At 43.4% G+C, this 57671-nt stretch carries 54 protein-coding genes (1 of these 54 running past the window's edge); 51 read left to right on the top strand and 3 right to left on the bottom strand.

What is annotated here, in order from left to right:
• Window positions 1-207 precede the first annotated feature (207 nt).
• The 16 genes from BLT29_RS09095 (at window position 208) to BLT29_RS09170 (ending at window position 18203) form a co-directional block, all read left to right on the top strand.
• A complete protein-coding gene (locus BLT29_RS09095; protein WP_090776017.1) occupies window positions 208-1068 on the top strand; it encodes a DUF368 domain-containing protein in 861 nt (286 codons plus the stop codon).
• Window positions 1069-1634: 566 nt separating this feature from the next.
• Window positions 1635-3515, top strand: coding sequence for a bifunctional 2',3'-cyclic-nucleotide 2'-phosphodiesterase/3'-nucleotidase (locus tag BLT29_RS09100; RefSeq protein ID WP_090776018.1), 1881 nt, complete (start codon window positions 1635-1637; stop codon window positions 3513-3515).
• A gap of 227 nt (window positions 3516-3742) precedes the next feature.
• Window positions 3743-4303 (top strand): TraR/DksA C4-type zinc finger protein, encoded by a 561-nt coding sequence (locus BLT29_RS09105; protein ID WP_245701198.1) that lies wholly within the window; start codon window positions 3743-3745, stop codon window positions 4301-4303.
• A 101-nt stretch (window positions 4304-4404) separates the two neighbouring features.
• Entirely contained in the window at window positions 4405-4863 is a 459-nt protein-coding gene (gene lspA / locus BLT29_RS09110) for a signal peptidase II (RefSeq protein ID WP_090776020.1), read from the top strand.
• Window positions 4860-5771, top strand: coding sequence for an RluA family pseudouridine synthase (locus BLT29_RS09115; protein WP_090776021.1), 912 nt, complete (start codon window positions 4860-4862; stop codon window positions 5769-5771). Before lspA ends, BLT29_RS09115 begins: the two co-directional genes overlap by 4 nt.
• A 182-nt stretch (window positions 5772-5953) precedes the next feature.
• Window positions 5954-6484: a bifunctional pyr operon transcriptional regulator/uracil phosphoribosyltransferase PyrR gene (pyrR, locus tag BLT29_RS09120; protein ID WP_090776022.1), complete on the top strand. Its 531-nt coding sequence runs from the start codon at window positions 5954-5956 to the stop codon at window positions 6482-6484.
• 130 nt (window positions 6485-6614) lie between these two features.
• On the top strand, window positions 6615-7931 hold the full coding sequence (locus BLT29_RS09125) for a solute carrier family 23 protein (RefSeq protein WP_090776023.1): 1317 nt from the start codon (window positions 6615-6617) through the stop codon (window positions 7929-7931).
• A gap of 9 nt (window positions 7932-7940) precedes the next feature.
• Window positions 7941-8834: an aspartate carbamoyltransferase catalytic subunit gene (locus BLT29_RS09130; RefSeq protein ID WP_090776024.1), complete on the top strand. Its 894-nt coding sequence runs from the start codon at window positions 7941-7943 to the stop codon at window positions 8832-8834.
• 18 nt (window positions 8835-8852) lie between these two features.
• Window positions 8853-10130, top strand: coding sequence for a dihydroorotase (gene pyrC / locus BLT29_RS09135; protein WP_090776025.1), 1278 nt, complete (start codon window positions 8853-8855; stop codon window positions 10128-10130).
• Window positions 10123-11241: a carbamoyl phosphate synthase small subunit gene (locus BLT29_RS09140; protein ID WP_090776026.1), complete on the top strand. Its 1119-nt coding sequence runs from the start codon at window positions 10123-10125 to the stop codon at window positions 11239-11241. Before pyrC ends, BLT29_RS09140 begins: the two co-directional genes overlap by 8 nt.
• A complete protein-coding gene (gene carB, locus BLT29_RS09145; RefSeq protein ID WP_090776027.1) occupies window positions 11220-14426 on the top strand; it encodes a carbamoyl-phosphate synthase large subunit in 3207 nt (1068 codons plus the stop codon). The genes BLT29_RS09140 and carB overlap by 22 nt, the downstream gene beginning before the upstream one ends.
• A 29-nt stretch (window positions 14427-14455) precedes the next feature.
• Window positions 14456-15232, top strand: a complete 777-nt coding sequence (locus tag BLT29_RS09150) for a dihydroorotate dehydrogenase electron transfer subunit (protein ID WP_090776028.1) — start codon at window positions 14456-14458, stop codon at window positions 15230-15232.
• Window positions 15229-16143, top strand: coding sequence for a dihydroorotate dehydrogenase (locus tag BLT29_RS09155; protein ID WP_090776029.1), 915 nt, complete (start codon window positions 15229-15231; stop codon window positions 16141-16143). The genes BLT29_RS09150 and BLT29_RS09155 overlap by 4 nt, the downstream gene beginning before the upstream one ends.
• Window positions 16140-16871, top strand: a complete 732-nt coding sequence (gene pyrF / locus BLT29_RS09160) for an orotidine-5'-phosphate decarboxylase (protein WP_090776030.1) — start codon at window positions 16140-16142, stop codon at window positions 16869-16871. Before BLT29_RS09155 ends, pyrF begins: the two co-directional genes overlap by 4 nt.
• On the top strand, window positions 16864-17493 hold the full coding sequence (pyrE, locus tag BLT29_RS09165; RefSeq protein WP_090776031.1) for an orotate phosphoribosyltransferase: 630 nt from the start codon (window positions 16864-16866) through the stop codon (window positions 17491-17493). Before pyrF ends, pyrE begins: the two co-directional genes overlap by 8 nt.
• 62 nt (window positions 17494-17555) lie before the next feature.
• Complete coding sequence (locus tag BLT29_RS09170) at window positions 17556-18203, top strand: class I SAM-dependent methyltransferase (RefSeq protein WP_090776032.1); 648 nt, start codon at window positions 17556-17558, stop codon at window positions 18201-18203.
• A 32-nt stretch (window positions 18204-18235) separates the two neighbouring features.
• Here BLT29_RS09170 and BLT29_RS09175 read toward each other — a convergent pair whose 3' ends face one another.
• Window positions 18236-19210, bottom strand: a complete 975-nt coding sequence (locus tag BLT29_RS09175; RefSeq protein WP_245701199.1) for a glycosyltransferase family protein — start codon at window positions 19208-19210, stop codon at window positions 18236-18238.
• A 321-nt stretch (window positions 19211-19531) separates the two neighbouring features.
• Between BLT29_RS09175 and BLT29_RS09180 the strand changes: the two genes are divergently transcribed.
• The 3 genes from BLT29_RS09180 to BLT29_RS09190 all read left to right on the top strand — a co-directional run bounded on the left by BLT29_RS09180 (window position 19532) and on the right by BLT29_RS09190 (window position 23175).
• Complete coding sequence (locus BLT29_RS09180; protein ID WP_176763878.1) at window positions 19532-20956, top strand: O-methyltransferase; 1425 nt, start codon at window positions 19532-19534, stop codon at window positions 20954-20956.
• A 73-nt stretch (window positions 20957-21029) separates the two neighbouring features.
• A complete protein-coding gene (locus BLT29_RS09185) occupies window positions 21030-22151 on the top strand; it encodes a glycosyltransferase (RefSeq protein WP_090776035.1) in 1122 nt (373 codons plus the stop codon).
• 28 nt (window positions 22152-22179) lie between these two features.
• Window positions 22180-23175 (top strand): glycosyltransferase family protein, encoded by a 996-nt coding sequence (locus BLT29_RS09190; protein ID WP_090776036.1) that lies wholly within the window; start codon window positions 22180-22182, stop codon window positions 23173-23175.
• 158 nt (window positions 23176-23333) lie between these two features.
• Here BLT29_RS09190 and BLT29_RS09195 read toward each other — a convergent pair whose 3' ends face one another.
• Window positions 23334-25040 (bottom strand): Rqc2 family fibronectin-binding protein, encoded by a 1707-nt coding sequence (locus tag BLT29_RS09195; protein WP_090776037.1) that lies wholly within the window; start codon window positions 25038-25040, stop codon window positions 23334-23336.
• Window positions 25041-25176: 136 nt separating this feature from the next.
• On the opposite strand from BLT29_RS09195, the gene BLT29_RS09200 reads away from it, so the two are divergent.
• From BLT29_RS09200 to spoVM, 27 genes are all read left to right on the top strand, one after another.
• On the top strand, window positions 25177-27846 hold the full coding sequence (locus tag BLT29_RS09200; RefSeq protein ID WP_090776038.1) for a calcium-translocating P-type ATPase, SERCA-type: 2670 nt from the start codon (window positions 25177-25179) through the stop codon (window positions 27844-27846).
• 96 nt (window positions 27847-27942) lie between these two features.
• Complete coding sequence (locus BLT29_RS09205; RefSeq protein ID WP_090776039.1) at window positions 27943-29061, top strand: glycosyltransferase family protein; 1119 nt, start codon at window positions 27943-27945, stop codon at window positions 29059-29061.
• A gap of 31 nt (window positions 29062-29092) precedes the next feature.
• Window positions 29093-30067: an NAD-dependent epimerase/dehydratase family protein gene (locus BLT29_RS09210; protein WP_245701200.1), complete on the top strand. Its 975-nt coding sequence runs from the start codon at window positions 29093-29095 to the stop codon at window positions 30065-30067.
• A gap of 19 nt (window positions 30068-30086) precedes the next feature.
• Entirely contained in the window at window positions 30087-30626 is a 540-nt protein-coding gene (locus BLT29_RS09215) for an acyltransferase (protein WP_090776040.1), read from the top strand.
• Window positions 30623-31717, top strand: a complete 1095-nt coding sequence (locus BLT29_RS09220) for a DegT/DnrJ/EryC1/StrS family aminotransferase (RefSeq protein WP_090776041.1) — start codon at window positions 30623-30625, stop codon at window positions 31715-31717. The genes BLT29_RS09215 and BLT29_RS09220 overlap by 4 nt, the downstream gene beginning before the upstream one ends.
• A 10-nt stretch (window positions 31718-31727) precedes the next feature.
• Window positions 31728-32672 (top strand): glycosyltransferase, encoded by a 945-nt coding sequence (locus tag BLT29_RS09225; RefSeq protein ID WP_141769879.1) that lies wholly within the window; start codon window positions 31728-31730, stop codon window positions 32670-32672.
• Between the two features lie 72 nt (window positions 32673-32744).
• Window positions 32745-33785 carry a glycosyltransferase gene (locus BLT29_RS09230; protein ID WP_141769880.1) on the top strand — a complete coding sequence of 347 codons (1041 nt, stop codon included), beginning with the start codon at window positions 32745-32747 and terminating at the stop codon, window positions 33783-33785.
• Window positions 33786-33800: 15 nt separating this feature from the next.
• The gene (locus BLT29_RS09235) at window positions 33801-34832 is read left to right on the top strand and encodes a glycosyltransferase (protein ID WP_090776044.1); all 1032 of its coding nucleotides are present in this window, start codon (window positions 33801-33803) and stop codon (window positions 34830-34832) included.
• Window positions 34833-34870: 38 nt separating this feature from the next.
• Window positions 34871-35818, top strand: coding sequence for a glycosyltransferase family protein (locus BLT29_RS09240; protein ID WP_090776045.1), 948 nt, complete (start codon window positions 34871-34873; stop codon window positions 35816-35818).
• A gap of 50 nt (window positions 35819-35868) precedes the next feature.
• Window positions 35869-37641, top strand: coding sequence for a polysaccharide biosynthesis protein (locus BLT29_RS09245; RefSeq protein ID WP_090776046.1), 1773 nt, complete (start codon window positions 35869-35871; stop codon window positions 37639-37641).
• A gap of 21 nt (window positions 37642-37662) precedes the next feature.
• The gene (locus BLT29_RS09250) at window positions 37663-38292 is read left to right on the top strand and encodes an acetyltransferase (RefSeq protein WP_090776047.1); all 630 of its coding nucleotides are present in this window, start codon (window positions 37663-37665) and stop codon (window positions 38290-38292) included.
• A gap of 13 nt (window positions 38293-38305) precedes the next feature.
• Entirely contained in the window at window positions 38306-39448 is a 1143-nt protein-coding gene (locus BLT29_RS09255) for a DegT/DnrJ/EryC1/StrS family aminotransferase (RefSeq protein ID WP_090776048.1), read from the top strand.
• A gap of 100 nt (window positions 39449-39548) precedes the next feature.
• Complete coding sequence (gene crcB, locus BLT29_RS09260) at window positions 39549-39938, top strand: fluoride efflux transporter CrcB (RefSeq protein ID WP_090776049.1); 390 nt, start codon at window positions 39549-39551, stop codon at window positions 39936-39938.
• Complete coding sequence (gene crcB, locus BLT29_RS09265) at window positions 39935-40312, top strand: fluoride efflux transporter CrcB (RefSeq protein WP_090776050.1); 378 nt, start codon at window positions 39935-39937, stop codon at window positions 40310-40312. Before crcB (BLT29_RS09260) ends, crcB (BLT29_RS09265) begins: the two co-directional genes overlap by 4 nt.
• Before the next feature lie 232 nt (window positions 40313-40544).
• Window positions 40545-40808: an extracellular matrix/biofilm regulator RemA gene (remA, locus tag BLT29_RS09270; protein ID WP_090776174.1), complete on the top strand. Its 264-nt coding sequence runs from the start codon at window positions 40545-40547 to the stop codon at window positions 40806-40808.
• Between the two features lie 19 nt (window positions 40809-40827).
• Complete coding sequence (gene gmk / locus BLT29_RS09275) at window positions 40828-41418, top strand: guanylate kinase (protein ID WP_090776051.1); 591 nt, start codon at window positions 40828-40830, stop codon at window positions 41416-41418.
• A 60-nt stretch (window positions 41419-41478) separates the two neighbouring features.
• Window positions 41479-41706: a DNA-directed RNA polymerase subunit omega gene (gene rpoZ / locus BLT29_RS09280; protein WP_090776052.1), complete on the top strand. Its 228-nt coding sequence runs from the start codon at window positions 41479-41481 to the stop codon at window positions 41704-41706.
• A gap of 114 nt (window positions 41707-41820) precedes the next feature.
• On the top strand, window positions 41821-43032 hold the full coding sequence (gene coaBC / locus BLT29_RS09285; protein ID WP_090776053.1) for a bifunctional phosphopantothenoylcysteine decarboxylase/phosphopantothenate--cysteine ligase CoaBC: 1212 nt from the start codon (window positions 41821-41823) through the stop codon (window positions 43030-43032).
• Complete coding sequence (gene priA, locus BLT29_RS09290; RefSeq protein ID WP_090776054.1) at window positions 43029-45434, top strand: primosomal protein N'; 2406 nt, start codon at window positions 43029-43031, stop codon at window positions 45432-45434. The genes coaBC and priA overlap by 4 nt, the downstream gene beginning before the upstream one ends.
• A gap of 13 nt (window positions 45435-45447) precedes the next feature.
• A complete protein-coding gene (gene fmt, locus BLT29_RS09295) occupies window positions 45448-46389 on the top strand; it encodes a methionyl-tRNA formyltransferase (RefSeq protein WP_090776055.1) in 942 nt (313 codons plus the stop codon).
• Window positions 46382-47722 carry a 16S rRNA (cytosine(967)-C(5))-methyltransferase RsmB gene (gene rsmB / locus BLT29_RS09300; protein ID WP_090776175.1) on the top strand — a complete coding sequence of 447 codons (1341 nt, stop codon included), beginning with the start codon at window positions 46382-46384 and terminating at the stop codon, window positions 47720-47722. Before fmt ends, rsmB begins: the two co-directional genes overlap by 8 nt.
• Window positions 47719-48792 (top strand): dual-specificity RNA methyltransferase RlmN, encoded by a 1074-nt coding sequence (gene rlmN, locus BLT29_RS09305; protein ID WP_141769881.1) that lies wholly within the window; start codon window positions 47719-47721, stop codon window positions 48790-48792. Before rsmB ends, rlmN begins: the two co-directional genes overlap by 4 nt.
• An 11-nt stretch (window positions 48793-48803) precedes the next feature.
• On the top strand, window positions 48804-49571 hold the full coding sequence (locus BLT29_RS09310; RefSeq protein ID WP_090776057.1) for a Stp1/IreP family PP2C-type Ser/Thr phosphatase: 768 nt from the start codon (window positions 48804-48806) through the stop codon (window positions 49569-49571).
• Window positions 49568-51607, top strand: coding sequence for a Stk1 family PASTA domain-containing Ser/Thr kinase (gene pknB, locus BLT29_RS09315; RefSeq protein ID WP_090776058.1), 2040 nt, complete (start codon window positions 49568-49570; stop codon window positions 51605-51607). The genes BLT29_RS09310 and pknB overlap by 4 nt, the downstream gene beginning before the upstream one ends.
• 20 nt (window positions 51608-51627) lie before the next feature.
• On the top strand, window positions 51628-52515 hold the full coding sequence (gene rsgA, locus BLT29_RS09320) for a ribosome small subunit-dependent GTPase A (RefSeq protein WP_090776059.1): 888 nt from the start codon (window positions 51628-51630) through the stop codon (window positions 52513-52515).
• The gene (gene rpe / locus BLT29_RS09325) at window positions 52512-53156 is read left to right on the top strand and encodes a ribulose-phosphate 3-epimerase (protein WP_090776060.1); all 645 of its coding nucleotides are present in this window, start codon (window positions 52512-52514) and stop codon (window positions 53154-53156) included. The genes rsgA and rpe overlap by 4 nt, the downstream gene beginning before the upstream one ends.
• A gap of 203 nt (window positions 53157-53359) precedes the next feature.
• On the top strand, window positions 53360-53440 hold the full coding sequence (gene spoVM / locus BLT29_RS09330; RefSeq protein WP_090776061.1) for a stage V sporulation protein SpoVM: 81 nt from the start codon (window positions 53360-53362) through the stop codon (window positions 53438-53440).
• Window positions 53441-53485: 45 nt separating this feature from the next.
• On the opposite strand, the gene rpmB is transcribed toward spoVM, so the two are convergent.
• Window positions 53486-53680, bottom strand: a complete 195-nt coding sequence (gene rpmB, locus BLT29_RS09335) for a 50S ribosomal protein L28 (RefSeq protein ID WP_090776062.1) — start codon at window positions 53678-53680, stop codon at window positions 53486-53488.
• A 249-nt stretch (window positions 53681-53929) separates the two neighbouring features.
• Here rpmB and BLT29_RS09340 point away from each other — a divergent pair, with 249 nt between their 5' ends.
• The 5 genes from BLT29_RS09340 to sdaAA all read left to right on the top strand — a co-directional run.
• On the top strand, window positions 53930-54292 hold the full coding sequence (locus BLT29_RS09340; RefSeq protein WP_090776063.1) for an Asp23/Gls24 family envelope stress response protein: 363 nt from the start codon (window positions 53930-53932) through the stop codon (window positions 54290-54292).
• A gap of 16 nt (window positions 54293-54308) precedes the next feature.
• Complete coding sequence (locus BLT29_RS09345) at window positions 54309-55997, top strand: DAK2 domain-containing protein (protein WP_437182638.1); 1689 nt, start codon at window positions 54309-54311, stop codon at window positions 55995-55997.
• Between the two features lie 45 nt (window positions 55998-56042).
• Window positions 56043-56900 (top strand): DegV family protein, encoded by an 858-nt coding sequence (locus BLT29_RS09350; RefSeq protein ID WP_090776064.1) that lies wholly within the window; start codon window positions 56043-56045, stop codon window positions 56898-56900.
• Between the two features lie 78 nt (window positions 56901-56978).
• The gene (gene sdaAB / locus BLT29_RS09355) at window positions 56979-57641 is read left to right on the top strand and encodes an L-serine ammonia-lyase, iron-sulfur-dependent subunit beta (RefSeq protein ID WP_090776065.1); all 663 of its coding nucleotides are present in this window, start codon (window positions 56979-56981) and stop codon (window positions 57639-57641) included.
• An 18-nt stretch (window positions 57642-57659) separates the two neighbouring features.
• Window positions 57660-57671, top strand: partial view of an L-serine ammonia-lyase, iron-sulfur-dependent, subunit alpha gene (sdaAA, locus tag BLT29_RS09360; protein ID WP_090776177.1) — the 5' end (the start) only. 879 nt of this gene lie beyond the right edge of the window; only the first 12 of its 891 coding nucleotides appear in the window; it begins with the start codon at window positions 57660-57662; its stop codon lies beyond the right edge, outside the window.

Consider the following 57671-nt stretch of genomic DNA (forward strand, 5'->3'; position numbering starts at 1 on the left):
AGGGTCTTTTCTTTTTTGCCCAGTCTTTTGCACCCAATATTCCACAATGTGGAATATTACGTGTTTCAGTCCTCGAGAACTATTTTACACATACTATTAATTGGTTCGGTTAAGGGGAGTAAATTCCAACACGCTTGACTTACATGTTCTGCTATGGTTTGATTAATGTTATACTTTTCGTGTCTTACTATACTGGAGGCTGTGGTAATGTTTATTTGGTCTAACATTTTTCGTGGTATCGCCATGGGAGTTACCGAACTTGTTCCTGGCGTTAGTGGTAGCACTGTTGCCATGTTCATGGGAGTATACGAACGTCTATTACAAGCACTAAACGATTTAACGACAAGGAACTGGAAACGCGCGCTAGGCTTTCTCATTCCACTTGGTCTTGGCATGGGTTGTGCCTTGCTACTGTTCAGTCATCTTATCACATACCTAGGTAAGTATCACAAAATGCCGTTATTTTATCTCTTTGTCGGTCTTATTCTCGGTATCTTGCCGTTTTTATGGCGATCAAGTCACATACAAACAAACAAATCATTCCGCCTCTTTCATTTGATGCTGATCTTTCTTTCCTTCACATTAGTGGCGTTATTACGCTTGTTACACGATCCAACGGCCAGTATGGAACAAACCGGAAGTGTTGAACACACTGCAAATATGCTGACCAATCTCAGTTTCTCCACATACTTATTTTTGTTCGCAGCTGGCTGGATCGCGAGCACTGCCCTCGTTCTTCCTGGTGTCAGTGGCGCCTTAATGATGATAATACTTGGTGCATACGATACAGCCACTATCGCCCTTAAGTCTTTTCACATTCCTGTCATTTTCACCATTGGCCTTGGCGTTTGCGCGGGTATTTTCATTACGAGTCGCGTCATTCGCTTCTTTTTTAACACCTATACCCAAGTGACGTATGCAGTGATGCTCGGTCTTGTTGCCGGCTCAATCGTCCTAATTTTCCCTGTAGGCATGCCATATTCATTTTTATACGGCGTCATTTGTATCCTCTCCCTTTTCGCTGGGTTTATGACCGCGATCACATTCGGGAAAGTTGAACGGACATAGACCGTAGGAACATACGCATGTGATAGTGAAGTAGTTTTCTTGTACACTCACTTAAAAGAAACGTTTGTAAAAAACATTTGGGCGACACAAAGACTAGCACTAGCAATATCTTTTTGTCCCCCTTGGCACATCCCTACTGCTTGGCAACGGCACTATGCCTCCTTAGGGCTCTTTAAGCCCTTACAAGCCCAAACAGCCATCCTGCCGTTAATACCTACATTATTGATAGCTCCCGCTTAAAAAACGCCAAGTCCTTGCCTTATTTGGGCAAATGCTATGAATCGTGTAGGTGGAAAAATACACCACTCATTTATTACGTAGTATAATAGTGGGTGGTGTATTTTATATCTTTATATGTGTCAGACGTCCAGATTTTTACCAAAATTTTTTTACATAAAATCGACATTTTTTGATACTTTCCCCAGTTGTAAGCCGTTTCATATACAATAAAGGTGTACCATAATGAATGGAGGTTTTGCAGATGAAATCTACGAGCTGTATGATTTTTTGTTGATGTATGCATTTTGTTATTGATCTACTGGTTTAACATTTAGGAGGGATTTTTTATGAAAAAATGGCTGTTATCGGCGATCATGCTTAGCACTTCACTCGTAGTTGTTGCATGTGGTGGTGAGAGTGACAAAGTGAGCAAAGAATCGAGCGGTGAAAATGCAGAAGACACTGAGCAACTCGTGATCATGGGCACAACAGATGTTCATGCCCATATGATGCCCTACGATTATATGGTGGATGAAGTGGATGACTCTTTTGGTTTGGCGAAAGCACATACGCTAGTTGAAGAAATTCGTAATGAACATGAGCATACACTTTTATTAGATAACGGGGATATGATCCAAGGGAGTGTATTAGGAGAGGTTCTCTCTAGTGTTAATCCGGTCAACGCGGACGAGCCGCATGACATTATGGATGCGATGAACCTCATGAAGTACGATACGGCAGCGCTAGGAAATCATGAGTTTAATTTTGGGCTGACGTACTTAGATGATACGATTGCGAAAACGAAATTCCCGTGGTTAAGTGCAAACGTTTACAATGAAGGGACAGATGAATTGCGTTATGACCCTTATACGATCATTGAAAAAGAAATCGGTGGGGAAACTTTGCGTATCGGTGTGATCGGATTTGTGCCACCACAAATTATGACGTGGGATGCTGTGCATTTAGAAGGGAACATTTATGTTGAGGAAATTATTGATTCAGCTGAAAAGTACATTCCCAAAATGAAGAAAGAAGGCGCTGATCTTGTTGTTGCGCTCTCTCATTCGGGCATTGATCCAAATGATGAGGCAAGTGAAAATGCTGCATATCAGCTATCTCAAGTAGAAGGCATTGATGCGATGATTCTTGGTCATCAGCATTATGTGTTCCCCGGATCAGATGACTTCACTGACATTGATGGGGTTGATGTAGAGAAGGGAACCGTCAACGGTGTACCGGCGGTCATGCCCGGGTCTTGGGGTAACCACTTAGGTGTGATTGAACTCGACCTTCGTCATAAAGACGGCGCATGGGAAGTCGTTTCGTTTGATAGCAAAGTGAAAGAAACGGCGAAGTATGATCCACATCCTGATATGGTGGCACTTGTTAAGGAAACGCATGAGGCGGCGGTAGCGTATGTCAATCGTCCTGTCGGGGAAGTAGAGAATGATTTGAACACGTTTTTCTCTCGCATCATGGATAACGAGGTCGTTCAATTAGTGAATGAAGCACAATTAGATTACATGAAGCGCAATTTTGCTGGAACAGAATATGAAGAGATGCCAATGCTATCAGCTGCTGCGCCTTTCCGAGCCGGACGTGGTGGGGATTATACAGACGTTGGGGCTGGTGAAATCGCGATTCGTGATGTCAACGATATTTATGTCTATCCTAACACGCTGCATGTCGTCAAGGTAAATGGTATGGCGCTTCAAAAATGGTTAGAGCGTTCTGCAGAAAACTTCTTACAAATTGATCCAGCTTCTTCTGAAGAGCAACCTTTGATCGATACTGATTTTGCCAGCTTTAATTTTGATACCATTGAGGGCGTAGCATACAAAATTGACGTGACAAAGCCTGTTGGAGAACGTATCGTTGATCTGACATATGAAGGAAAAGAAGTAACAGCAGAGGATGAATTCCTCGTGGCAACAAATAATTACCGCGCAGGTGGAGGGGGAGACCACCTGGAGGATGTAGCAACGGTGCTCGCTTCCACAGATGAGAACCGCGAAGTAATTATTGACTATATCCGAAATTACGATGGCGTATTAAATGTGGAAGCATCAAACAATTGGTCAATCGTTCCTTTTGAGACGGACGCAAAAATTGTATTTGAAACGGATATCGCTGGAGAAAGTTTGGCGGATCAAACAGCAAACGTTGCTTTTGTCGAATTGCTTGAGGACACGACAGGTCGCTTCCAGTTTCATCCGCTTGTACAATAGCAGAGTTCTTTTTGTTTTTGTAAGTTGAATAAAAGAAGTGGCGTGAGAGGGCGAACAGTTTAGAATATAAACGTTCGCTTTCTCTTTGCTTTTGGATCACATGAGACTGATGAAAAGACTCTCGAGTTCTATATACATTTTGTCGATGGCATTTGTTTCGTTTGGCTAATATTGGTGGGTAATATCTGTTAAAATCCGGTGATGCTATCGAAAAGGAGATGGTGTTGATGGACGAGCATTTTTTACATTTAAAGGAAACATTGTTGGCACGAGCGGAGACGTTAACAGCACGTTTGGCTGAGCCAAATTCGCATGATACAGGAGAACTTTCGCATTATGATAATCACCCTGCTGATACAGCAACAGCATCCTTTGAATATGACAGAGACGCGGTGTTACACAAGCAAGTGGAGGATGAGCTCCATGAAGTGAGACGTGCGTTAGCAAAGTTTGCAGACGGCACATACGGTATATGTGAGAAAACGGGGGAAATGATTCCGTATGAACGTCTTGAAGCGTATCCTACCGCAAGAACAGTCGCTGCTTACCGTAGTAAAGCGAATCATGTTGTCCCACAAGTCGGTACATTGACGAACAACTATTTTGCTGAAGACCGTGAATTCGACGCATATGAGCGTGTGAGTCATTTTAATGATCGAAGAGAGACTGAGGAAGAAGGCGCAGAAATTGGTGAGCGCTTAGCAACAGGGATGACTGGTTTTCATGGATCAGAAAGGGTTGTTGATGAGTCTCGCGACAACGCACGGACTTATCCAGAACCAGATTAAAGATAACCAGCTTGTTTCCCTACGCATTTTGCAGAGCGACTTTCGGAGAAATATGTGTTACACTATGGATACATCTTAATTGTGTAAGGGGGCGGGCGTGCTTGGCTTACGTCATCGCATTGGTAATCATCGCACTGGATCAGTGGACAAAATGGCTTGTTGTCACGCACATGGAGATTGGTGAGAGAGTTCCAGTTCTCGGTCATGTGCTTTCTTTGTATTCTCATCGAAATGATGGGGCGGCGTTTGGAATTTTATCGGGACAAATGTGGTTTTTTTATATTGTGACAGTGGGCGTAATTGGTGTCATTATTTATTTAATTCAAACGGAAGCAAAATCAAAGCGATTGCTAAAAATTGCGCTAGGTCTCGTACTAGGAGGCGCAATTGGTAATTTTATTGATCGTCTATTAGCAGGGGAAGTGGTGGATTTTATTGACACATTCGGCAACTTTCCGATCTTTAATATTGCTGATGCTTCACTATCTGTCGGTGTAGGTTTATTTTTACTTCAGATCTTAATGGATACATGGAAAGAAAAAAGGGGAACAAGTCAATGACGTTTTCGTGGACAGTAACAGAAGAACAACATGAGGAACGAATTGATCGCTTGTTGGTGACCTTGGTTGAAGATGTTTCACGAACATCTGTGCAACGTTGGATTCACGATGGGGCAGTGAAAGTGAACGGTCAGATGATCAAACCAAATTATAAAGTACAAATAGATGATCACATTGATTTTGCTTTTCCAAAAGCATCAGAAACAGTGATTGAATCTGAGGACATCCCGCTTGATATTGTTTATGAAGATGAAGATGTCATGGTTGTGAACAAACCTCGCGGCATGGTTGTGCATCCTGCGCCTGGACACCGAAGTGGCACACTTGTCAATGCGTTGCTTTACCATTGTCGGCATTTACCGAGTATGGATGAGCATGTGCGTCCTGGATTGGTACATCGGATTGATAAAGACACATCGGGCTTGTTAATGGTTGCGAAAAATGAGTTTGCGCACGCGCATTTATCAGCGCAGTTGAAAGACAAAACGACGGAACGATTGTACAAGACCATAGTTCACGGCGTCATTCCTCATGCAAAAGGAACAATTGATGCGCCAATCGGTCGTGACCAACGTGACCGACAAAAAATGACGGTGACGCATGTGAATAGTAAAAATGCAGTGACGCATTTTACGCTCGACGAGACGTTTGCGCATTATAGCTATGTATCATGTCAATTAGAGACAGGTCGCACCCATCAAATTCGGGTTCACTTTGCGTATATTGGTCATCCAGTCGCGGGAGATGCGAAGTATGGTCGTAAAAAAACGTTACCGATTGACGGACAAGCACTTCATGCAGAGATTCTCGGTTTTTCTCATCCTCGAACTGGAGAAGCGCTACGTTTCTTTGCGCCTATCCCAGAGGATATGCATACGCTGTTGCAGCAGTTGCGCGAAAAAGCTTGACAAGCAATGTGAAGTTTGCGATACTAGATGAAATGAATAGGATCCTTTAAATACAGTCCTGTGAGGCTGGGAAGGTAACGGCTAGGTAGCTGTGTCATTGTGCTGCCTAAAATTTCCTTGTCCTCATGACGGACAAGGGAATTTTTATTTTCTACGTGTATCCGGAACAGGAGGTTTAGCAAATGTCGAGAGTAATATTAGATGCAGATGCGATTCGACGCGCAGTGACGCGGATGTCTCATGAGGTGATTGAACGAAACAAAGGGACAGAAAACATTGTATTGGTTGGGATAAAAACACGTGGCATTTATTTAGCAAGACGCATTGCGCAGCGGATTGAAGAAATTGAAGGGGCTGCGGTGCCAGTTGGGGAAATTGATATTACACTTTACCGTGATGATTTAACGATGAAAACAGCAACACATGAGCCAATATTACAAGGAAGTCATATTCCTGGTAAAATTGATGGAAAAACGATTATTTTGGTCGATGATGTGTTGTATACAGGTCGAACGGTACGTGCTGCTTTAGATGCATTAATGGATATTGGCAGACCAGCAGCCATTCAACTAGCTGTATTGGTGGATCGTGGTCATAGAGAACTACCGATTCGTCCAGATTATGTCGGAAAAAATGTGCCGACCGCTCGTCAAGAGAGAATCGCAGCGAACGTCAATGAGGTTGACGCACTTGACGCAGTAATAATTGAATAACTCCTCTTTAAATCGAGTCCAGTGAGGCTAACAAGAGGAACGGTGTGGCTCATTTTGGCTGCCCTTGTTCTCACGTGCCTCCTGTACTTACAGGGGGTATTTTATATGGCAAATATAAAGGAGTATACCAATGAGACAATCACGTTCAATGCGATTAGGAATTCGTGAAATTCCTAATCTGCAACAATGGTTATTTTTCAGTTTACAACATTTATGTGCCATGGTTGGCGCGACAGTCCTTGTTCCGATACTCATTGGCATGAGCCCTGCAACAGCGCTGTTATCGAGTGGACTTGGAACACTTGCTTTTTTACTTGTGACACAAGGGCGTGTTCCTGCTTACTTAGGTTCTTCGTTTGCATTTATTTATCCAATCATTGCAGCGCAAGAGATTGGCGGACCAGAAGGGGCGATGATCGGGAGCTTTTTTGCCGGTGTCGTTTATGGCGGTGTGGCAATTGCGATCAAGTTCTTCGGCGCACGCTGGTTGTTAAAAGTGTTGCCGCCAGTCGTTGTTGGACCGATTATTATTGTCATTGGATTAGGACTTGCAACAACAGCCGTAGGAAATGCAATGTATATGCCGGGAACCGACCAATACAGCTTAACGCATGTGATGGTGGCTGCGGTCACATTAGGGGTGGCGATCATTGCCGCTGCGTACTTCAAAGGTTTTTTAAACTTAATTCCTGTTTTACTTGGACTAGTGGCGGGTTACTTCGTTGCGCTATGGCAAGGTTTGATTGATTTACAACCAGTTCGAGAAGCAAGCTGGTTTGCCGTACCCGATTTAATGATTCCTTACATCACCTATTTACCGAGTTTTAACTGGACCATTATCGTCCTAATTGCACCGGTGGCACTTGTGACATTGGCCGAACATATGGGTCAGTTAATGGTGTTGAGCAAAGTGGCAGGGCGCAACTTTTTAGAAAAGCCAGGGATGCATCGCACTGTATTCGGTGATGGACTAGCAACGATGATTGCGGCAATGATTGGAGGACCACCGAATACAACATATGGTGAAAATGTTGCGGTTGTAGCAATCACACGGGTGTTTAGCGTGTTTATCATCGCAGGAGCGGCGTTGTTCGCCATTGGCTTCTCTTTTAGCGGAAAAGTTGCCGCAGTCATTTCTTCGATTCCACCGGCGGTGATTGGTGGCATGTCAATCTTACTATTTGGTGTTATTGCTACGGCAGGCTTACGGATGCTCATTGATAACCGGGTTGATTTCGGGGAGAAGCGAAATATGATTATTGCTGCTGTCATTCTTGTCATTGGCATTGGCGGTGCAACGGTTCGCTTCACCACACATTTTGAGCTCTCTGGCATGTCGCTTGCGGCTGTCGTTGGTTTATGTTTGCATGCAGTATTGCCAAATCGCAAGGCGAGCTATGGGAAAGAAACGATGTTTGATTCTCAAATGAACACAAAACGAATATAGGAGGCAGCGATGAAAAAAGACCTGTTAGCACTTAGCGAATTAACACGCCATGAGATTGAATCCCTTTTAAACGAAGCAGAGGCATTTGCTAACGGAGAGTCGTGGCACGTCGCAAAGCAAACGTTTGTCGCCAATTTGTTTTTTGAACCGAGTACGCGCACATCATGCAGTTTTGAAATCGCGGAGAAAAAAGTAGGGGTAGATACATTAAATATTTCTGTCGCGCATTCAAGTGTGCAAAAGGGCGAGTCTCTTTATGACACTGCTCGAACGTTAGCATCACTCGGGGTGGCAGCACTTGTCATTCGTCACCCAAAGGACCGCTTTTATGAGCAGTTAAAAGGGATTGAGATCCCCATTTTAAATGCCGGTGATGGCTGTGGTAATCATCCGACCCAGTCGTTACTTGATTTACTGACAATCAAGCAACAATTTGGTTCATTCCGTCGGCTGCGTGTGGTCATCGTTGGGGACTTGCTTCATAGTCGGGTAGCACGTTCTAATGCGGATGTGTTGAAAAGGCTTGGTGCAGATGTGTATGTGAGCGGTCCGCAATCATGGATGGGCACTTTTGTACATGATTTTCCATATGTGACAATGGATGAAGCAGTGAAGGAAGCGGATGTGCTCATGCTTTTACGGGTGCAGCACGAACGGCATGACGGGCAAGAAGCGTTTTCAAAAGAAACTTATCATATGTTACACGGGTTAACCGTGGCGCGAGAAAAGCAAATGAAGCACGATAGCATTATTATGCATCCTGCACCTGTCAATCGCGATGTGGAAATCGCAGGAACACTTGTCGAGTGTGAACGTTCCCGTATATTCAAACAAAGTGAGAATGGTGTATTTGTAAGAATGGCCGCGTTAAAGCGCGCACTGTGTAATGAAGCAGCTGAATAAAGAGAGGAGCGGTTCAAGGTGGTCATAAAAATATCAGGCGGTTTTACGTTAGATGAGAATGGACAGAAACAAGTAAAGAATGTTTACGTGAAAGACGGTGAAATCACGTACAAATTGAACGAGGCAGATGAAACATTTGATGCTACAGGGATGGTGGTAAGTCCCGGATTTGTGGATGTGCACGTTCATTTACGGGAGCCAGGTGGGGAAAAGAAAGAGACGATTGAAACAGGAACAAAAGCGGCTGCTCGTGGTGGGTTCACGACGTTGGCGTCAATGCCTAATACGCGCCCGGTGCCAGATTCGGTTTCTCACATGGTCGATTTACAAGAAAGAATCAAGCGCGCTGCACATGTACGCGTATTGCCATACGCAGCCATTACTACACGGCAATTAGGAGTAGAGTTAACCGACTTTGCTGGTTTAAAAGAGGCTGGGGCATTTGCTTTCACGGATGACGGTGTTGGGGTGCAATCGGCCGGGATGATGTTAAAAGCCATGAAACAAGCAGCGGCTTTAAACATGGCTGTTGTCGCTCATTGTGAAGACAATACACTCATTCAAGGAGGGGCTGTGCACGAAGGACGCTATGCCGCATCTCATGGCTTACCTGGTATTCCGTCTGTTTGTGAAGCGGTGCATATTGCCCGAGATGTGTTGTTGGCAGAGGCGGCAGGCGTGCATTACCATGTATGTCATGTGTCAACGAAAGAATCCGTGCGTGTGATTCGCGATGCGAAGCGAGCAGGCATTCATGTGACTGCTGAAGTGACGCCACACCATTTGCTTTTATGTGAAGAGGATATTGTTGGGATGGATACAAACTATAAAATGAACCCTCCTTTACGTAGCGCTAAGGATCGTGAAGCATTAATTGAGGGGCTCTTGGACGGGACGATTGACTTTATTGCGACAGACCACGCTCCGCATACAGCAGAGGAGAAAGCGACGACAATCGCGCGCGCGCCGTTTGGAATTGTTGGCTTGGAGACAGCTTTTCCATTGTTGCATACGCATTTTGTTCAGACGGGCAAGTGGACCTTGAAACAACTCATTGATTGGTTAACGGTGAAACCAGCAAAAACATTTGGTTTGCCATATGGCACGTTAAATGAAGGTGCACCTGCAGACCTTGTCATTTTAGATACGAACGCACAAGAAACGATTGACCGAGAAACGTTTTTTTCAAAGGGAAAAAACACACCGTTTCATGGCTGGCAATGTACAGGTGTTCCAACTGCTACCTTCGTGGGTGGTAAAAAGGTTTTCCAAAAGGAGCGAACAACCAATGAATAAACAACTTGTGCTGGAAGACGGCACCGTCTTCAAAGGAGAAGGTTTCGGGGCAGATGTAAGCTTAAGTGGAGAAGTCGTCTTTAATACAGGAATGACCGGTTATCAAGAGATTTTATCTGATCCATCTTACTGTGATCAGATTGTGACGTTAACGTACCCACTCATTGGTAATTACGGCATTAACCGTGATGACTTTGAGTCGCTTGCACCGATGATTTCAGGTGTGATTGTCAGAGAAGTAGAGCATGAGCCTAGTCATTGGAGAAAGCAAGAATCCCTGCATGACTTACTCGTTGCAAAAAACATCCCCGGTCTCGCTGGCATTGACACTCGTATGTTGACACGAAAAATTCGTATGCACGGGACAGTGCGCGGCCGCATATGCGATCTGACAGTAGACACGACAGAAGTGGCACGCATGTTACGAGAAGAGACGCCACGCCGAGATCAAGTTGCGCGTGCTTCTGCAAAGACCCCTTATCATGTTCCTGGAAAAGGCAAGCGGGTTGCGCTCATTGATTGTGGCATGAAGCATGGTATTTTACAATCACTCATTGAACGTCACTGCGATGTCATTGTCGTGCCATACAACACGCCAGCAGAAGATATTTTACGCCTACGTGCCGATGGTGTTTTAGTTTCTAATGGACCGGGGGATCCGACGGATATACCGGAAACAATTGAGACGATCAAGGCATTGCTTGGAAAACTTCCTCTGTTTGGGATTTGTCTAGGGCATCAATTGCTTGCTCTTGCATGTGGCGCAACGACAAGTAAACTGTCATTTGGACATCGTGGATCGAATCATCCGGTCCGGCAGTTAGCTTCGGGACAAATTGAGATTACTTCGCAAAACCATGGTTATACCGTTGATGTTCATTCTTTAATGGAGACAAACTTGGAAGTAACCCATGTAGACGTAAATGATGGCACGATTGAGGGGCTTACCCATAAGTCTGCTTCAGCATTTAGCATACAGTATCATCCAGAAGCAGCACCTGGACCACATGATGCGGGTTATTTGTTTGATGAGTTTCTTCAACTTATGGTGCAACATGTTGAGACAAGACGAGAGGAAGTGGAACGTATATGCCAAAGCGCACAGATGTAAAAAAGATTTTAGTCATTGGGTCTGGTCCGATTGTCATTGGACAAGCAGCGGAATTTGATTATGCCGGTACACAAGCATGCCAAGCGTTAAAAGAAGAAGGATATGAAGTGATCTTAATGAATTCAAATCCAGCAACAATTATGACAGATACGACAATGGCCGATCGTGTGTATATTGAACCATTGACCCTTGAATTTGTCAGTCGCATCATTCGGAAAGAACGACCTGATGGGTTATTACCAACATTAGGTGGGCAAACAGGTTTAAATTTGGCGCTTGAGCTTCACAGAGAAGGAGTGCTTGATGTCTACGAGGTAGAATTACTTGGCACAAAACTAAGTGCGATTGAACAAGCTGAAGACCGCGAGCAGTTTCGGGCATTGATGCATGAACTCGGAGAACCTGTTCCGGAGAGTGAGATCGTTCATACATTGACAGAGGCAACACATTTTGCCAAACAGATTGGTTATCCGGTCATTATTCGCCCAGCATACACACTCGGGGGTACAGGCGGTGGTATTGCATATGACGAGGAGTCACTGGAAGAAATCGTCACGAGCGGCCTGAAATATAGCCCTGTCACGCAATGTTTAATTGAGCGTAGCATCGCTGGGTTTAAAGAAATTGAATATGAAGTCATGCGTGATGCGCAAAATGAAGCGATTGTTGTATGTAATATGGAAAACTTTGATCCAGTCGGTGTCCACACGGGCGATTCAATTGTGTTTGCGCCAAGCCAAACGTTATCAGATAAAGATTATCAAATGTTACGAGATGCTTCATTAAATATTATTCGTGCACTTGGCATCGAAGGTGGCTGTAATGTCCAATTTGCGCTTGATCCTGATAGTGATGCGTACTATATCATCGAAGTAAATCCGCGTGTTAGCCGCTCGTCAGCGCTAGCGTCCAAAGCAACAGGCTATCCAATTGCGAAAATGGCAGCGAAAATTGCCGTCGGTTATCATCTAGATGAGCTGAAAAATCCTGTCACGGAGACGACGTATGCGTGTTTTGAACCTGCTTTAGACTATGTCGTGACCAAAATTCCACGTTGGCCTTTTGATAAATTTGAGTCCGCAAACCGAAAGTTAGGTACGCAAATGAAAGCGACAGGTGAGGTGATGGCAATTGGTCGTTCACTTGAGGAGTCACTTTTAAAAGCAGTTCGTTCCCTAGAAGCTGGTTATGATCATGTATTGGATGAAGCGCTCGAAGAACAAAGTCGCGAAGCATTGTTAGAAAAAGTTTCTCATGCTGATGATGAACGTTTGTTTGCAATTGCTTCTTTACTAAGGAAAGAAGTGTCGATAGATGAAATTTGGCAAGCAACAAAAATTGATCGCTTCTTTTTACAAAAACTAGCGCGTATCGTTGCCCTTGAGCCTTATGTGGTGGAAGCAAAGGAAGATTTAAGCTTGTTATATCGCTTAAAGCGGATGGGTTTTTCAGATGCGCATATAAGTCGTGTATGGCAAATAGAAGAGCAGATGGTATATGAAACGAGAAAAAAAGCAGGGATCGTGTCTGTTTATAAAATGGTGGATACATGTGCAGCTGAGTTCGCTTCGCCGACAGCGTATTTTTATAGTACGTATGAGCAGGAGAATGAGTCTATCCGGACGGAAAAAGAGAGCATCCTCGTCCTTGGTTCTGGACCGATCCGGATTGGGCAAGGAATTGAGTTTGACTACGCGACTGTGCATACGGTATGGGCGATTAAAGAAGCGGGCTATGAAGCCATTATTATGAACAACAATCCAGAGACAGTTTCAACAGACTTCTCAACATCAGACAAGTTGTATTTTGAACCGTTAACAGTAGAAGATGTGATGAATGTTGTCGATTGTGAACGGCCAAAAGGGGTGATGGTTCAGTTCGGTGGTCAAACTGCGATTAATTTAGCGGATGAATTAGCGCGTCGCGGGGTCAAGATTATCGGGACAGCCCTTGAAGACATGGATCGCGCAGAAGACCGTGACAAGTTTGAACAAACATTGCTTGCACTTGATATTCCCCAACCTCCAGGGAAGACAGCGACATCTGTTGATGGCGCTGTGACGATTGCCCGGGAAATTGGTTATCCTGTGCTCGTTCGCCCTTCGTATGTCCTTGGTGGGCGTGCAATGGAAATTGTGTACCATGAGGAAGAGTTGTTGCGTTACATGCAAACAGCGGTGAAAGTAAACCCGAAGCATCCTGTGCTCGTTGACCGCTATTTGACAGGAAAAGAGTTAGAAGTGGATGCAATTAGTGACGGAAAAGATGTATACATCCCTGGGATGATGGAACATATTGAACGTGCTGGTGTCCATTCCGGTGATTCGATTGCCGTTTATCCTCCACAAACTGTGCCAGCTCATTTGAAAGAACGCATCATTGAACGAACGACCCGGATAGCACAAGGACTCAACATTATTGGCTTACTCAACATCCAATTTGTATGGCATCAAGATGAAATTTATGTGCTTGAAGTGAATCCACGTTCAAGCCGAACGGTGCCGTTTTTAAGCAAGATTACCGGTGTGCCAATGGCTGGGTTAGCGACACATGTCATGTTAGGAGCGAGTTTGCAAAGCCTTGGTTACGGTTCTGGTTATCATCCAGAAGCCAAAGAAGTATCGGTAAAAGTGCCAGTGTTTTCGTTTGCCAAATTACGCCGTGTTGATATTTCTCTCGGTCCTGAAATGAAGTCAACTGGGGAAGTGATGGGGCGTGATCAAACGCTCGAAAAAGCATTGTACAAAGGGTTAATTGCGGCAGGAATGAAGATTCCTACTCACGGGTCGGTGCTGTTTACAGTTGCGGACAAAGACAAAGAAGAAGCCCTCGATCTTGCGCGTCGTTTTCATACCATTGGTTATCACTTAATGGCGACAGCTGGTACGGCACGGACGCTTGAAGCAGCCGGTATTTCTGTGCAAACCGTGAACAAAATTAACGAAGGGAAACCCCACTTATTAGACACGATCCGGAGTGGCGAGGCGCATTTTGTCATTAATACACTAACACGCGGAAAACAACCTGCCCGCGATGGTTTCCGTATTCGTCGTGAGTCTGTCGAAAACGGTGTCGTTTGCTTGACGTCCATTGATACAGCGGCGGCATTGTTAAGTGTACTTGAATCAATCACATTTTCTTCAGAGAGCATTCCTTTACTCTCAAATGCACATGGAAGCCAATAATCGGTCAGGAAAATGGGGAGGGCAATGATATGAGGAAGCAATGTGAACTAACCATTGTGTCGCAACAGAAGATTGCAAAAGACAGCTATGAGCTTATTCTATCAGGTGAGCTTGTTAGGCAAATGACGACACCAGGGCAATTTTTACATGTGCGGATAGACGGTGCGAACGACTTGTTGCTCCGTCGCCCGCTCAGCATTGCCCATGTCGATCAGTCATGTCAGGAAGTAACCCTCATTTATCGTGCCAGTGGTGATGGGACGAGGCGTTTATCAGGAAAATTCATTGGTACGCGTGTAGATGTACTCGGTCCACTCGGACGTGGTTTCCCTGTAGAAGAAGCGAAGCAAGGAGAGACGGCGCTCCTTGTTGGCGGCGGGATTGGGGTGCCTCCCCTTTATTACTTAGCACAACAGCTTGTTGCCCAAGGCGTACGTGTACATGCGGTGTTAGGATTTGCAAGCGAGGAGGATGTTTTTTATGAAGAAAAGTTTCGTGTGCTCGGGGAAACGTGGGTGACAACGGTCGATGGCAGCTATGGAATGAAAGGGTTTGTGACTGCAGCCATTGATGAGGCGGGTCTTGACTTCGATGTACTCTACTCATGTGGACCGACTCCGATGCTACAAACATTGACAGAACGTTATGTTGGTAGACGTGCGTTTATTTCATTAGAAGAGCGTATGGGCTGCGGGATTGGTGCATGTTTTGCCTGTGTTTGTCCACTCGTAAGTGGAGAAGCGCACGAGTATCGGAAAATTTGCACCGACGGCCCGGTGTTTCCAGTTGGGGAGGTGTTGTTATGAGCGAGCGGTTGCGTGTCACGTTACCAGGATTGGAAATGAAAAATCCGATAATGCCTGCATCAGGTTGCTTCGGATTCGGGAAAGAATACGGGGAATTTTATGACCTCAACGTTCTTGGTGCCATTGCGTTAAAAGCAACGACGCCCGAACCACGGTTTGGAAATGAAACACCGCGAGTGGCAGAGACGAAAGCAGGAATGTTAAACGCCATTGGACTACAAAATCCTGGAATAGAAGGTGTAATCTATAAGGAACTCCCTCGGTTTGAAGATAAAACGGTGCCCTTGGTCGCCAATATTGCTGGGGCAACAGTGGACGAGTATATCGAAGTAGCAGCTCAATTATCAAAGCAAGAAAAGATTTCTGCACTAGAACTAAACATTTCTTGCCCAAATGTGAAGCAAGGTGGGATTGCATTTGGAACAGATCCGCTCGTCGCGGCTGAGCTCACAAAAGAAGTGAAAGCTGTTTCTGCGGTTCCGGTATATGTCAAATTGTCCCCAAACGTGACGGACATTGTGTCAATGGCACAAGCAGTAGAACAAGCAGGGGCAGATGGTTTGGCCATGATTAACACGCTACAAGGAATGCGCATTGACACGCGCACACGAAAGCCAATTTTAGCAAATCAATATGGGGGCTTGTCAGGACCAGCCATCAAACCGGTGGCGATTCGGATGATCCACCAAGTGAGTCAAGTCGTATCAATTCCAATTATTGGTATGGGTGGCATTCAAACGGTGGACGATGTGATTGAGTTTTTATTAGCAGGTGCCAGCGCCGTGGCAGTTGGAACGGTAAATTTTGTGGATCCGTACATTTGTCCAAAACTCATTGAAACACTCCCGGCAGCATTAGATGAGATCGGTGTGCGTCACGTCACTGAACTAATAGGGGGGAGCTTGCAATGAATCAGCTAGATCGACCGTTTTTTCTCGCCTTAGACTTTGCCACACGAGAAGAGAGGCAACAATGCCTGGCAAGATTTGCTGATATGCCATTAGACGTGAAGGTTGGGATGGCGCTTTTTTATCAAGTAGGGCCAACAATGATTTCTGAATTGAAAACATCTGGACATCGTATTTTTCTTGATTTGAAGTTACATGATATCCCAAATACGGTTGGACAGACGATGAAAGTGTTAGCGTCGTTAGGTGTTGACGTTGTCAACGTTCATGCGGCTGGTGGCAAGAAGATGATGGAAGCGGCACGAGAGGGACTAGAGGCAGGAACGCCATCGGGGCAATCACGTCCAAAAATTATTGCTGTAACACAGTTAACGAGTACCGATGAAATCATGTTAGAAAAGGAACTGTTGCTACGCGATCCGCTTCCATCCGTCGTACAATCGTATGCACAGCTTGCACAAGAAAGCGGATTAGACGGTGTCGTATGTTCAGCAGAAGAAGTGCCACTTATTCATGAAGCATGCGGACAATCATTTTTAACTGTCACCCCAGGGATTAGAAGACTTGTTGATGAAAAAGGCGACCAAAGGCGTGTTGTTACCCCAGAGCGAGCGCGGTCACTTGGAAGTTGGGCGATTGTTGTTGGACGCAGTGTCACAAAGGCCGTTGATCCACTGGTTGTTTATCAAGAAATGAAACGGGATTGGGAAGGAAGTAGAGAAAATGAGTGAACAAATTGCACAACATTTATTAGATATTGGCGCAGTGAGCTTGTCCCCGTCAGCACCATTTACATGGAGCTCGGGACTAAAGTCTCCCATTTATTGTGATAATCGCCTCACATTATCTTACCCGCATGTTCGTACGGAAATTGCCCATGGATTAGCAAATCTTGTCCGTACGCATGCACCGGATGCCGATGTCATTGCCGGGACAGCAACTGCAGGTATTCCGCATGCCGCACTTGTTAGTGATCTTTTAGGGCTACCAATGATTTACGTACGTGGCAGTGCAAAAGGGCATGGGAAGAAAAACTTGATTGAAGGTGAACTACATGAGAATGAGAACGTTGTTGTCATTGAAGATTTAATTTCAACAGGCGGGAGCGCACTTGCCGCAGTGGAAGCAATTCGCGCTGCCGGTGGCAATCCACTTCTTGTTGCGGCAATCTTTTCATATGAATTACCTAAAGCAACAGAAGCGTTTCAAGTGACCAATGTCCCGTTTCAAGTGTTAACAAATTACCCGACGCTTGTGCAAGTGGCAAAAAGTCGTGGTATGATTACGACAAGTGAGCAAGAGAAATTGGCCACTTGGCGAAAGAACCCAGCAGACGAGTCATGGCTAACCTAGAAGTCGGAAGAATGCTCATCTGACCTCGGGCTTCTGAATGTTGGAATGGAGGATGAATAAGGATGAGAAAAATGGACGGCAATGAATTTGATCCATTGGTTGATTTTTTTGATGAGATGGCGCAAACGATGTGGTTGAAACAGATCCATCATGAGCTTTTCCTCTTATCTGGCGACTGGACAGCGCGTGATGTGGTTGACATTGGTTGTGGCACAGGAAGGTTATTGTTACGCGGGGCATCTATTGCGGCAACACTGACAGGCGTTGATTTATCAGCAGGAATGGTCGCCCGTGCGAATGAATTGTTGTCAGAAACAAAGCATGCGCGCGCCCTTGTTGGTGACGCAACAAATTTGCCACTGCCAAATGATGCATACGACATTGCTTTATCGACATGTGTGCTGTTCTTGTTGCCTGATCCAAAACAAGGGTTGGTTGAAATGGCGCGCGTTTTGAGACAGGGTGGAACCGCTGTATTGCTCAATCCTAGTGAAAAAATGAGTCAAATAGCGGCAAGCGACTATGCAGACGACCATCATTTTAGTGAGACAGAAAAAGCATTTTTACTAAAATGGGCGAAAGCTGCAGAACACCGCCATCGTTTAAGCTGCAAGGAACTGGACAAGACATTTTCTGAAGCTGGATTGATAACAAATGGACATATACCAGTGTTAGATGGTCTAGCTTATGTTAGTAAAGCAAAGAAATGAGAACAGATTAAGCTGTGATCATTCATCAACATTTATTGCATATCGAGAAACGTTTGAACGATACGAACAAACTGTTTGGCACGAATGTTATTTGTGTGATTGTGACGGATTAATTGATAACCTGCTTCTGTAATCTTTTTTCGTTCTCGTTCATTGTCAATATAGTAGCGTGCTTTATTGTAAAAGTCATTTGTGTCACACGCCACGTAATTGACACCATCAATGAACCCTAAATCGCGTATATCTTCGTTAGGTTCTGCGAGTAACAATGTTTTACATGCGGGCGCTTCGAAAAATTTTTGTACTGGATATTTTCCAGCTTTGGGAACCCTCGCACCACACGTGAAGAAAATATGTGCACGATTGATCTGTTTAGCATAATTTTTATTTACTAGCGCATTTTTATCGGAAGTCAGGTGTCCAGGATGAGGATGAAAAACAAATCCAGGTTCATTTTTCATCTTGGATAATACAGTTTCTCGAAATAAATACCGTCCTTTACGTGCTTGTTGTGCATATGAGCGCCAATCCGGATCTGTGGAATATACAAGTCCTGTCAGTAAATACAGGATGTCTTTTTTTTGTTTCCAATCTTTGAAAATGGCGGGGTTAATTGCCCAAGGGAGCCAGCGAAATTTACTTGCTAATTCTGGAAAGACAGCTAGGAATGGATTTTTTGAAACAGAAAAAATCAGGTCAAAATTATTTTTAAGGAAAAACATTTTTTTAGCTGTTTGTTTCCAATGGACATCATATACGAAGCATCCTTTAGGAATCTTTGTTTGTTTTAATCCTTCTATGTTTGGGGATAAATACTTACTCATATCGTAGTGGAAGATAAAATCTGGCTTAAATGACAGTTCATTTATAATGTTGTGAATATGCCCATCTGTATGCCAATATCTCACGTCTGCATAACGTTCAATTGCGGTGATCATATCCATTTTTGGTTGATGTTTAGGATACTGTCGGTGAAATGGTTTAATTAATATTAAGATTTTCAGCATCAGTGGCACCTTCCCGCTATATGGTGTTGTTTCGTATAATATGTGAGCGAGTTAAGTGGTGTGCGTTTAATGTGAGAGAAATGTACGTAAAACATTTCATGATTTTGTGCATATGCTAAACACAATACTTGTAATGTGATGAGGAAGAGAAGAAACATAAAGACATCACTTTTCGGAATTCGTGCATATGATAATATGATTTTATAAAAAGCGATGTGTTTTTTGGAAGGGGAGATGGCAGTGATTGACAGAAGAAATAGTCGAGGCAAAGGATATGTTATGAGTACAGTCTCAAAAGGAAAGGTGAAGGAGGAAACCGATGTGCAAAGTGAAGCAAATAGCTGGGATTATGAGGAAACACTACGGAAATGGTTGAAGAAAGTTCAACCAAAAACGATCTTGGAATACGGTCCGGGTCGGTCCACTGAAATGATGTTAGAGGAGTGTCCCGATGCTCGTATTGTTGGTATCGAGCATCAAGAATATTGGTATAAAGAAACAAAAGAAAAGCTAGGGGATCGTGTGGAATTATTATTACAACCAATTTCAAATATTAGGAGCCATTATGCATGCTGGCCATTGATGCAAACGGAAGTACAAAAATATGATTTTATTTTTGTTGATGGACGTAGACGACTTGAATGTTTAATGGTTGCACAGGCGGTCTTAAACAAAAATGGTGTTGTATTATTACACGATGCAGAAAGAAAAGAGTATGATTTAGGAACCGCGTTGTTTGATCTGGTGGAATACAACGAACAAACACGTACAAAAGTATTGGCACTAAAAGACAATCAGCTGGGAACTCACGTTGATGAGGAGTTAAATAACGACCAGCGTGAGAACGAAAAAGAAAAGAATCAAATTGATAAAAAAGTGGTTGTACTTGATAAAAAAATAAACCAAACAGATGAGAAAGAAAAAAAGCGAGAAATTACCTTTGTTACTGCTGCGTATGGAGAGAAATATCACCAATACGTAAGAGGCTTAGCCCGGACATTTTCCGCAAATAATGATGCAACATTGGTTGTGTATACAGATGAAAAAAATATGAAATTACCTCAATGTAAACTTCAACATCATTTATCAATGGATGAGATTCAAAAAGAAGCACGTGATCTACCATTAAGGTCTGCCAAATCACGCATTTTAGCAGATGCGGCGAAAAGGCATGAGTTTGTATGTTGGCTAGATGCCGATACGCTCATTTATACAAATCTGCAAAATAAATTAGATCTGGATAAAATTAATGTTATTGGCTATGGCTATGGACGTAACATGCGCGATTGTGGTGGAGGTTTAGAAGTGAAGCAGTCACGTTATGGTCTGGGAGCGATGTATGCAATGCCACAAAAATATATATTGGAATTAGAAAAATTATGGCAAGAATTAAGAAGCGCGATTGAGCAGATGAAAGTGAAGATATATGATCAATCAATTTTAAACCATATCATTATGAGACACCAAGCAAATGTGAAATATTTAAATGAATCCTATTTAGAAATGGGATGGAATTTTAAACCATTCATGAATAAGAAATACCCGAATAAGCCAGCACATCCGCGAATTGAAAATCGTAACTTTTGTACGGGTTTGAAAATAAAAAATGGGCAATTGTATCATCGAGAAACACCGTTTGCCACTTTATGTTGGACGGCTCTTTCTTTAGAGCAGCAGCTTAGCAATCGATTCAAACATATTGCAGATTCACAGGCTCGAAAACATTTGCGGGATGTATATGCATAGTGATCCTCATGATGATAGGGAGATGTGTGTAATTGTAATACATGTGTAAAATATAAGGGTATGAGGGGATTTTATGGCAGACCTTACAGGAAAACGATGCAATGTTTTAATGGGACCCATTAATATCGGCAATCAAATGGCAACCTTAGTAAAAGGATTAAACGACCACGGCGTGTTTGCCCGAACGATTACGGCGTACAGTAATCGTCTAGCATATAAGCAACACTATCCATTAAAAAGAATGTGGCCGAAAAGTGGTAAGGAAAAAGATATTCTTAAATTCTTGGAAAAATACTGCATTCCTCACTTCGATATTTTCCATTTTTATGGAGGATTTACATTTACACGTAGTCATGCGGATTTAAGGTTGTTAAGCGAAGCAAAAAAAACAATGATCATGGATCATCGAGGAAGTGAAGTTAGAACAATCGAAAAAGCGTTGAAGATCAATCCGTATGCAGCTGTGAAAGGCACATTTTCTTCTGATCAAGTTTATTCAAAATTAGAAGAACTTTCTAAATATATTCGTTTCTGTTTGGTTGCAGACGAAGAATTACGCTATTATGTCAAGAGTTATTATGAAAAAGTATTTCAAGTGCCGCGTATGATTGATCTGCTAGAATATCGGATAAATAGACACGCTTTTCAAAGAGTGAGTCATGCTGTCCGTTCTTCGCGCAATGTAGGGAATATTCGAAGATATTCACGAGTGTCAGTGCGAGCAGCGCCTACAAGACGTCCACTTATTGTCCATGCGCCTACTCATACAGGTGTAAAAGGGACAGAGACGATCGTAAAAACAATGAAGGGACTACAGAAAGATTTTAAGTTTGATTTCCAACTAATTAAAGGTATGGCGCATGAAAAAGCAAAAAGACACTATGAACGGGCTGATTTGATCATTGATCAATTACGCATCGGAAGTTATGGTGGGTTGTCTGCCGAAGCGATGGCACTAGGTAAACCGGTTGTGTGTTACATTAGTGATTTTATGTTGCCATATTATCCATCAGATTTACCAATTATTAATGCAAACCCGGATACATTCCCATCTGTGATGAGAACCCTGTTAGCAAATGTTCATCGTTGGACAGAAATCGGTCGTGCGTCTAGAAAATATGTGGAAAATCATCATGATGTGAGAATCAATAGTTTAAAGGTGAAGGAGATATACAAAGAAATTTTGCGTTCATAGAGGATGATAACGTTAGGTTGGTGAACAGATGGACAGGAAATTGAAGGTGTTAATTTTAATTAAACCATTTGACCAATTATATCCCAAACATGCATCAAAGATGGATATGATTACGGCAATTGAAAAGCATGCAGAAGTCCGTTATTGGCATAAAGATGGGCGTCTTACAGACATTTTATCTCAATTGGCATTTACACCGGATTTTATCTTCCATTATGACACGGGACATAAAGCAAAACCATTTGCGCCCGACATTAAAGGATTAGCCCAAACAAAGATTGCAAAAGGCTGTTTTGTCATTGATGCGCACACGAATGAGGCTTTAAGAGCTGCGTATTTCAAAGACAATCGTATAGACCTCATCTTTTCTGTAGGAAAACACGCTTTTCTAACGGCTTTTCCACGTTTTAAAAAGAAATTCCGCTGGTTGCCATGGGCAATTAATCCTAAGGTGTTTTATGACCGAAAGCAAAAAAAAGAGATGATGCTATTACTTATGGGACTTGTACACACACCAACGGCGGCAAATAAGGGTTATAAAACTCCAGCAAAAGGGAAGTATGCGTTTCGTGATCATGTATTATCTGTCTTTCGTGACCATCCTGATTTCTTTTATATTCCTCATCCCGGTCATTTAACCGACAAGGAAAAAGGGATGATGAATGAAAACTATGCTAAGGCAATCAATCGTGCTCATATCTTTTTTACGTGTGGTGCCCGTATTCCTCGTGTAGGTTCTTATCCAGTCCAGAAATTTTTTGAAGTTCCAGCAAGTAAAACATTGCTGTTAGCAGAGTCAAATCGAGATATTGAAGAGTTAGGATTTGTTAATGGCGTAAACTATGTTGCTTGCACGACCGATAACGTTTATAAGAAAGCACGGTATTACATGAAAAATCCTGCAGAGAGGATTAAAATTACTGAAGCGGGATACAAGTTTATTCATAAGAAACATACGAATGATGTTCGTGCTAAGCAATTTGTGGAGATGGTGAAAGATTTCTTGTTAAGAAAGAAGAATTAGATGTACTATTTTCGTATTTAAGGATGTGCAAGCTATGACTTTCTGTGGATGATGGGTTCGTCTAGCATTTGAAGAGAGAACACGGATCAAGTGGATGTGTGATCCGTGTTTGGTATCCCTTCATGTTGGGAAAATACCTATTTCTGTCAACGCCCTTCTTAACGCCTCAATTGTAATACCTTTTCTTCTTCAGGTGTGACAAATAATGTTGTTTGCTTTTCGTACGTCACGTAGCCGGGTTTTGCACCACTCGGCTTTTTTACATAGCGAATTTTTGTATAGTCAACTGGTACAGAAGCAGAGTGTCTTGCTTTTGAGAAATAGGCAGCAACGATCGCCGCTTCCTTCAATGTTGCTTCATCAGGTGCTGTAGAACGAATTAAGACGTGTGCGCCTGGGATGTCTTTTGTATGAAGCCAAATTTCATCTTGGCGCGAGAAATGGCGTGTCAAATAATCATTTTGTCGGTTATTTTTTCCAACAAAAAACGGGACCCCTGTAGAAGAAACGTAAGATTCTAGTTGAGGGTGACTCGACTGGCTCTTTTTCTTTTTTTTATGGGAGGAACGTGAGCGCATGTACCCGCCATCTCGTAATTCTTCTCGGATTTCCTCAATATCTTTCGGTGAGGCAACGTCAAGTTGTTGCAATAAATTAGCGAGGTAATCAAGCTCGATGCGCGTCTTTTGTATTTGGTCTGTGACTTCAAGACGAGCGGTCTTCGCTTTTTGATAACGCTTGAAGTAGGCTTGTGCATTTTCAGCCGCTGTCTTTGTTGGATCTAAGGCAATGGTTACACAACGCCCTTCAGGATCGTAATAGTCAACGACGTCAATAGATGACGCCCCTTTTTTGACTAAGTGTAAGTGAGCGGTTAATAGTTCTCCATAATGTTGATGTAAGTTTGCTTCATTTGTACGTGTCAATGTTTCTGTTAATTTTGCTTGTTTTCGTTTGTTTTTCTCATATGTTTGCTTTAGCAGACGTTCTACGTCAAAAGCTTGTTGTTTGACACGATCTCGTTCTGCTTTTTTGTAATAGTAACGGTCAAGCATATCATTCGTCGTTGAAAAATGCGTGCGATCTCCATTTTTGTGAGCCAAATGAACGACAGAGAAAAAAGCTTTCTTGCCGCCCACGATCTCAGGGGTGTAACAATGTGTTTTTAGCGGTTCGATCACATCGAAAAAGGCTTTGGGCAATGTCGTTTGGTTTGCCAGACCAGCTCTATGAACAATTTCGTTCGCAACGAGCGGAGACAAGCCATGAAAAGAATGTACAAGTTGTGCACTGAGTTTCCCTGCATTAAAGTCAAGTGACTTTAAAACGTCTTTTTCAGTCACAGTGAGTACGTCTTGTTTCTCTTGAGCAGGTGGGTGTTTATATAACTGTCCAGGTCCAACTGTACGATAACGGCTTTGATCAAAACGCACGTGTTTAATGCTGTCAATTACCATATTTGTTGTGGGGTCAACTAAGATGATATTACTGTGACGACCCATGATCTCAACAATAAGTTGTTTTGTTTTTGTATCTCCTAGTTCGTCCCGCTTTTCAATCGTAAAAGTAATGATCCGATCTGTTTGATATTGCGTAATGGCACGAATGATGCCGCCTTCTAAATGTTTACGCAATAGCATACAAAACATCGGTGGTTCGTTCGGGTTTTCATATTTCTCTTTTGTCATATGCACACGGGCAAACGTGGCATTTGCAGATAGTAATAAAAAGTGATTTTTTCCGTGTGCTCGAATGGCGCATACGAGCTCCGTTTTAGACGGTTGAAAGACTTTATTCATACGTCCACCAAGAAGAGACTGTAGTTCGTGTGTCACTGCTCTTGTCACAAAGCCATCAAATGACATGTGGTTCACCTCAACTTTACAATAGAAAATCTCTTTCTAGTATAGCATGATTGTCCTTCTAGCTGAATAAGATAGCTTGTATAAAAGGTGTGCAGGTAAAGATATCGGTTGTAATGATTGAATGCGAGGTGGCAAGATGAAATGGTATATGATGAAGCAAGAAGAAGTGGTCTATAGGACAAATGCAAATGTTAAGCAAGGATTAAATGATAAAAATGTGAGGAAAAGGATGGGTACGTATGGACAAAACAAATTAAAGGAAGCACCACGCCCATCCGTATTTTTTACATTTCTGGCGCAATTTAAAGACTTTATGGTGCTTGTACTATTAGCAGCTACACTCATTTCTGGTTTAATTGGTGAGATACTCGATGCGTTAACGATTATGTGCATTGTTTTATTGAATGGGATTTTAGGTTTTTTTCAGGAGCGCAAAGCAGAGAAGTCGCTTGATGCGTTGAAAGAATTGTCTGCGCCACAAATGTATGTGAAACGGAATGGTGAGTGGCAGCGAATTGCTTCTGTACTCGTTGTGCCAGGTGACATTGTGAAGATGTCGGCAGGGGATCGTGTGGGAGCAGACATTCGTTTATTAGAAACGTCGGGATTGCGCATTGATGAAGCGTCCTTAACAGGCGAGTCACACCCTTCACAAAAGCAAAGTGATGAGATTGCACAAGAGGATGTGCCCCTTGGGGATCGTGCCAATATGGCATTTATGGGAACGATGGTTACACAAGGTAGTGGTGTCGGTGTGGTTGTTGGCACAGGCATGCGAACTGAGATGGGAAAAATAGCGCACTTACTGCAAGAAGCAGAAGTGCTTGCAACGCCATTGCAACGTCGGCTAGAACAGTTAGGACGAACGTTAATTGTCGTCGCATTATTGCTTACAACACTCGTCGTCCTGTTTGGCTTGTTGCAGGGGCATGACTTGCATACGATGTTTATCTCGGGTGTGTCACTTGCAGTTGCAGCGATACCAGAAGGTTTGCCAGCCATTGTCACCGTCGCGCTCGCCCTCGGCGTACAACGGATGATTAAGAGAAAAGGCATTGTGAGGAAGCTTCCAGCAGTAGAAACACTTGGCTGTGCTTCTGTCATTTGTTCAGATAAAACGGGGACATTAACACAAAATAAGATGACAGTGAAACAGCTTTGGACAAAGGATCAATGGTTTTCTGTGACAGGAGCTGGCTATGATCTAGATGGAGAGATTTTAAATCAAAACGACCAGCGCATTGACCTGCAACAAGAAGTAGGCTTGCAACGATTATTAAGCTACGGTGCGCTTTGCACAAATGCGCGTTTCGTCAAGAAAGAGGAAAATCATACGTTAGATGGGGACCCAACGGAGGGCGCGCTGTTAATTGTCGCAGCAAAATTAGGGTATGATCAGGAGAGTTTAGCACGAACATACCAACGGGTAGAGGAGTTTCCATTTGACTCTACGCGGAAGATGATGAGTGTGATTGTGTCTGATCCTAAAGGAAAAAAATATGTCGTTACAAAAGGTGCCCCCGACGTTGTGCTGCATCATTGCCGCTCCATTTTTTCAATGAGCCGATCAGAAGCATTAAGTGATCATCATTGCAATCAAATCAACAAAGCGGTCGAAAAAATGGCGAGCAACGCGTTGCGCACGCTTGCGATTGCTTATCGTCCTTTAATTGAAGGGGAACTGTGTCAATCGGCAGAACAGGCAGAAAAGCATTTAACGTTTGTTGGTCTTCAAGGAATGATGGACCCGCCGCGTGTGGAAGCAAAAGAAGCGGTTGAAGAATGTCGTGCGGCAGGGATTAAAACGTTAATGATTACAGGTGACCACCAAGTAACAGCCGCAGCCATTGCAAAAGAGCTTGCGATTTTACCTGAAGGAGGAAGGGTGTTAAATGGTGGGGATTTAGACCGGTTGTCTGTAAATGAGTTAGAGCGTGAAGTGGAATCTGTGTACGTATATGCACGTGTGTCGCCTGCTCATAAGTTAAAAATTGTCCAGGCATTGCAAAAGAGAGGACATATTGTGGCGATGACAGGCGATGGCGTAAATGATGCACCGGCTTTAAAAGCAGCGAATATTGGTGTGGCAATGGGCGTGACGGGCACCGATGTCGCAAAAGAATCATCAGCACTCGTGTTGGCCGACGATAATTTCTTAACGATTAAAGAGGCCATTAAAGAAGGTCGCAATATTTACGAAAACATCCGCAAGTTTATCCGCTATATGCTTGCGTCTAACGTGGGCGAGATTTTGGTCATGTTGTTTGCAATGATGCTCGGCATGCCGCTGCCACTTGTGGCCATCCAAATTTTATGGATCAATTTGGTTACAGACGGTTTACCCGCGGTTGCACTTGGGATGGACCAAGCAGAAGGAGACGTGATGCGACGAAAGCCACGGGCACCGGATGAAGGCGTGTTTGCAAGAGGACTAGGTTGGAAAATTGTGAGTCGTGGTTTCATGATTGGGATGGTTACATTGATTGCATTTACACTCACGTATGATCATCAGCCTGACAATTTGATTCTTGCCCAAACGGTTGCGTTTTTAACATTAGTGATGAGCCAGCTTATTCATGTGTTTGATTGTCGGAGCGAATACTCCGTTTATCATCGCAACCCATTTGAAAATCGCTATCTTGTTGGCGCAGTTGCTTTATCGGTCGTACTCATGGTCGCCGTCATTTATATGCCAACGTTGCAACCAATTTTCCATACCGTATCACTTGGAGTGAAAGAATGGCTGTTGGTATTAGGTATGGCGTCGATTCCGACTGTCGTTTTTGGAGGATTTGGTAAGAAATGATGCAAAGTTAGTTAAAACAAGCGAAAGACACTGACAAACGTTTCAAGCGTGAATCAGTGTCTTTCTTCATGTGGGGGAAGGGATGTATATTCTATCATGGAAATGAATAAACATGGTATGGCACAATGGCTGTTTGTCACAAGACATGAGGAAAGGAACGGTGTTATGGGGGGAGCGAATAGTAAAAAGATACGTGTGCTTCATGGGCCAACAAATATTGTGAACCAAATGGAGACGTTAGCAAAGGGGTTAAGTGAAAAAGGCGTTTTTTGTAGAACGGTGGACACTTACAATAGTTTTTTGGCTTATGAAAAGCAATACACTTTCAAAGGTATTTGGCCATCAAAGGATGCAACCGATGACCAACTAGAAAAGTTTGTAAAGAATAACCTTGCTCATCAATTCGATTTATTTCATCTCCACTTTGGACTTACTTTTATTCCGAGTCAAAAAGACATTTCTATCTTGCGGGATGAAGGAAAACCTCTTGTTATGCAATATTATGGAAGTGATATTCGCTCTTTAAAAGCTGCATTAGAAATTAACCCCTACGCAAGGGTGAAACGGAATATTCTTCCGTCTGTTTTTCACCGGAAAATAAAAGCATGCGCAGATCAAATCAAGTATTGTGTCGTCGCGGATGCAGAGCTTGAATATTATGTGAAAGACTATTATGAGGAAGTATTTCGATTCCCCATTGTCATTGATTTGTCTCAGTATCAGGAGACACAACCAAAATTAAATAGCGGTGTGCCTTTAATTGTACACGCGCCTACACATGCCCATATAAAAGGAAGAGACACGATTTTAAAAGTGATGGAGGAGCTAAAAGAAGATTTCAAATTTGATTTTCAACTTATTCAAAATTGTTCTCATAACAAGGCAAAGGCGATTTATGAGCAAGCCGATCTCATTATTGATCAATTACATGTCGGGTGTTACGGCGCATTAGCAATAGAAACAATGGCATTAGGAAAGCCGGTTGTATGCTATATTAGTGATTTCATGCGAGAGGATTATCCATCTGACCTTCCTATTATTAACGCGAATCCTGACACATTGTTAGCTGTAATGAAGTCACTGCTGAGCAATCAAGACGCACTACCAGAAATAGGGAAACGATCAAGGAAATATGTGGAAAGGGTCCATGATTACGCAGAAAATAGCGAGAAAATGAAACAATTCTATGAACGTATCCTCAATTCATTAACGTGATGATGCGTTGTTAAGAGAGGGGAACAATGTCTTGAGTAGTTCAGAAAAGAATTTGTTTACAAACAATCGTGTTTTCATTATAGGAGGAGCAGGATTTATTGGCTCATCTTTTATTGAGAGACTCATTAGCCATAATGACGTCATTGTATACGATAACTTATCTCGAGATTCTCTTAAATATAAGAAGTATGCAAATCACCCACGTGTTCATGTCATTGAGGGTGATATTCTTGATAAGGAACTTTTAAAGACATCTATGCAAGGTGCAACACACGTGATTCATATGGCAGCCATTGCTGGTATTGATACGGTGACAAATGATCCAATTAAAACGATGCGTGTCAACATGATAGGAACAGCAAACGTATTAGAGGCGGCTGCGACAATGGAGAGATGTGATCGGGTCGTTTGTTTTAGTACAAGTGAAGTGTATGGTCAAATGGCCTTTCGATCAGGTGAAAGGGATGAAGCGATCATTGGTACGGCTGAGGAACGGCGCTGGTCGTATGCAGTAAGTAAGTTAGCTGGAGAGCATTTGGCGCAATCTTATTACCAACAATTAAAATTGCCAACTGTCACCATCCGTCCATTCAATATTTATGGTCCGGGACAAATTGGTGAGGGAGCGGTTAAATCAATGATCGAACGTGCACTTATGAATGAACCAATTACAATCTATGGGGATGGCGCGCAAATTCGTTCGTGGTGTTATGTGGATGATATGATTGAAGCGCTTTTTCTTACATTAACACATCCAAATGCTGTAGGAGAATCTTTTAACATCGGCAATAAAAATACAACATTGACGACATATCATTTAGCCAACACCATTATTCGTGTGCTATCGTCTCAATCAGTGATTCACTACGGCACAAAAAATTACGCCGATATTGAATTGCGTATGCCTAATACGGATAAAGCAAAGGATGTTTTACAATTTGAGGCAAAAATAGATTTGGAAGAAGGGATTCGCCGTACCGCTGTTTTTTTGAGAACAATGAAGTGAAAAAAGTGGGGTATTAAAAATGAAACGATGGAAAAGTGAGGGAAGTGGTCACGTAACAAAGGAACAGCTTGGTGCTTGTGGTCAAAATGTGGTCATAGAAGATGGTGTTCGTATATTTCATCCAGAACAAATCTTCATTGGTGACAATGTATATATTGGTCATAATACGATTTTAAAAGGGTACTATAAACACGCCCTTGTTATCGACTCGAATAGTTGGATTGGGCAAAATGCTTTTATTCATGGCGCGGGAGGGGTACAGATCGGTTCGTTAGCTGGCATTGGTCCCTCTGTTCGTATTCTTGCTTCTTCTCACATCGAGCCAGACGACCCGGAGGAAGCGATATTATTTTCTCCATTGCATTTTCCATCAATTACAATTGGGGAAAATTGTAATATTGGATTGGGTGCTACAATTATTGGAGAGGTATCTGTTGGTTCGCATTCAAAAATTGGCGCAAATGCACTTGTCAATCGGTCCATCCCAGCCTACAGCATCGCAGTAGGGGTACCGGCTAAAGTGATAAAAAGTCGTAAAAGCGAAGGAACTTCTTCATGATCAAGTTAATAAAGCCATATATTACTTATGACGATGTGAAAGAAGAAATAGAAGCCATTTTCAAGAGTGGCATGTTCACAAAAGGACCGTACGTGACACGTTTTAGAGAGAATTTGGCTCATTACGTTGGTGCGTCGCATACTTTTTTAACGACTTCGGCGACCACAGCGCTTTCTGTATGCTTAAAGTTATTAGGCATAAAAGAAGGCGATGAGGTAATTGTTTCAGATTTCTCTTTCCCGGCCACAGCCAATGTTGTTGAAAATGTAGGTGCGCGACCAGTATTTGCGGATGTAGATGTCAATACATTTAATATGTCTCCTGAGCAGTTAGAGGCATTCATTTCTCCAAAAACAAAAGCCGTTATTTTTGTTGATGCATTAGGGAATCCAACAGGTATAAAGGAGATTCATGACATTTGTCGTCATTACCGCATTCCTTTAATTGATGACGCAGCATGTGCGCTAGGCAGTGCGGAGAAGGGTAGACGTACAGGTAGTCTGGCAGATTTAACTTGTTTTAGTTTTCACCCGAGAAAGTTGTTGACAACTGGAGAGGGAGGTGCGATTACTACCGAAAATGAGGACTGGGCAGCGTGGCTTGATGTACGTCTCAATCATGGTGCGATTTTCAACCAAAACAAGTTGGATTTTGTTGACACAGGATATAATTACCGTCTAGCCGATATTCCTTGTCTCTTAGGCTTAAAGCAACTGGAAAAGTTAAACGAAATTATTTTCCACAGGAATGAGATGCGCACAGAATATATAAACCAATTGGCACCATTAGGTTTTCAAATACAGCAAAAGGGCGGTGATGTTACCCATAATGTACAGTCGCTTACATTCAAAGTTCCTGTAACAATGAATAGAGACCAATTGATGCACCATTTATTTATGCAAGGAATCGAGTCAACGATTGGGACGTATAGTTTAAGTCATACGACTTATTACAAACGAAAGTACCATTCGGAGCGAAAAAATGCGCTATTTCTTGAGCAACATACGATCTCGCTCCCTTGTCATGAGGATGTGGACGTGGAGAAAGTTGTGAAAGAGATCCGGTTTTATACGAAACGAGAAAGGTTGTAGGGGGGATCCTTTGAAAAACATCAACTTGTTATTTATTACTTCTAACCCCAATTACTATCTCTCAAGAACGGTCGATTATTTTATTCAAGCGTTGCGAGCGCACTTAAATATCCAAGTGTCATATCGATCAGGGTTTATTCAAGATATAATAGACAGCAGTGCTTTCGACCCCGATTTTGTGTACATTGACGATTATTTGGGCAGGAGGGGACCTGCGGTTACTGGTTTAACTACATTAAAGTGTCCATACGCTGTGAATATGCATGATTTACATGAGACGAGGGATTCTTTACTCAGTATAAAACAGAAAAAAGAGATATTAAGGAAAGAGGGAGTAGAACACATTTTTGTTTATTGCCGCGATGCATTTTTACGTTGGTATCCGGAGTTTTCAAACTATATGAGGTGGCTGCCCCATCATGCCAATACGAATATTTATCGGAACTATGAATTGGAAAAAGATATAGATTTCATGATGCCTGGTGTGGCGATTCAACCTTATTATCCGTTGCGGGCGACCATTGTAGAAAGGTTGAAAGACCGACCCGAATTCGTTTTACTCCCCCATCCGCATTATAGAGAAAGAAAATATGATAAAGAGGGGATTTTCATTGGTGAGGCGTATGCACGAGAGTTAAACCGAGCAAAAATCTGCTTTACGTGCGACACCCTTTATCAATACCCTGTTAAAAAGTATTTTGAAACGCCGGCATGTCATACGCTATTATTGGCATCTTTTTCACAAGAGTTATACGATCTCGGATTTAGACCTGACGAAAATTTTGTTGCGATCGATGAAAATAATTTTGAAGAGAAAGCATATGATTACTTGAGGGACGAAGAAAAAAGAAAGTATGTGACGGGCAAAGGAATGGACATGGTTCACAAACGTCACGCTACTAGCAAACGGGCAGAAGAATTTGTCGAAATGATTACAAAGATCATAAATGAATAACAACAAAAGATAAAAGAAGGTGGATTTGTGCTATCACAATCATTTTAAATGTGTGCGGAAAGGTTTGATTGTATGGAAAATAGTGATGAAAAAACGATACGAGTGCTTCATGGACCTATGAATATCGCCAATCAAATGGAGGCATTATCAAGGGGATTAAACGAAAACGGTGTTTATTGCCGTACAGTATCGCTTGTTAATGATTATTTGCGATATCCTGCTAAATACCCACTAGAAAATGTGTGGGAACGCAACATCGCTCCAGCCGAAGTTTTACGTTTTCTAGAGGAAAACTGTGTGCCGAATTTTGATATGTTTAATTTCCATTTTGGGCGTAGTTTCACTCGAAACTATTCAGATTTACATCTGCTTTCTAGTAAAAAGAAACCCATTGTGATGCATCACTGGGGAAGTGATGCGCGTTCTCTAGAGAGTGCGTTAAAGATTAATCCTTATGCAAAAGTGAAGCCAGGTGCTGAGAAGAAAATCATTGACACATATTTAAGGTACATTGCAAGGTATATTAAACATTGCATCGTTCAAGATGAAGAAATGAAATTTCACGTAACAGATTATTACGAGCATGTTCACATTGTGCCGGTCATGATAGACATGTCTGAATACGAGTATGTACCTGTGTCAGAACGAGAGAAGATGTTAATTGTCCATGCACCGACTCATACGGGCATCAAAGGGACGGAAACGATCGTAAAAGTGATGAGCGACTTGCAGCAGGAATTTGACTTTGATTTTAAACTCATTAAAGGTTATTCACATGCCGAAGCGAAGAAACTTTATGCCCAGGCTGATTTAGTCATTGATCAGCTACACCTCGGCATTTATGGCATGGTGTCAATTGAAGCAATGGCAATGGGGAAACCGGTCATTTGTTATGTGAGTGATTTTATGCTAGACCATTATCCTAAAGATTTGCCTGTGATGAATGCGAATCCAGACACATTTCCTACCGTCATGAAGTCGGTGTTAAAAAATAAAGACGTGTTACCTGAGCTGGGTAAAAAAGCAAGAACATTTGTGGAAGCGCGTCACGACATGTTAAAGAATAGTTTAGAAGTAAAACGGATCTATCAAGAGATCATGTCTTTGGTCTAATGGGGGGTGTACGACGTGAAAAAGAATGCGATCCGCGTTCTCCATGGCCCGTTAGAAACAGCGAATCAGATGGGGACACTTGTGAAAGGGTTAAACTGTCATGGTGTACATGGGAGAAGTGTGAATTTGATTAAAAGTTATCTCAATTATGAAGACCCTTATCGATTGGAGAAGTTATGGAGGCCTGGAGCAACGCAACAAGAAATTTTAGCGTTTTTAAAAAATGAGTGTATGGATCAATTTGATATTTTTAACTACCATAGTGGTTATCGCACATTTACACATGGATATGCAGATGTGCAGTTGTTAAAAAGCGAAGAAAAGCCGCTGATCATTCACCATTGGGGAAGTGAAGTGCGGGTATTGGAAACAGCATTACAAACAAACCCGTATGCGGTTGTAAAAGGAAGCTTTAGTGCGGGTCATATAGACAATATGTTAAAGCTGCTTTCCAAAAACATTCGCTATTGTGTTGTTCAAGACATGGAGATATACCAGTATGTGAAAGATTACTATGAGAATATATTTGTTGTACCCGTGATGATTGACTTAGGAGATTATGAGATGGATGCAAGAGAAAGTGATAACGACCGTATGCTCATTGTGCATGCACCTACAGACACAAAAATAAAAGGAACACAAGCTATTGTAGAAGTGATGGCGCAATTAAAAGATGAGTTCGCGTTTGACTTTAAGTTAATCAAAGGTTATTCACATACTGAAGCAAAAAAATTATATAAACAAGCAGATTTAGTCATTGACCAACTACATCTTGGTATTTATGGCATGGTCTCAATTGAAGCAATGGCAATGGGAAAGCCGGTTGTTTGTTATATGAGTGATTTTATGCTGGACCACTATCCTGATGATGTACCCGTGATCAACGCGAATGCAGATACGTTACGTGATGTAATGAAAACCGTTTTAAGAAATAAAGATGCATTACCTGATATTGGAAAAAAATCAAGAAAGTACGTGGAGGAACGTCATGATATGTTGAAAAATAGTTTAGAAGTAAAGCGGATTTATGAACAAATGTTATCTTAACATACGGTCCACTTATTGGTCATGAAGGAGGATATTCAATGGAAAAAATCAAGTTCCTTTATATAGGCAGAAACTTAGAAAGGCCAATGGTTTTGGGACTCGGGTATTTTTTTAACGAAATAAAAAAGATGACTGATTTCCACGCATCATATTCTTCAGGATCTATTGAAAATATTCTTGCTCAGATTGATTTTAAGCCAGATTTTATCTATTTGCATGAGTATATGGCTAAACGTAGATATGACCCGTCCGTTACAGGCGTAAAAAAAATAAGTATCCCGTGCGCAGCGCTATTTAGTGATATTCATCTATGTAAAGAAGAGCGGAAAAAGGCAGTGAAAGAAGAAGAAATCAAATATGTATTCACATATTATCGGGACAAATTTTTACAATGGTATCCAGAGTTGACAGACCAAATGATTTGGATGCCGCCAGAAGTGAATACAGACATTTTTAAAGACTATGGTGCAGAAAAAGATATTGACTTCTTGATGACCGGAAACACGCATCCGAAATTTTATCCGCTCCGTGCGAAAATGCTCGAAACATTTAAAGGGAGGGATGGTTTTTTTGAACGTCCGCATCCGACGTATGAAAGAATGTATGCAGCACCTCATCAATGTGTACTCGGTGAGCGGTATGCGATGGAAATCAATCGCGCAAAAATGGCTTTTACATGTGATAGCATCTATCAATATCCTGTATTAAAGTATTATGAAATTTGTGCATGTAATACGTTGTTGCTCGCACCATGTTCAAAAGAAATACGTGACCTTGGTTTTATACCGGGAGAACACTTTGTGGAAGTAGATGAAAATGATTTTGAAGAGAAGGCATATTATTATTTAAACAATGAAGAAGAGCGGAAGAGGATAGCGCTGAATGGCATGGAAATGGTACATCGAAAGCACGCGACGACCGTCAGAGCCGTGCAGTTTATAAAGAAGGTAGAAGAAATTATTGCAAAAGAACGTTCTGAGATGTAAAGGGGTGGACATATGATTTAACAATAAGAAAGATGAAGGGAGCTGTCAGTGTGAACGGAAAGAGACGATGGATGCCTCTTGTTATGATGGACTCCGTCATTGTTTTTTTCGCTATTTTCGTGAGCTACTTCTTGCTTTTTTTGGCACCATTTTCTTTGACGATGAATCTAACCATCAGTTCATTCTTGTTGTTGTGTCTACACCATTTATGTGCGTACGTGTTCAATTTTTACAAACGAGCGTGGGAATATGCAGGTGTTGGTGAGATAAAAGTAATTGTGTCTGTTGTAACGATCCCAATACTTTGTGTTATCATGGTCCATTTTTTTTTGTTGCAGTTTGATATCCGTGTCCTAGTCGTCACCTGGATGATGCATATGCTGTTCATAGGAGGACTACGGTTGATGAACAATTTGTATCGTGGTCATGCGGAAAGCAAGAAAACAGGGAGGAGAACGCTTATTATCGGCGCAGGCTCTGCTGGAACCTTGCTGGCACAACGGTTACGACAGAGAGTGCAAGAAATAGAACCCATCGGTTATTTAGATGATAATTTTACAAAACACGGCTTAGAAATTGTTGGTTTGCCTGTACTAGGCAGCATTAAACAAGTGAAGAATATTGTCAGTGAGTTTCAAGTCGATTGTATTATTATTGCGATCCCTTCTCTTAGTAAATCAGTATTAAACCGGATTATTACACTTTGTGCAGAAACGAAAGTGCAGACGCAAATCCTACCTAGTTTGGAGGATTTGATGTTGGGACGCGTTCAAGTTAGTGAGTTTACAGATGTGAATGTAGAAGATTTATTAGGACGGGAACCTGTCAAACTCGATGCGGAAGGTGTGACAGAATACATTACGGGGAAAGTCATCTTAGTGACGGGTGCCGGTGGGTCAATTGGCTCTGAAGTTTGTCGTCAACTAAGCCGTTTTTCACCAGAGAAACTCGTTTTGCAAGGACACGGCGAAAATAGTATTTACCTGATTGAGAGGGAACTCCGAGAAGAGGTGCCATCTTTATTAATTGAGACAGAAATATCAGATATAAAAGATAAGGAAGCAATGTTGTCCATGATGACAAAGCACCGCCCACATGTCATTTTTCATGCTGCTGCGCATAAACACGTTGTATTGATGGAACATCATTTTGAAGAAGCGGTGAAAAACAATGTCGTTGGCACCCGAAATGTGGCAGAAGCTGCACACGAAGTGGGGGTCAATACTTTTGTGATGATCTCAACTGATAAAGCTGTACACCCAACGAGTGTGATGGGGGCAACGAAACGACTCGCAGAAGCTGTCATTCAACATTTAGATACGGTAAGCGATACACGTTTTGTCGCTGTTCGGTTCGGGAATGTGCTAGGTAGTCGCGGGAGTGTCATTCCGTTTTTTAAAGAACAAATTAAAGCAGGGGGACCAGTGACGGTTACTCATCCGGATATGGCGCGTTATTTTATGACCATACCAGAAGCATCACGGCTCGTTTTACAAGCAGGTGTCTTCGCGCAAGGGGGAGAAATTTTTGTGCTTGATATGGGTGAACCAGTGAAAATTGTAGACCTGGCACGTAACTTAATTTGTTTATCCGGATACACAGAAGATGAGATTCATATTACTTTTACGGGTGTGCGCCCAGGGGAAAAATTAACGGAGGAGCTGCTTGGGGAAGATGAAGTACATGAAGAGCAAGTTTATCCAAAAATTTATCGAGGAAAGAGAAAGAAACTTAAACATCATGATGTTGAAAAATTCCTTTCTCAATTTGAAAAAAGGGAAGTAGGGAAAGAAGAATTACTTCGAGTAGCAAATAACATTTAGAAATAAGGGGAGGGAGGGAGAGTGAAACAGCTAATCATTGTCGGGGATGGTGGTCATAGTCAAGTGATTCAAGACATTGCAAAAGCAAATGAGTTGACAGTGGTGGCAATAGTAGATGATCTTTACGACAAGCCGCGGCATGGTGCAATTGTAAGGGCGCCATTCATCATGCTAGAAGAGATGCTTGTTTCTTACCCAAATAGTGTCATAGTGGTTGCAATCGGTGATAACCAAATAAGGAAGCGTATTGTAGACGGTATTGAGATAGGAGAAGAAAGATACGGGACGCTCATTCACCCTAGTGCTGTTATTGGCACGAATGTCACCATTGGTGTTGGCACGGTTGTAATGGCAAATGCAGTGCTGAATGCGCGTGCAACAATTGGGAGGCACGTGATTGTGAATACAGGTGCCATCGTTGAGCATGACTGCTGCGTGGGTGACTTCGCCCATTTGTCCCCACAAGCAGCAATGGCTGGCGCAGCAAAAGTAGATGAAGGCACACATTTGGGAACAGGGAGTGTTTTAATTCCTAAAGTTCATGTCGGTGCTTGGACAACAGTAGGTGCTGGTGCAGTTGCAACGAAGCATATTCCGCAGAGATGCACAGCGGTTGGTGTCCCAGCTCGTTCAATAAAAAGTGTAGATTAGTGAGGTGTATAAGATGGATCGTGAACGTATCTTTTTATCTCCTCCTCATATAGGTGCGGCAGAGAAAAAGTATGTAGCGGATGCTTTTGAAAGCAACTGGATTGCGCCACTCGGTCCAAATGTGGATGCTTTTGAAGCTGAAATAGCTGACTATGTTGGGAGCCGGTTTGCGACAGCGACGAGCTCTGGGACAGCGGCCATTCATTTAGCATTATCGCTTGTCGGTGTGGGGAAAGGAGACATTGTCTTTTGCTCCACCTTTACATTTGTAGCGAGCGCCAATCCAATTCTTTATTTAGGTGCCAAACCGGTGTTCATTGATTCTGAGCCTGATTCTTGGAATATGTCTCCTGTTGCTTTACAAAAAGCAATGACGTATTACGTGGCGAAAGGATTGCTTCCTAAGGCAGTCATTGTCGTAAATCTCTATGGACAAAGTGCCGATTATGAACCAATTTTGCGCATTTGCCGTGAACACAGTGTCCCAGTAATTGAAGATGCAGCGGAATCACTTGGATCAACATATAAAGGAAAGAAAAGTGGGACGCTTGGAGACTTTGGGGTGTTTTCATTTAACGGAAATAAAATCATTACGACGTCTGGTGGAGGCATGCTTGTTTCAAATAATCGGGATTTTATTGAGAAAGCGAAATTTTTAGCGACGCAAGCAAAAGAACCGGTGTTACACTATGAACATGAGCAACTTGGTTATAATTATCGTTTAAGTAATGTATTAGCGGGAATAGGTAGAGGACAATTAGAAAAGATTGAAGAAAGGGTGCGTGCAAGGAGAGATGTTTTTAACCGTTATCGAGATGCTTTCAGCGGGATAAAAGGGATGACATTTATGCCTGAGGCGCAATTTGGTCGTCATAATCGCTGGCTGACGACCTTAACGATAGACCCACAACAAGTAGGCAAGACATACCCGGAAGTGATTCAAGCGCTTGAAGCGCATCAAATCGAAGCACGACCGTTGTGGAAGCCGTTGCATTTGCAACCATTGTTTCAAGAAAATTTGAGTTTTGCGCACGGAGATGAGTATGTTTCAACGCAGTTGTTTTGTCAAGGGTTATGTTTACCGTCTGGGTCTAATTTGACAGCGGAACAACAAAATAAAGTCATCCAAATAATGAGGAGTGTACTGGCCGTGTGAGTATTGGTCAAAAAGATGTGGCATGATGTACTTCATGTTAAAATAAATGTGTAGTTAGGATAAAAATGATATATGACGTGTCAGTAAAGAAGGTGAACACATGAATATCATCGCAATCATGCTAGGGGGATTCCTTGGAGCTATTTGCCGGTATATGTTAGGTGAATGGCTCCACATCGGAGAAGGTTTTCCTATTGGCACATTTTTAGTAAACATGAGCGGCTGTTTCCTTCTAGGAATGTTTTTAACATATGAAGCTACAAAAGTGCCTCGTCGCGATTTACTCGTATTATTTGTAGGGACAGGCTTTTTCGGGTCGTTCACAACGTTTTCTACGTTCTCTACAGAAGTTGTTTTATTATGTGAAAGAGGGATGGTAGGGTTAGCGATCGTCTACATACTTTTAAGTGTGATATTAGGTGTGCTTGCAGCAGGAGGCGGTTGGAAGCTGATCCGAACATATGCCGCACAGAAAGGGGAAGCAAAATGATTTGGCTCATTGGTGTGGGTGGGGCATTCGGAGCGGCAGCACGCTATTTGATTGGCTCATTTATCGGGAGATATATTGACCAAAGAAAAGAGTTTCCATTTGCGACGTTGCTCGTGAATGTATCTGGCTCTGCATTGCTTGGGGTAGTTGCTTACTTACATTTTATGGAGCAAGTGAATGAAGAAATTTGGTTGCTTGTTTCAGTTGGGTTTTTCAGTGCGTACACGACATTTTCAACGTTCGGTTATGAGACAGTGACAATGATCGAGAAAAATGAATGGAAAAAAGCGATTGTGTATGCGAGCGCGTCTGTTGTGCTTAGTATATTGGTTACGTTCTTTTCGTGGCGTTGCACAATGTATATTTTAAAGTAAATGGCGTTGTGCACAAGAAGACAGTCTTTGGAAGTTACTTGAAGGGGTGGTTTCGGTCGTTTCCTTTCGTATTCCTCGGAAAAGACTGGCGTACAAGCGTGTAAAATGGTAGACTAAAAGGAAAGATCAATGTATGTTGCACTTAGGTGTTAGCTGAGGGAGGAAATGGTGTACAGATGTTACAAGGAAGGCGATAGAGAAGAAAGACGCACCTTGAATGGGGGATGTTGTTGTGACGATAAAGTTAATTAACATTGGGTTTGGAAACATTGTCTCGGCGAATCGGATTGTGTCGATTGTGAGTCCAGAATCGGCACCTATTAAACGAATTATGCAGGAAGCACGTGATCGCAATATGTTAATTGACGCAACATACGGTCGGCGTACCCGTGCAGTCATTGTCACAGATAGCGATCATGTTGTGTTAAGTGCAGTTCAGCCAGAAACGGTTGCACAGCGATTACATATAAAAGAAGAGGAAATGTTGGAAGGATAGCTGTTTGGAGGTGAGGGCGGTGTTCACAAAGAGAAGAGGTTTACTACTTGTATTATCAGGACCGGCTGGGGTTGGTAAAGGGACGGTTTGTGCGGCGCTCCGTGCGCAAACAACTGAGATTGAGTATTCTGTTTCGGCGACCACGCGTGCACCACGTGAGGGTGAAGTTGACGGTGTCAATTATTTTTTTAAGTCCCGTGAGGCATTTGAGCGCATGATTTCAGCGGGTGAGTTGTTAGAATGGGCTGAGTATGTTGGCAATTACTATGGTACGCCACGTAGTTACGTGGAACAGACGCTTGATTCAGGACAAGATATTATTTTAGAAATTGAAGTGCAAGGTGCACGTAAAGTGCGAGCGGCGTTTCCAGAAGGTGTTTTTATTTTCTTGGCACCGCCTAGCTTGCAAGAGTTGCGGAATCGCATCGTTAACCGAGGGACGGAAACAGAAGATGTGATTAATGAGCGTATGAATGTAGCTGAAGATGAATTAGAGCTTATGAGTATGTATGATTACGTTGTTGAAAATGATGAAGTCGATCGGGCGGTCAGTCGGATTCAGGCAATTGTTACGGCAGAACATTGTCGCCGTGAGCGGTTGACTGATTAACAAGATGATAAACGGGCAGGATGAACATAGATAAGAAAAATGAGAGGGTGAAGGAAAAGAATGTTATACCCATCTATTGATAATTTACTTGAAAAGTTGGATTCGAAATATTCATTGGTGACGGTATCAGCGCGTCGTGCGCGAGAAATGAAAGAAGATACGTCACGCGCGCCGCTTGTGAAAGTCGCGCAGTCTAGTAAGTTCGTTGGCATGGCGTTAGAAGAAGTTGTACATGATCAATTAACAAAAAAAACGCCGCCAGCTGCTGTGTTAGAAAAGAGCAAATAATGTTTTAAAGCTGTCTTCGCCGGTGCGCGCTTTTGGTATGAGGAATCATGCGCGAGCGAGTCGGTGGGGGCGCTTTTTTTCATTTTTGGGGGAGCATGTGTAGGGGGGAACAGGATGCTAGAGAATAAAGTCATTGTTGTTGGCATATGCGGCGGCATTGCTGCTTTTAAGTCAGCAGCGCTTGTCAGTCAGTTAACACAAGCTGGTGCAGAGGTACATGTCATGATGACAGAATCGGCAACAAAATTTGTGACGCCACTCACTTTTCAAGCCGTTTCACGTAACCATGTGTACATCGATACATTTGACGAACCAGATGCAGGAAAAATTACGCACATTGATTTGGCAGATCGCGCCGATCTTATTTTTTTGGCACCGGCGAGCGCAAATACGATCGCCAAACTTGCTCACGGTATGGCAGATAACATGTTGACAACGACAGTGTTAGCGACAAAAGCACCTGTTGTGTTGGCACCAGCAATGAATGTTAACATGTTTGATCATCCGAGTGTGCAAGCAAACCTTGCACGTTTGGTTACTTATGGGTACGAGGTGATTGAACCAGATGCGGGCTTTTTGGCGTGCGGCTGGACAGGAAAAGGACGCATGCCCGAAGTGCCGCAGTTGCTAGAATATATTCAGATGCATGCGACACCGAATACAGCCCTTGCTAATAAGCGCGTCGTTGTGACTGCTGGTCCAACACGCGAGGCGATTGACCCGGTACGTTATTTAAGCAATGATTCGTCAGGGAAGATGGGGTATGCACTTGCACGCGAAGCGCGTAATCGTGGTGCTCACGTGACGTTAATTTCTGGACCGACAGTAGAGGCTATCCCTGTCGGTGTGGAGGTTGTCTCAGTGAAGACTTCAGCAGATATGTATGAGGCAGTGCTCGCTCGTTATGATGATGCGGATGTCGTCGTGAAATCAGCAGCGGTTTCAGATTATCGCCCGATGCATGTATACGAACAAAAGCGAAAAAAGAAGGCGGATGACGATTGGACGTTGGCGCTTGCACCAACAGCAGACATTTTGCGAACGCTTGGAGAAGAGAAACACGCACAATTATTGGTCGGTTTTGCCGCAGAGTCGGAACAGGTGGAACGTCATGCACGGGAGAAACTTGCGCGCAAAAATTTAGATATCATCGTGGCAAACGACATTACAGCGGAAGGTGCTGGATTTGATGTCGATACAAACATCGTGTCAATTTATACGAAAGATGATCATTGCCATCATTATGAAAAACAAACGAAAGCCGAAGTCGCTCGCCATGTGTTTGACGAGGTTGAAGCTTACGAAAAAAGGTGTGCACGCCCGTGATCGCAAAAGTCATTGTGGACGTGCCAACAGCTCAAACAGATCAGTTATATGATTACACGATTCCATTAGAATGGAAAGTCGTTGCGAAACCAGGTGTACGTGTCATTGTCCCTTTTGGGCGCCGTGCTGTGCAAGGATTTTTAATGGCTGTAGTACACGAAAGTGAACAATCGAATTTGCGCGCCCTCATTGAAGTACGTGATCCAGTGCCGGTGTTGACAGAAGAGTTATTAGCGCTCGGTCAATGGTTGGCTGCAGAAACGATTTGTTTTACCGCGACGGCACTTGCGGCGATGTTACCGGCAGCATTAAAGGCGAAAGTGACGCAATTATTGACGTGTCATGTAGAACGACATGAGCTTCCACCATCATTACAGCCGTTATTTGTCAAGCAGTGCGCTGTGCCGTGGAAAGATGTACAACCTGTATTGAAGCGCGATGCTGCTACGGTGCAAGCAGCGCTGGTATCAGGAATCGTTTCTATTGATTACGATGTGCAAGAGAAAGGAAAGAAGCGAACCGTTCGCCAGCTGCAGCGTGTGGCAGGCAATCTCGATGAGCAACTGTCATTGCTTTCAGCGAAGGCAAAGAAGCAGCGAGCACTTCTTACGTATGTCGCTACCGCGGAAAAAACGATGCCAACAACAGTGGTGCTCGAGCAAGTGGGGACGACGCGATCTGTGTTGACACCACTTTTAAAACAAGGAATTTTATATGAAGAAGAAATGGAAGTGTATCGTGATCCGCTTGGATCAACGGTCGTTGAGCGGAGTGAACCACTGCCATTGACCGCTGCGCAACAACAAGTGATGGACACTGTACAAACAGCGATCGTATCTGACTGTCATGAAGTGATGCTGCTACATGGTGTGACCGGTAGTGGTAAGACAGAGATTTATTTGCAAGCCATTGCGCTCGTATTGGATAAGGGAGAAGAAGCGATCATGCTTGTACCAGAAATCGCCTTGACCCCGCAAATGGTCGAGCGTTTTAAGGCGCGTTTTGGCGATTTGGTCGCGATTTTACATTCTGGCTTGTCAACGGGAGAGAAATATGATGAATGGCGTAAAATTCATCAAGGTGAAGTGAGAGTCGTTGTTGGTGCACGCTCGGCGGTATTTGCGCCATTCTCACGCCTCGGGCTCATCATCATTGATGAGGAGCATGAGATGAGCTATAAGCAAGAAGAGAATCCGCGTTATCATACACGAGATGTTGCAATCTGGCGAGGGGTGCATCATAATGCGCCTGTCATTTTAGGAAGTGCGACGCCCTCATTGGAGTCGTATGCGCGTGCAAAAAAAGGTGTCTATACGTTGCTCTCTCTGCAAGAACGGGTTGGTGGTCGTCCGTTGCCGGATGTGCATATTGTGGATATGCGTGAAGAGTTACGGATGGGCAATCGTTCGATGTTTTCACAAGCATTGATGGACGCGTTAAAAGACCGATTAGCAAAAGGTGAGCAAAGTGTGTTGTTTTTAAACCGACGAGGGTATGCGACTTTTGTCATGTGTAGAGATTGTGGTTATGTCGCTAGTTGCACACATTGCGATATTTCTTATACGTATCATCGTCTTGGTCATGCGCTAAAATGTCATTACTGTGGTGACCAAACAAAAGCGCCAACAGTATGTTGCGAATGTAACAGTACGCACATTCGTTTTTTCGGTTCTGGCACACAGAAAGTAGAAGAAGAGCTTGCGCGTGTGTTACCAGAGGCACGGGTGATGCGGATGGATGTAGACACGACGCGCAAAAAAGGGTCACATAAACGGTTGCTTGACGCTTTCGGAGCGGGAGAAGCGGATATTTTGCTTGGGACACAAATGATAGCCAAAGGGCTTGATTTTCCTCATATTACACTTGTTGGTGTGTTGTCTGCAGATACAATGCTGCATTTACCTGATTTTCGTAGTAGTGAGCGTACATTCCAATTACTTGCGCAAGTGGCTGGACGGGCGGGACGAGATGTACGTCCAGGAGAAGTGGTGGTTCAAACGTATACACCAGCACACTATAGTATTACGCTTGTACAGCAGCATGATTATGAGGCATTCTTTGCAACAGAGATGCGTGCACGGAAACAAGGCGGATACCCACCTTACTATCATATGGCACTGATCACGATCTCAGATACGACGCTACCATCTGTCATTCAAACAGCGCAAAACATTAAACGGCACTTAACAGATAAACTGGCACGAGAAACGGTTGTACTCGGTCCTGTTGTTTCACCGATCGCCCGGATCAAAGATAGATATCGTTATCAATGCGTGCTAAAATATAAACGAGAACCGAAGCTACAAAAGACGCTCTTTGAACTAATGCGTCATTACGGACAGCAGCGAACGAATAAAAAATTGCAAGTAAGTATGGATGTGTGTCCGTACTTTTTTATGTAAGGGGTTGGATCGTATGAAGATCATATTTATGGGAACACCGGCCTTTTCGGTGCCTATTTTAGAAAGGTTAGTGGATCAGTTTGATGTATGTGCGGTCGTGACACAGCCGGATCGACCAGTTGGTCGGAAGCGGCAATTAACCCCGCCTCCGGTGAAGTTGGCTGCACGGGCGCATGAAATTCCTGTTCTACAACCAGCGCGCATTCGCACGGACTATGAGGCGATTTTACAACTGGAACCGGATTTAATTGTGACCGCTGCGTATGGTCAAATTGTCCCTAAGGCGGTATTGGACGCGCCTCGTTATGGCTGTATTAACGTACATGCGTCATTACTACCGAAATACCGTGGTGGTGCGCCAATTCACCAAGCCATTATTGATGGAGAACAGGAAACCGGCATTACGATTATGTATATGACAGAAACGCTTGATGCAGGTGATATGTTGTCACAGCGAGCGATACCAATTGAGATGGATGATGATGTGGAAAGTATGCACAATAAACTAAGCGTACTTGGCGCAGATCTATTGCTGGAGACGATGGGTAAGATTGAAGCAGGCACGGTCAATCGCCAGCCACAAGATCACGCGCAAGCGACATTTGCGCCAAATATTCGGCGCGAGCAAGAAAGAATCAATTGGTCGAAGGATGCGACCGCTTTAGCCAATCAAGTGCGTGGGATGAGACCGTGGCCGGTTGCATATACAACAGTGGCTGGGAAGCGCATGAAAATTTGGGCGTCACAAGTAGGAGAAGCGCCGCCTGAAGAAAGCCAGCCAGGAGAGATCGTGCAGATCGATGCAACAGGCATTGACGTTGCTTGCGGAGAGCACACAACACTGCGATTGACGATGGTTCAGCCTGAAGGGAAAAAGGCGATGGCAGTGCAGCAATTTTTACAAAGCAACCACGGTTTAACGAAAGGTGCGTACTTAGGTGGAGAAGATGGGTAAACTGACTGTAAGGGAAGCAGCACTAGACGTTCTATTAAAAGTAGCACAGGACGAAGCGTTTAGCCACTTGTCATTAAACGATATGTTGAAAAAACAACGGTTGAGTGGACGAGATAGCCGTTTGTTGACGGAAATTGTTTATGGAACGATGGCGAGACGTATGACGCTTGACTATTATTTGGCCCCTTTTTTAAAGAAGAGTAAGAAGCTGGAGGAATGGGTGCGGTTGCTTCTGCACTTGTCGGTTTATCAAATGGTGTATTTAGACCGGGTGCCGGACCGCGCCATTATCCATGAAGCGGTGACGATTGCTGGGAAACGTGGGCATAAGGGCATTCGTGGGTTTGTCAATGGTGTGCTTCGTTCTGTTCAGCGTCAAGGTGTACCGTCCGTGCAAACAATTGCTGATCCACTTGAAAAAGCAGCGATTGAAACGAGTCATCCGAAGTGGCTGCTCGCTAGGTGGGTGGCGCAATATGGATTTGATACAGCGGTAAACATGGCAGAGGCAAACAACAAACCGCCGCGTGTGACGGTGCGTGTCAATGTATGTAAGACAAATGCAGACGAAGTAATCGCATCTCTTGCGTCAGAAGGGGTGACGGCTGTGCACGGGCGCTTATTGCCTGAAGCGCTTGAAATGACTTCAGGTCAGCCATTTTCTACGCAGTCATATCAGAAAGGGTTATTTACAGCGCAAGATGAGAGTGCCATGCTTGTGACCCATTTGTTAGATATCGGTCCGAATATGCGTGTGCTTGATACATGTGCAGCTCCCGGCGGGAAAACGACACATATTGCTGAGCAGTTGAACGGGACAGGTACGGTTGATGCATACGATTTGCACCCTCATAAAGTCAAGTTGATTGCTGAACAAGCAGCTCGACTTGGACTGACAAACGTCTATCCAGTGGCGCAAGATGCGCGAGAGGTGAAGAGCGAGCCATTGTATGACCGGATTTTAATAGATGCCCCGTGTACTGGTTTTGGCGTCATTAGACGGAAACCCGACATTCGTTTCCGGAAGCAAGAAGCGGATGTAAAAGCGATTGCCACTGTACAGCAAGAAATACTCCGTGCTGCTGCGCTGGCGTTAGCCCCTGGGGGAAAGCTTGTATACAGTACATGCACGATTGAACAAGAAGAAAATGAAGCAGTCGTGGCCAAATTTTTATCTGACCACCCGGGGTTTAAAGTCGATGAGACGATGAAGGAGCGATTGCCGGCAGTATTGCAGGAAAAGGGACGTTGTACGCCACTCGGGCTGACGATTTTGCCGCAAGACTTTGGTACTGATGGATTTTTTATGACATGCTTAACGAGGAGTATATGATGAGTAAAGCGAAGCAACAAGAAGAGGTGGCAATTCAGTCACTAGAATTTGCACAGTTAAAGGACTGGTTACAAGCGCAAAACGAGCCTGCTTTTCGTGCGGGTCAAATTTTTGATTGGCTATACGTGAAGCGCGTGCAATCTTTTGCCGAGATGACCAATCTTTCTAAAGGATTACGAGAAAAGTTGTCGAATACCTTTATGTTTGTTACGTTAAAAACGATTATGAAGCAAGTATCACAAGATGGAACGATCAAATTTTTATTTGAGTTACATGATGGCTATTCAATTGAAACTGTATTGATGAAGCATGACTACGGTTATAGTGTCTGTGTGACGACGCAAGTTGGTTGTCGGTTAGGTTGTACGTTTTGTGCGTCAACGCTCGGGGGATTAAAGCGTCATTTACAAGCAGGTGAAATCACTGCCCAAGTAGTTGAAGCGCAACGGGCACTAGATGAAGACGAGAAACGCGTCTCTTCCATTGTCATCATGGGCATTGGTGAACCGTTTGACAATTACGACGCGCTCATGCCATTTTTACGGACAGTGAATCACGAAAAAGGATTAAATATTGGCGCGCGCCATATTACAGTGTCAACGAGTGGTGTTGTCCCTAAAATTTATAAATTTGCTGATGAGGGTTTACAAATTAATTTTGCGGTTTCTTTACACGCGCCTAATAATGACATTCGCGGCAAACTCATGCCGATTAATAGGGCATGGCCAGTAGAAAAGTTGATGGAAGCCATTCGTTATTATGTTGAAAAGACGGGTCGACGGGTTTCGTTCGAATACGGACTATTTGGTGGTGTAAATGACCAAAAAGAACACGCAGAAGAATTGGCAACATTAATTGAAGGCATCAAATGCCATGTCAACTTAATCCCGGTAAATGATGTTGTTGAGCGTGATTATGTACGAACGCCACGAGAGCAAATTTTTGCTTTTGAAAAGGCGCTAAAGGCACGGGGGGTGAATGTGACCATTCGTCGTGAGCAAGGTCATGATATTGATGCTGCTTGCGGGCAGTTACGGGCGAAGGAACGGAAGGAAGAAACGAGTAAATGAGGTGAGCGATTGTGATTGAGCGTACAGCGTTTTTGACAGATGTTGGTCAAGTGCGGACACATAATGAAGATAACGGCGGTATTTTTACAACGGATGCAGGTGTACTTGCGGTTGTGGCTGATGGGATGGGGGGGCATGCTGCTGGTGATGTAGCCAGTCGATTGATGATTGAAACATTAGATGAAGCATGGCAGCAAATAGAAGCGCCTTTACCTGCAGCTGAAGTAGAAGCATGGTTAACAGCCCAGTTTTCTGCAGCAAACCAAACAATTTTAGATTATGCAAAAGCACACCCTGACTGTGAAGGGATGGGAACAACGGCGATTGCAGCTGTCTGCACCAATGATTATATTACGATTGCTCATGTCGGTGATAGCCGTGCCTATGTTTATCGAACAGAAGGGCTTATGCAACAAACGAATGACCATTCACTTGTAGCTGAACTCGTTCGAAGTGGGCAAATTTCAGCTGAAGAGGCAGATCACCACCCTCGCAGGCATGTGATTCTCCGGGCATTAGGAACGGATACAGATGTCGATGTGGATTGTTTTACATTAACAACTGATGGTGTATTGCTATTACTGTTGTGCTCAGATGGGCTATCCAATAAAGTGACCCAATTAGAACTACAAGAGGCGCTTGAGCGTGCCCGCACAAGTCATTTATCTGATATTGCAGCTGCACTGATTGCACGCGCAAATGAACGTGGTGGTGAGGACAATATTTCTCTTGCCCTCGTTCGTTATGAAGAGCGGGAAAATACAGGTGATTCGTCATGATTGGTGAACGAATTGGTGGACGTTATGTTGTTTTAGAAAATATTGGCGGGGGTGGCATGGCGAATGTGTATATGGCGCTGGACGTCATTTTAGATCGTCACGTCGCGGTGAAAGTGTTACAGCCCCAATTTTCTGAGGATGAGCAATTCATCCGTCGTTTTCGACGTGAAGCGGAAGCGGCGACAAGCTTGGCCCATCCTAATGTTGTCAATGTGTATGACGTTGGTGAAGAAGACCATTTATATTATATCGTGATGGAATATGTGAAAGGCCGGACACTCAAGCAAGTCATTGCGGAGGAGGGACCGCTGCCAATTCCCGTTGCCCTTGATTACTTTAAACAAATGTTGCAAGGAATCCACCACGCTCATACGATGCAAATTGTTCATCGAGACGTGAAGCCGCAAAATATTTTGATCAGTGAAGATGGGATTGCAAAAGTGACAGACTTCGGGATTGCGCGGGCGATTGATTCTGCGACAATTACGCATACAAATGCTGTGATGGGCTCGGTCCATTATTTATCACCGGAACAAGCACGTGGGGGGCATATTACATGCCGATCGGATTTGTATTCTCTTGGTATTGTTTTATTTGAAATGGTGACAGGGGAAATTCCTTTTTCGGGTGACACGGCCGTGTCGATTGCCATTAAACATTTGCAAAACGAGTTACCTTCTGTGCGAGAGCTTGTGCCAACAATCCCACAAAGCGTTGAGAAAATGATTCAAAAAGCAACAAATAAAGATCCTGATCAACGCTATCATTCAGCGACAGAAATGATTGCTGCTTGTGACGTGGCATTATCGCCTGACGTTGCGCCGATCATGAGCTATGCTAATGAGCCGTCAACTGACAAAGATGATCAGGCTACGCGTGTGTTACCGGTTGTGACAGAGGATCAAAAAGATGAAGCAGCAAGAGAAGTAACGTCAGGTGGTGAATCAGAAAAAACGTCATCCGGCAAAAAAACAAAAAAGAAGCGCCGCAAGTGGCCGTGGATTGTTGCTGGATTACTTGCTTTAGTATTCACGGCATTCATTTTGGCACTGACTGTCCTCCCATCGTTGTTAGCAGTAGGAGAAGTTCGGGTAGCAGACGTTACCAATATGCCGTTAGAAGAAGCAACTGAGAAGCTTGAGTCGTTAAAGTTGAAAGTAGAAAGTGAGTATATGGCAAGTGATGAGGTCGATCCTAACCATGTGGTGAAACAAAATCCAGTTGCTGATCGGTTAGTAAAAGAAGGATCGACAGTCACATTGTTTGTTAGTGCCCCACAAGATGAGCTGTCTCTTGATGACTATAAAGATTTGAGCGTGTCTCAAGCAACCCGCTTAATTGAACAGTTAGGGATGAAGGTCGAGACAATTGCACAAGAGTATGACGACCAAAAAGAGAATACAGTTCTATCACAAAATCCAGCGCCGGGAACAAAAGTAATCCCAGCAGAAACAACGATTGTTCTCACATATAGCGTCCCAACCGCTGTTCGTTTAGATGACTTAACAGGTTGGTCAGAAGAAGATGTACAAAAGTATTTGGATGATGTTGGGTTACGGGGGCGTTTCACGCATGAACCAGATGATCGTGTGGCGGCAGGAGGGGTGATTAGACAATCACCTGATCCAAGAAGTACGTTACAAAAAGGTGATAATGTCAATGTTGTTTTTTCAACTGGAAAGGAATCAAGCAACAGTGACCAACCGAATTTGCCGAAAGACGAGGCAGAGGCGCCTGAGCGTGAAAATCCTGGTGAGGCGGGCGATGATGCTGAACCAAGCATGGTTTATTTAGTGAAGCAAACCGTTGAAGTGTCTGAAGCACATCGGTCAGAAGGGCGCACATTTGACGTTCGTATTGTCAGTCAAGATGCAACGTCACAAGGGGATGAGAAAGTGGTTGTGGAAGAAACGATAGATGAGACAAAAACGTTTGAAATTCCGCTACGTGTGAGCCCAAGCTACAAAGGCTCGTTTGCTGTATATATTGATGGTGAGTTGGCGAGACAATCGGTCGTACGAGAGTACAAAGAATAGAGAAATATGGGGGAAACAATATGGCTAGCGGTGTCATTGTAAAAGCATTAGCCGGGTTCTATTATGTTCAAGATGGCGAGAGGTATGTCCAATGTCGGGCGCGCGGTTTGTTTCGAGAAAAGAAGCAAACCCCACTTGTTGGGGATCAAGTGATATACGAAGCCGAAAATGAAACAGAAGGTTATATTATGGCGCTAAAAGCACGTAAAAACGAGTTGAGCCGTCCCCCAGTTGCCAATATTGACCAAGCGATACTCGTTTTTTCGGCGCGTGAACCAGATTTGCAGTTATTTTTGTTAGATAAATTGCTCATTCATATAGCAATACAGGAGATTGATACACTCATTGTTGTGACGAAGATAGACTTGTTGGAACCATCCGCGCGTAAACATATCGCAGAGCAGATGGAAGTGTATCGAGAAATCGGCTATCAAGTATTGTTCACATCGGCAAAAGATCGTGTTGCAGTCAATGATTTATGTCCTTATTTAGCGAACCGTATTTCCGTGTTGGCAGGGCAATCTGGGGTAGGAAAATCGTCATTACTGAACGTTCTCTCACCGTCGTTGCAATTAGAAACGAACAAAATCTCTACCCACTTAGGACGCGGTCGCCATACGACAAGGCATGTGGAATTGTTGCCGCTATTTTCTGGATGGATTGCTGATACACCAGGATTTAGCTCTCTTGACTTTACAGCGGTTGCAGTTGAGGATGTGCGGTTTTACTTTCCAGAATTTGTATCCCGTATGGATGGCTGTAAATATCATGGTTGTTTACATGACAAAGAACCGGCTTGTGCGGTGAAACAAGCAGTGGCGAATGATGAGATTGCCGAGACGCGTTATAAGCACTATCTACAATTTTTAGAAGAGATTCGTAAGCAGAAAAGGAGATATTCACGATGACAAAAATTGCACCTTCAATTTTAGCAGCAGACTTTTCACGTATGGGCGAGTGTGTGACATCTTTAGAGAAGGCGGGTGCGGATTGGATTCATGTGGATGTCATGGATGGGCATTTTGTGCCGCCGGTTACATTCGGGGCACAAATGGTTGAAGCGATCCGTCCGTTGACGTCGTTGCCTATTGATGTGCATTTAATGGTCGAGAAGCCAAGCAATCAAATTGCTGCATTTCAGCAAGCGGGTGCTGACTTACTGAGTGTACATGTAGAAGCGGAAGTGCACTTACATCGAACAATTACGGCGATTAAGGATGCAGGAATGAAGGCAGGGGTTGTGTTAAACCCAGCGACACCAGCGGCGCTTGTGGAGCCAGTATTATCAGAAGTAGACCTCGTGCTACAAATGACGGTGAATCCTGGATACGGTGGGCAAACGTTTATTTCATCTACATTAAAAAATATTGCGAGATTACGTCAATTCATTGATGAGCATCAATTAAAAGTTGAGATTCAAGTTGATGGTGGTGTCGATGTAGACACAGGTCGTCTTTGTCGTGAGGCAGGTGCAGATGTACTTGTGGCAGGGTCAGCGATCTTAAAAACGAGCGATTGGGCAAAAGCGATTCGGCACATTCGAGGTTAAAAGTGGACAATAATATGGAGAGACCAAATGTTAAGGAAAACAGGTCTCTTTTTCTTTTCTTGCGCATACGCTAGTTAGTAATAATGGGTGGACACGTCGAGGGACTGCACCTTTGATCATAAAGGCGTGGTGTTCGTTTTTATAAGCGTGTACTCGCATCAAAAAGCTTTAGGCGTGTCAGTTTTGCTTGAGGAGGAGGAGCTATGAAATTCTACACGATCAAGTTGCCTAAATTTTTAGGGGGGTTCGTGCGGGTCATGCTCGGCTCATTTAAAAAAGGATGAGACAAAAATCACCGTGAGCGATTTTCACGGTGATTTTTGCGCAATTTATACGCGCTCAATATTTTTACCAAGTTTTTTTAATGCACGAGCAGAAACGTATACACGTTTAGGCTTACCATCAACTAAAATACGGACTTTTTGTACGTTCACACCCCAACGACGCTTTGTTTTATTCATCGCATGTGAGCGCTTGTTGCCTGAACGTGATGTACGTCCTGTAAGATAACATTCACGGGCCATGTGAGCCACCTCCTTCATCATCTGTTTCCAGACTTCAGTCACTCAAACATCTTAGCACATGCGCCGTAAGAAAGCAATGATAAAAAAAGGTGCGTCTCATCTGGTTTTATCTCGATTTTTGTGACTATTTGCCATGTTTTGTAGTGCTCGATATGGAAAGGATAGAAAAATGCCTTTGTAAAATAAATGACAGTATAGTAAAATGACAATACGTATGTGCATTTTATGATACCTTAAGGAGGACAAACCATGACGATTGAATTAAAAACAGCGCTTGGTAACGTAGATGTTGCACACGATGTGATTGCGACGATTGCTGGAGGTGCAGCAACCGATTGTTACGGTATCGTAGGAATGGCTTCGCAAAAGCAAATTAAAGATGGTTTAAGTGATTTGCTTGGAAAAGAGAATTTTCGACGTGGGGTGATTATACGAGAAGAAGGAGATGAACTCCACATCGATATGTACATCATTGTTAGTTATGGTACGAAAATTTCCGAGGTGGCACATAATGTGCAGACAAAGGTGAAGTATAACCTTGAAAAAATGATTGGTCTTACCGTTGACTCGGTCAACATTTTCGTACAAGGGGTTCGGGTAACGAACCTATAGGAATGAAGGGGGCAGTATTGTGACTAGGAAGTTAGATGGCAAGGCGCTTGCATTGATGTTTGTTGAAGGGGGGAAGTCTCTAGCGGATCGTGTAGATGTGGTTGATTCATTAAATGTTTTTCCAGTGCCTGATGGAGATACCGGAACAAATATGAACTTAACGATGACATCAGGTGTCAAAGAAGTGCAAATGCATATGAAAGCAGATGTCGGAAGTGTTGCAGGTGCGTTTGCTAAAGGGTTGCTTATGGGCGCACGTGGCAATTCTGGTGTCATTTTGTCACAGTTATTTCGTGGATTTTCACAGTCCGTAAAGGGTAGCGAAGAATTGACAACAAAGCAGTTTGCCGAGGCGATTGATGCAGGTGTCCAAACAGCATATCAAGCGGTCATGAAACCAGTTGAAGGAACGATTTTGACCGTTGCAAAAGATACTGCAAAACATGCACAGCAAGTCGCTAAAAAAGAGACCGCGTTTGTCCCATTTATGAAGTCGCTCATTCAAGCAGCAGAGAAGTCCTTAAAGAGAACACCGGAACTGCTACCTGTTTTAAAAGAAGTAGGTGTTGTTGATTCTGGTGGACAAGGACTTGTCTATATTTACGGTGGTTTTTTACAAGCGCTCACAGGCGAACGGACAGAAATGACAGTGAGTGAGCCAGATATGAGTGATTTAATTAAAATCGAGCATCATCATATGCAAAACGCGCATAGTCATATTGCCACAGAAGAGATTGAATTTGGTTATTGCACAGAAGTGATGGTGAAGTTTGATGAAGAAAAGCTCACTAGTTCTCCATATGACGAAGAAGCCTTTCGGACCGAGTTGAGCAAAATCGGTGATTCTTTGCTCGTTGTTTCCGATGATGATCTATTGAAAGTGCATATTCACGCGGAGTATCCAGGTGAAGTGATCACTGCAGCACAATCGTACGGACCGTTAGTGCAAGTGAAAATTGAAAACATGCGCGCCCAACACGAGAACCTTGTCTCGCGTGGGACAGAGGATCATGCGGCGCCAACGCATCAACCAGAACAAAAACCATTGGCAGAGCTTGCCATTGTGACTGTCTCCATGGGAGAAGGGATTGAAAAGTTGTTTAAAGGATTGGGTGCAAGTGAGGTGATCGCCGGTGGACAAACGATGAATCCAAGTACGGAGGATATTGTCGAAGCGATCAAGCGTGCCCATGCCCATCACGTACTCGTGTTACCGAACAATGGGAATATCGTCATGGCTGCTGAGCAAGCTGCTGAAATGTCCGATGTAGACGTTGCTGTGGTGCCCACGAAAACGGTCCCACAAGGCTTGGCAGCGTTGCTCGCTTTTAATCCTGCGAAAACCCTTGCAGAAAATGCTGAAGGGATGAAAGCAGCACTTGCAGAAGTCAAAACAGGAGAATTAACGTATGCAGTTCGTGACACGTATATTGACGAGCAGAAGATCGAAAAAGGCGATTTCATGGGGATTTTTAATAAAAAGATCGTCTCATCAAGCAAAGCGTTAATGACGAGCACCAAATCGTTGTTGCTGGCAATGATTGATGACGATAGCGAGATGTTAACAGTGATTTCCGGTGCTGACGCGAAGACAGAAGACACAGAAGCAATTGTCGCATTTGTTGAAGAGACATTCCCTGAAGTGGAAATGGATGTTGTTGAAGGTGGACAACCACTTTACTCGTATATCTTTTCTGTGGAATAACAAAATGGCATTTGTGACCTGTGTTTGGTAAAGGAGGGGAATCCAATGGGAACAATAAAAATTGTGACAGATAGTACAGCTGACATTCCAAGGGAATTGATTGATCAATACGGGATTACGGTCATTCCGTTGAATGTTCATTTTGGTGAGGAACAATACGAAGATGGCGTAACGTTGCTCGCAAATGATTTTTACGCAAAACTAACGGACAGTGACGTGATGCCACGGACATCGCAACCTTCGCCACAGCAATTTGAGGATTTATATCGTTCTTTAAAAGAAGATGGGGCGGATCATATTATTTCACTACATCTGTCTTCAAAGATGAGCGGCACAGTGCAGGCAGCGACGATTGCAAAAAAAGAGGTTGCTGGCGAGATCGATGTGCATGTATGCGATACGAAGCGGGCATCGTATGCAATTGGTTTGATTGTGGTAGAAGTAGCGAAGCGAGCGGCAGCAGGAGAAAGCAATGAGGCGTGTCTCGCGCGGCTAGACGAAATGCTTCACGATGCGACGGTATACTTTATGGTTGATACGTTGGAATTTCTGCAAAAAAATGGGCGAATCGGTAAAGCAGCAGCACTTCTAGGTTCTTTATTAAAAATGAAACCGATTTTATCGTTAAATGAGGCAGGAGAAGTTTATCCTCACGAAAAAGTGCGTGGACAGAAAAAAGCGGTCGTACGTATGCTTTCGTTGTTGGAAGCACAATATAAGCAGGCATATGTATCTGTCGGGATTTCTCATGCACAAAATGAACCGTTAGCAAATGAATTAGCTGAAAAGGTTCGGCAGCAGTTTAATGTCGAATCGATTGTTATTACAAATATCGGCGCGGTTATCGGTGCGCATGTCGGACCAGGCACAGTGTCGTTATCAATGATGCATGCAAAAACGTAATAAAAAAGGTTGCCGCACGAGACGAGTATGGCAACCTTTTTATTAGGAATGAGATTTCCGAGGCAAGGAGGGAGCCAAATGAAGTTCCGCACAGTTTTTGATATCATTGGTCCAGTCATGATCGGACCATCAAGTTCACATACAGCTGGGGCTGTACGGATTGGCAAAGTTGCCAGAACATTGTTTGCTGAGACGCCACAGTCGGCAGGTATTTATTTTTACGGGTCTTTTGCAAAGACATATCGTGGGCATGGCACAGATGTGGCTGTTATTGGGGGATTACTCGATTATGAAACAAATGACGAACGCATTCGTGACGCATTTTTTCATGCAAAACAAGCACAATTAGATGTACGTATCCATAAAGAAGATACATTGACAGCGCACCCGAATACAGTACGGATTCGACTTCACTCAGATGAAAAGCAGCTTGAACTTGTTGGGATCTCAATTGGTGGGGGCAAGATTGAAATTATTGAGTTGAATGGTTTCGCGTTGCGACTATCAGGGAATCATCCTGCAATTTTAGTTGTGCATCAAGATCGTTACGGTGCCATTGCGGCGGTGAGCAATGTATTAGCGAAACATGCCGTCAATATTGGTCACATGGAAGTATCGCGTAAAGAAAAAGGGGAAGAGGCGTTGATGGTCATGGAAGTCGATCAAAATGTGGATGCGCCTTTACTTCAAGAATTACAGACGTTACCGCATATTTTGCACGTGTCAAAAATTCATGAGTAGGAGGTGTGAAGAATGGTCATGTTTAAAAGT

The sequence above is a fragment of the Shouchella lonarensis genome, from assembly GCF_900096965.1.
Classification (GTDB): Bacteria; Bacillota; Bacilli; order Bacillales; family Bacillaceae_D; genus Shouchella; species Shouchella lonarensis.

What these genes read in the sequence shown, in the direction of transcription:
- BLT29_RS09095 (WP_090776017.1), top strand. Translation starts at nt 208, where the DNA reads ATGTTTATTTGGTCTAACATTTTTCGTGGTATCGCCATGGGAGTTACC.
- BLT29_RS09100 (WP_090776018.1), top strand. Translation starts at nt 1,635, where the DNA reads ATGAAAAAATGGCTGTTATCGGCGATCATGCTTAGCACTTCACTCGTA.
- BLT29_RS09105 (WP_245701198.1), top strand. Translation starts at nt 3,743, where the DNA reads ATGGACGAGCATTTTTTACATTTAAAGGAAACATTGTTGGCACGAGCG.
- BLT29_RS09115 (WP_090776021.1), top strand. Translation starts at nt 4,860, where the DNA reads ATGACGTTTTCGTGGACAGTAACAGAAGAACAACATGAGGAACGAATT.
- pyrR (WP_090776022.1), top strand. Translation starts at nt 5,954, where the DNA reads ATGTCGAGAGTAATATTAGATGCAGATGCGATTCGACGCGCAGTGACG.
- BLT29_RS09125 (WP_090776023.1), top strand. Translation starts at nt 6,615, where the DNA reads ATGAGACAATCACGTTCAATGCGATTAGGAATTCGTGAAATTCCTAAT.
- BLT29_RS09130 (WP_090776024.1), top strand. Translation starts at nt 7,941, where the DNA reads ATGAAAAAAGACCTGTTAGCACTTAGCGAATTAACACGCCATGAGATT.
- BLT29_RS09140 (WP_090776026.1), top strand. Translation starts at nt 10,123, where the DNA reads ATGAATAAACAACTTGTGCTGGAAGACGGCACCGTCTTCAAAGGAGAA.
- carB (WP_090776027.1), top strand. Translation starts at nt 11,220, where the DNA reads ATGCCAAAGCGCACAGATGTAAAAAAGATTTTAGTCATTGGGTCTGGT.
- BLT29_RS09150 (WP_090776028.1), top strand. Translation starts at nt 14,456, where the DNA reads ATGAGGAAGCAATGTGAACTAACCATTGTGTCGCAACAGAAGATTGCA.
- BLT29_RS09155 (WP_090776029.1), top strand. Translation starts at nt 15,229, where the DNA reads ATGAGCGAGCGGTTGCGTGTCACGTTACCAGGATTGGAAATGAAAAAT.
- pyrF (WP_090776030.1), top strand. Translation starts at nt 16,140, where the DNA reads ATGAATCAGCTAGATCGACCGTTTTTTCTCGCCTTAGACTTTGCCACA.
- pyrE (WP_090776031.1), top strand. Translation starts at nt 16,864, where the DNA reads ATGAGTGAACAAATTGCACAACATTTATTAGATATTGGCGCAGTGAGC.
- BLT29_RS09170 (WP_090776032.1), top strand. Translation starts at nt 17,556, where the DNA reads ATGAGAAAAATGGACGGCAATGAATTTGATCCATTGGTTGATTTTTTT.
- BLT29_RS09175 (WP_245701199.1), bottom strand. Translation starts at nt 19,210, where the DNA reads ATGCTGAAAATCTTAATATTAATTAAACCATTTCACCGACAGTATCCT.
- BLT29_RS09185 (WP_090776035.1), top strand. Translation starts at nt 21,030, where the DNA reads ATGGCAGACCTTACAGGAAAACGATGCAATGTTTTAATGGGACCCATT.
- BLT29_RS09190 (WP_090776036.1), top strand. Translation starts at nt 22,180, where the DNA reads ATGGACAGGAAATTGAAGGTGTTAATTTTAATTAAACCATTTGACCAA.
- BLT29_RS09195 (WP_090776037.1), bottom strand. Translation starts at nt 25,040, where the DNA reads ATGTCATTTGATGGCTTTGTGACAAGAGCAGTGACACACGAACTACAG.
- BLT29_RS09200 (WP_090776038.1), top strand. Translation starts at nt 25,177, where the DNA reads ATGAAATGGTATATGATGAAGCAAGAAGAAGTGGTCTATAGGACAAAT.
- BLT29_RS09205 (WP_090776039.1), top strand. Translation starts at nt 27,943, where the DNA reads ATGGAAATGAATAAACATGGTATGGCACAATGGCTGTTTGTCACAAGA.
- BLT29_RS09215 (WP_090776040.1), top strand. Translation starts at nt 30,087, where the DNA reads ATGAAACGATGGAAAAGTGAGGGAAGTGGTCACGTAACAAAGGAACAG.
- BLT29_RS09220 (WP_090776041.1), top strand. Translation starts at nt 30,623, where the DNA reads ATGATCAAGTTAATAAAGCCATATATTACTTATGACGATGTGAAAGAA.
- BLT29_RS09230 (WP_141769880.1), top strand. Translation starts at nt 32,745, where the DNA reads ATGGAAAATAGTGATGAAAAAACGATACGAGTGCTTCATGGACCTATG.
- BLT29_RS09240 (WP_090776045.1), top strand. Translation starts at nt 34,871, where the DNA reads ATGGAAAAAATCAAGTTCCTTTATATAGGCAGAAACTTAGAAAGGCCA.
- BLT29_RS09255 (WP_090776048.1), top strand. Translation starts at nt 38,306, where the DNA reads ATGGATCGTGAACGTATCTTTTTATCTCCTCCTCATATAGGTGCGGCA.
- crcB (WP_090776049.1), top strand. Translation starts at nt 39,549, where the DNA reads ATGAATATCATCGCAATCATGCTAGGGGGATTCCTTGGAGCTATTTGC.
- crcB (WP_090776050.1), top strand. Translation starts at nt 39,935, where the DNA reads ATGATTTGGCTCATTGGTGTGGGTGGGGCATTCGGAGCGGCAGCACGC.
- rpoZ (WP_090776052.1), top strand. Translation starts at nt 41,479, where the DNA reads ATGTTATACCCATCTATTGATAATTTACTTGAAAAGTTGGATTCGAAA.
- coaBC (WP_090776053.1), top strand. Translation starts at nt 41,821, where the DNA reads ATGCTAGAGAATAAAGTCATTGTTGTTGGCATATGCGGCGGCATTGCT.
- fmt (WP_090776055.1), top strand. Translation starts at nt 45,448, where the DNA reads ATGAAGATCATATTTATGGGAACACCGGCCTTTTCGGTGCCTATTTTA.
- rsmB (WP_090776175.1), top strand. Translation starts at nt 46,382, where the DNA reads ATGGGTAAACTGACTGTAAGGGAAGCAGCACTAGACGTTCTATTAAAA.
- rlmN (WP_141769881.1), top strand. Translation starts at nt 47,719, where the DNA reads ATGATGAGTAAAGCGAAGCAACAAGAAGAGGTGGCAATTCAGTCACTA.
- pknB (WP_090776058.1), top strand. Translation starts at nt 49,568, where the DNA reads ATGATTGGTGAACGAATTGGTGGACGTTATGTTGTTTTAGAAAATATT.
- rsgA (WP_090776059.1), top strand. Translation starts at nt 51,628, where the DNA reads ATGGCTAGCGGTGTCATTGTAAAAGCATTAGCCGGGTTCTATTATGTT.
- rpe (WP_090776060.1), top strand. Translation starts at nt 52,512, where the DNA reads ATGACAAAAATTGCACCTTCAATTTTAGCAGCAGACTTTTCACGTATG.
- spoVM (WP_090776061.1), top strand. Translation starts at nt 53,360, where the DNA reads ATGAAATTCTACACGATCAAGTTGCCTAAATTTTTAGGGGGGTTCGTG.
- rpmB (WP_090776062.1), bottom strand. Translation starts at nt 53,680, where the DNA reads ATGGCCCGTGAATGTTATCTTACAGGACGTACATCACGTTCAGGCAAC.
- BLT29_RS09340 (WP_090776063.1), top strand. Translation starts at nt 53,930, where the DNA reads ATGACGATTGAATTAAAAACAGCGCTTGGTAACGTAGATGTTGCACAC.
- BLT29_RS09350 (WP_090776064.1), top strand. Translation starts at nt 56,043, where the DNA reads ATGGGAACAATAAAAATTGTGACAGATAGTACAGCTGACATTCCAAGG.
- sdaAB (WP_090776065.1), top strand. Translation starts at nt 56,979, where the DNA reads ATGAAGTTCCGCACAGTTTTTGATATCATTGGTCCAGTCATGATCGGA.